Source organism: Thalassospira sp. UBA4513, assembly GCF_002388495.1.
Classification (GTDB): domain Bacteria; phylum Pseudomonadota; class Alphaproteobacteria; order Rhodospirillales; family Thalassospiraceae; genus Thalassospira; species Thalassospira tepidiphila.
Window position 1 is genome coordinate 9408 of record NZ_DGMR01000013.1, and the last position, 57032, is coordinate 66439.

Annotated in this window: 56 protein-coding genes, 1 tRNA gene and 1 riboswitch (1 of these 58 only partly in view); of the genes, 25 read left to right on the forward strand and 32 right to left on the reverse strand. The window is 54.9% G+C overall.

The window, feature by feature from the left end; all coding sequences use genetic code 11:
• Positions 1–96: 96 nt before the first annotated feature.
• From pyrF to aroA, 7 genes are all read right to left on the reverse strand, one after another.
• On the reverse strand, positions 97–819 hold the full coding sequence (gene pyrF, locus B2T33_RS05515; RefSeq protein WP_286791325.1) for an orotidine-5'-phosphate decarboxylase: 723 nt from the start codon (positions 817–819) through the stop codon (positions 97–99).
• A 181-nt stretch (positions 820–1000) separates the two neighbouring features.
• The gene (locus B2T33_RS05520; RefSeq protein ID WP_063085977.1) at positions 1001–1309 is read right to left on the reverse strand and encodes a LapA family protein; all 309 of its coding nucleotides are present in this window, start codon (positions 1307–1309) and stop codon (positions 1001–1003) included.
• A 221-nt stretch (positions 1310–1530) separates the two neighbouring features.
• On the reverse strand, positions 1531–1806 hold the full coding sequence (gene ihfB, locus B2T33_RS05525; protein ID WP_008888957.1) for an integration host factor subunit beta: 276 nt from the start codon (positions 1804–1806) through the stop codon (positions 1531–1533).
• Positions 1807–1877: 71 nt separating this feature from the next.
• On the reverse strand, positions 1878–2801 hold the full coding sequence (gene sppA, locus B2T33_RS05530) for a signal peptide peptidase SppA (RefSeq protein ID WP_286791326.1): 924 nt from the start codon (positions 2799–2801) through the stop codon (positions 1878–1880).
• Positions 2802–3156: 355 nt separating this feature from the next.
• A complete protein-coding gene (gene rpsA / locus B2T33_RS05535) occupies positions 3157–4860 on the reverse strand; it encodes a 30S ribosomal protein S1 (RefSeq protein WP_008888955.1) in 1704 nt (567 codons plus the stop codon).
• A gap of 232 nt (positions 4861–5092) precedes the next feature.
• Positions 5093–5737 (reverse strand): (d)CMP kinase, encoded by a 645-nt coding sequence (cmk, locus tag B2T33_RS05540; protein ID WP_063085978.1) that lies wholly within the window; start codon positions 5735–5737, stop codon positions 5093–5095.
• A gap of 74 nt (positions 5738–5811) precedes the next feature.
• The gene (gene aroA / locus B2T33_RS05545; protein WP_286791327.1) at positions 5812–7155 is read right to left on the reverse strand and encodes a 3-phosphoshikimate 1-carboxyvinyltransferase; all 1344 of its coding nucleotides are present in this window, start codon (positions 7153–7155) and stop codon (positions 5812–5814) included.
• 360 nt (positions 7156–7515) lie between these two features.
• Between aroA and B2T33_RS05550 the strand changes: the two genes are divergently transcribed.
• The 5 genes from B2T33_RS05550 to B2T33_RS05570 all read left to right on the forward strand — a co-directional run bounded on the left by B2T33_RS05550 (position 7516) and on the right by B2T33_RS05570 (position 9817).
• Entirely contained in the window at positions 7516–7821 is a 306-nt protein-coding gene (locus tag B2T33_RS05550; protein ID WP_008888952.1) for an FYDLN acid domain-containing protein, read from the forward strand.
• A gap of 96 nt (positions 7822–7917) precedes the next feature.
• A tRNA-Ala gene (locus B2T33_RS05555) sits at positions 7918–7993 on the forward strand.
• 411 nt (positions 7994–8404) lie between these two features.
• Positions 8405–8746: a hypothetical protein gene (locus tag B2T33_RS05560; RefSeq protein WP_286791328.1), complete on the forward strand. Its 342-nt coding sequence runs from the start codon at positions 8405–8407 to the stop codon at positions 8744–8746.
• A gap of 72 nt (positions 8747–8818) precedes the next feature.
• Entirely contained in the window at positions 8819–9241 is a 423-nt protein-coding gene (locus B2T33_RS05565) for a hypothetical protein (protein WP_286791329.1), read from the forward strand.
• A 111-nt stretch (positions 9242–9352) separates the two neighbouring features.
• The gene (locus B2T33_RS05570) at positions 9353–9817 is read left to right on the forward strand and encodes a YtoQ family protein (RefSeq protein WP_286791330.1); all 465 of its coding nucleotides are present in this window, start codon (positions 9353–9355) and stop codon (positions 9815–9817) included.
• 21 nt (positions 9818–9838) lie between these two features.
• On the opposite strand, the gene B2T33_RS05575 is transcribed toward B2T33_RS05570, so the two are convergent.
• From B2T33_RS05575 to B2T33_RS05585, 3 genes are all read right to left on the reverse strand, one after another.
• Entirely contained in the window at positions 9839–11008 is a 1170-nt protein-coding gene (locus tag B2T33_RS05575) for a pyridoxal phosphate-dependent aminotransferase (protein WP_286791331.1), read from the reverse strand.
• Positions 11005–11703, reverse strand: coding sequence for a TetR family transcriptional regulator C-terminal domain-containing protein (locus B2T33_RS05580; protein ID WP_286791332.1), 699 nt, complete (start codon positions 11701–11703; stop codon positions 11005–11007). The genes B2T33_RS05575 and B2T33_RS05580 overlap by 4 nt, the downstream gene beginning before the upstream one ends.
• A gap of 71 nt (positions 11704–11774) precedes the next feature.
• Positions 11775–12731: an NAD(P)-dependent oxidoreductase gene (locus tag B2T33_RS05585; RefSeq protein WP_286791333.1), complete on the reverse strand. Its 957-nt coding sequence runs from the start codon at positions 12729–12731 to the stop codon at positions 11775–11777.
• A 163-nt stretch (positions 12732–12894) separates the two neighbouring features.
• On the opposite strand from B2T33_RS05585, the gene B2T33_RS05590 reads away from it, so the two are divergent.
• From B2T33_RS05590 to B2T33_RS05605, 4 genes are all read left to right on the forward strand, one after another.
• Positions 12895–13683 carry a class II aldolase/adducin family protein gene (locus tag B2T33_RS05590; RefSeq protein WP_286791334.1) on the forward strand — a complete coding sequence of 263 codons (789 nt, stop codon included), beginning with the start codon at positions 12895–12897 and terminating at the stop codon, positions 13681–13683.
• 612 nt (positions 13684–14295) lie between these two features.
• Entirely contained in the window at positions 14296–14514 is a 219-nt protein-coding gene (locus B2T33_RS05595) for a hypothetical protein (RefSeq protein ID WP_008888946.1), read from the forward strand.
• A gap of 202 nt (positions 14515–14716) precedes the next feature.
• Positions 14717–15055 carry a hypothetical protein gene (locus tag B2T33_RS05600; protein ID WP_286791335.1) on the forward strand — a complete coding sequence of 113 codons (339 nt, stop codon included), beginning with the start codon at positions 14717–14719 and terminating at the stop codon, positions 15053–15055.
• Entirely contained in the window at positions 15040–15954 is a 915-nt protein-coding gene (locus B2T33_RS05605) for a 50S ribosomal protein L11 methyltransferase (RefSeq protein ID WP_286791336.1), read from the forward strand. Before B2T33_RS05600 ends, B2T33_RS05605 begins: the two co-directional genes overlap by 16 nt.
• A gap of 74 nt (positions 15955–16028) precedes the next feature.
• Here B2T33_RS05605 and B2T33_RS05610 read toward each other — a convergent pair whose 3' ends face one another.
• Positions 16029–17003: a class I SAM-dependent DNA methyltransferase gene (locus B2T33_RS05610; protein ID WP_064780332.1), complete on the reverse strand. Its 975-nt coding sequence runs from the start codon at positions 17001–17003 to the stop codon at positions 16029–16031.
• Between the two features lie 309 nt (positions 17004–17312).
• On the opposite strand from B2T33_RS05610, the gene B2T33_RS05615 reads away from it, so the two are divergent.
• The 7 genes from B2T33_RS05615 (at position 17313) to B2T33_RS05645 (ending at position 23144) form a co-directional block, all read left to right on the forward strand.
• Positions 17313–17747 (forward strand): YeeE/YedE family protein, encoded by a 435-nt coding sequence (locus B2T33_RS05615; protein WP_286791337.1) that lies wholly within the window; start codon positions 17313–17315, stop codon positions 17745–17747.
• Positions 17747–18172, forward strand: a complete 426-nt coding sequence (locus B2T33_RS05620) for a DUF6691 family protein (RefSeq protein WP_063085999.1) — start codon at positions 17747–17749, stop codon at positions 18170–18172. The genes B2T33_RS05615 and B2T33_RS05620 overlap by 1 nt, the downstream gene beginning before the upstream one ends.
• A gap of 473 nt (positions 18173–18645) precedes the next feature.
• Positions 18646–19371, forward strand: coding sequence for a type 1 glutamine amidotransferase (locus tag B2T33_RS05625; protein ID WP_286791338.1), 726 nt, complete (start codon positions 18646–18648; stop codon positions 19369–19371).
• A gap of 224 nt (positions 19372–19595) precedes the next feature.
• Positions 19596–21266, forward strand: coding sequence for an adenylate/guanylate cyclase domain-containing protein (locus tag B2T33_RS05630; RefSeq protein ID WP_286791339.1), 1671 nt, complete (start codon positions 19596–19598; stop codon positions 21264–21266).
• A 179-nt stretch (positions 21267–21445) separates the two neighbouring features.
• Positions 21446–21943 carry an Hsp20 family protein gene (locus B2T33_RS05635; RefSeq protein ID WP_040822570.1) on the forward strand — a complete coding sequence of 166 codons (498 nt, stop codon included), beginning with the start codon at positions 21446–21448 and terminating at the stop codon, positions 21941–21943.
• A 16-nt stretch (positions 21944–21959) separates the two neighbouring features.
• A complete protein-coding gene (locus B2T33_RS05640; RefSeq protein ID WP_008888938.1) occupies positions 21960–22226 on the forward strand; it encodes a DUF1150 family protein in 267 nt (88 codons plus the stop codon).
• Between the two features lie 180 nt (positions 22227–22406).
• Positions 22407–23144, forward strand: coding sequence for an alpha/beta fold hydrolase (locus B2T33_RS05645; protein WP_286791412.1), 738 nt, complete (start codon positions 22407–22409; stop codon positions 23142–23144).
• Between the two features lie 22 nt (positions 23145–23166).
• On the opposite strand, the gene B2T33_RS05650 is transcribed toward B2T33_RS05645, so the two are convergent.
• The 7 genes from B2T33_RS05650 to cobA form a co-directional block, all read right to left on the reverse strand.
• The gene (locus B2T33_RS05650; RefSeq protein ID WP_286791340.1) at positions 23167–23919 is read right to left on the reverse strand and encodes an MBL fold metallo-hydrolase; all 753 of its coding nucleotides are present in this window, start codon (positions 23917–23919) and stop codon (positions 23167–23169) included.
• A gap of 213 nt (positions 23920–24132) precedes the next feature.
• The gene (locus tag B2T33_RS05655; RefSeq protein WP_286791341.1) at positions 24133–25623 is read right to left on the reverse strand and encodes a methyl-accepting chemotaxis protein; all 1491 of its coding nucleotides are present in this window, start codon (positions 25621–25623) and stop codon (positions 24133–24135) included.
• Positions 25624–26297: 674 nt separating this feature from the next.
• Entirely contained in the window at positions 26298–26762 is a 465-nt protein-coding gene (locus B2T33_RS05660) for a YcgN family cysteine cluster protein (RefSeq protein ID WP_064780325.1), read from the reverse strand.
• A gap of 88 nt (positions 26763–26850) precedes the next feature.
• Positions 26851–28194: a cobyrinate a,c-diamide synthase gene (locus B2T33_RS05665; protein ID WP_286791342.1), complete on the reverse strand. Its 1344-nt coding sequence runs from the start codon at positions 28192–28194 to the stop codon at positions 26851–26853.
• A 61-nt stretch (positions 28195–28255) separates the two neighbouring features.
• The gene (locus B2T33_RS05670) at positions 28256–28870 is read right to left on the reverse strand and encodes an SCO family protein (protein ID WP_008888932.1); all 615 of its coding nucleotides are present in this window, start codon (positions 28868–28870) and stop codon (positions 28256–28258) included.
• A gap of 181 nt (positions 28871–29051) precedes the next feature.
• Positions 29052–29828: a sulfite exporter TauE/SafE family protein gene (locus tag B2T33_RS05675; protein ID WP_064788029.1), complete on the reverse strand. Its 777-nt coding sequence runs from the start codon at positions 29826–29828 to the stop codon at positions 29052–29054.
• Positions 29829–29931: 103 nt separating this feature from the next.
• Entirely contained in the window at positions 29932–30795 is an 864-nt protein-coding gene (gene cobA / locus B2T33_RS05680) for a uroporphyrinogen-III C-methyltransferase (RefSeq protein ID WP_008888930.1), read from the reverse strand.
• Between the two features lie 226 nt (positions 30796–31021).
• Here cobA and B2T33_RS05685 point away from each other — a divergent pair, with 226 nt between their 5' ends.
• Positions 31022–32140 (forward strand): cobalt-precorrin-5B (C(1))-methyltransferase, encoded by a 1119-nt coding sequence (locus B2T33_RS05685; protein WP_286791343.1) that lies wholly within the window; start codon positions 31022–31024, stop codon positions 32138–32140.
• 83 nt (positions 32141–32223) lie between these two features.
• Positions 32224–33009 (forward strand): cobalt-precorrin-6A reductase, encoded by a 786-nt coding sequence (locus B2T33_RS05690; protein ID WP_286791344.1) that lies wholly within the window; start codon positions 32224–32226, stop codon positions 33007–33009.
• Between the two features lie 95 nt (positions 33010–33104).
• Here the strand turns inward: B2T33_RS05690 and B2T33_RS05695 are convergent, their stop codons facing one another.
• Together B2T33_RS05695 and B2T33_RS05700 are read right to left on the reverse strand one after the other, a co-directional pair.
• Positions 33105–34112 carry a complex I NDUFA9 subunit family protein gene (locus B2T33_RS05695; RefSeq protein ID WP_064780318.1) on the reverse strand — a complete coding sequence of 336 codons (1008 nt, stop codon included), beginning with the start codon at positions 34110–34112 and terminating at the stop codon, positions 33105–33107.
• Between the two features lie 223 nt (positions 34113–34335).
• Positions 34336–35241: an SDR family oxidoreductase gene (locus tag B2T33_RS05700; protein WP_064780317.1), complete on the reverse strand. Its 906-nt coding sequence runs from the start codon at positions 35239–35241 to the stop codon at positions 34336–34338.
• Between the two features lie 268 nt (positions 35242–35509).
• On the opposite strand from B2T33_RS05700, the gene B2T33_RS05705 reads away from it, so the two are divergent.
• Both B2T33_RS05705 and B2T33_RS05710 read left to right on the forward strand, forming a co-directional pair.
• Positions 35510–36328, forward strand: coding sequence for a tetratricopeptide repeat protein (locus tag B2T33_RS05705; protein ID WP_286791345.1), 819 nt, complete (start codon positions 35510–35512; stop codon positions 36326–36328).
• A 105-nt stretch (positions 36329–36433) separates the two neighbouring features.
• On the forward strand, positions 36434–37462 hold the full coding sequence (locus B2T33_RS05710; protein WP_286791346.1) for a substrate-binding domain-containing protein: 1029 nt from the start codon (positions 36434–36436) through the stop codon (positions 37460–37462).
• 46 nt (positions 37463–37508) lie between these two features.
• On the opposite strand, the gene B2T33_RS05715 is transcribed toward B2T33_RS05710, so the two are convergent.
• From B2T33_RS05715 to cobU, 9 genes are all read right to left on the reverse strand, one after another.
• Positions 37509–38321, reverse strand: a complete 813-nt coding sequence (locus tag B2T33_RS05715; protein ID WP_197146408.1) for a class I SAM-dependent methyltransferase — start codon at positions 38319–38321, stop codon at positions 37509–37511.
• On the reverse strand, positions 38318–38992 hold the full coding sequence (locus B2T33_RS05720; protein ID WP_063086819.1) for a glutathione S-transferase family protein: 675 nt from the start codon (positions 38990–38992) through the stop codon (positions 38318–38320). Before B2T33_RS05720 ends, B2T33_RS05715 begins: the two co-directional genes overlap by 4 nt.
• Positions 38993–39211: 219 nt before the next feature.
• The gene (locus B2T33_RS05725) at positions 39212–40732 is read right to left on the reverse strand and encodes a cobyric acid synthase (protein WP_286791347.1); all 1521 of its coding nucleotides are present in this window, start codon (positions 40730–40732) and stop codon (positions 39212–39214) included.
• A gap of 51 nt (positions 40733–40783) precedes the next feature.
• Entirely contained in the window at positions 40784–41410 is a 627-nt protein-coding gene (cobO, locus tag B2T33_RS05730; RefSeq protein WP_008888919.1) for a cob(I)yrinic acid a,c-diamide adenosyltransferase, read from the reverse strand.
• A 53-nt stretch (positions 41411–41463) separates the two neighbouring features.
• Positions 41464–42294 carry an endo alpha-1,4 polygalactosaminidase gene (locus B2T33_RS05735; RefSeq protein ID WP_286791348.1) on the reverse strand — a complete coding sequence of 277 codons (831 nt, stop codon included), beginning with the start codon at positions 42292–42294 and terminating at the stop codon, positions 41464–41466.
• 115 nt (positions 42295–42409) lie between these two features.
• Positions 42410–43111 carry a hypothetical protein gene (locus tag B2T33_RS05740; RefSeq protein WP_197146406.1) on the reverse strand — a complete coding sequence of 234 codons (702 nt, stop codon included), beginning with the start codon at positions 43109–43111 and terminating at the stop codon, positions 42410–42412.
• 186 nt (positions 43112–43297) lie between these two features.
• Positions 43298–47062 carry a cobaltochelatase subunit CobN gene (gene cobN, locus B2T33_RS05745; RefSeq protein WP_286791349.1) on the reverse strand — a complete coding sequence of 1255 codons (3765 nt, stop codon included), beginning with the start codon at positions 47060–47062 and terminating at the stop codon, positions 43298–43300.
• Between the two features lie 98 nt (positions 47063–47160).
• Positions 47161–48201 (reverse strand): cobalamin biosynthesis protein CobW, encoded by a 1041-nt coding sequence (gene cobW, locus B2T33_RS05750; RefSeq protein WP_197146404.1) that lies wholly within the window; start codon positions 48199–48201, stop codon positions 47161–47163.
• Between the two features lie 34 nt (positions 48202–48235).
• On the reverse strand, positions 48236–48775 hold the full coding sequence (gene cobU, locus B2T33_RS05755) for a bifunctional adenosylcobinamide kinase/adenosylcobinamide-phosphate guanylyltransferase (RefSeq protein WP_197146403.1): 540 nt from the start codon (positions 48773–48775) through the stop codon (positions 48236–48238).
• 58 nt (positions 48776–48833) lie between these two features.
• Positions 48834–49024: riboswitch (cobalamin riboswitch) on the reverse strand.
• 448 nt (positions 49025–49472) lie between these two features.
• Here cobU and B2T33_RS05760 point away from each other — a divergent pair.
• Complete coding sequence (locus B2T33_RS05760) at positions 49473–50111, forward strand: hypothetical protein (protein WP_197146402.1); 639 nt, start codon at positions 49473–49475, stop codon at positions 50109–50111.
• Between the two features lie 20 nt (positions 50112–50131).
• Here the strand turns inward: B2T33_RS05760 and B2T33_RS05765 are convergent, their stop codons facing one another.
• The gene (locus tag B2T33_RS05765; protein ID WP_252724018.1) at positions 50132–50743 is read right to left on the reverse strand and encodes a histidine phosphatase family protein; all 612 of its coding nucleotides are present in this window, start codon (positions 50741–50743) and stop codon (positions 50132–50134) included.
• Between the two features lie 30 nt (positions 50744–50773).
• Positions 50774–51586, reverse strand: a complete 813-nt coding sequence (gene cobS / locus B2T33_RS05770) for an adenosylcobinamide-GDP ribazoletransferase (RefSeq protein WP_252724017.1) — start codon at positions 51584–51586, stop codon at positions 50774–50776.
• A gap of 196 nt (positions 51587–51782) precedes the next feature.
• Here cobS and cobT point away from each other — a divergent pair, with 196 nt between their 5' ends.
• A complete protein-coding gene (gene cobT / locus B2T33_RS05775; RefSeq protein WP_197146400.1) occupies positions 51783–52817 on the forward strand; it encodes a nicotinate-nucleotide--dimethylbenzimidazole phosphoribosyltransferase in 1035 nt (344 codons plus the stop codon).
• A gap of 48 nt (positions 52818–52865) precedes the next feature.
• On the opposite strand, the gene B2T33_RS05780 is transcribed toward cobT, so the two are convergent.
• On the reverse strand, positions 52866–54095 hold the full coding sequence (locus B2T33_RS05780; RefSeq protein ID WP_008888909.1) for a hypothetical protein: 1230 nt from the start codon (positions 54093–54095) through the stop codon (positions 52866–52868).
• Between the two features lie 233 nt (positions 54096–54328).
• On the opposite strand from B2T33_RS05780, the gene B2T33_RS05785 reads away from it, so the two are divergent.
• The 3 genes in view from B2T33_RS05785 to rfaE1 are tightly spaced (at most 54 nt apart) and all read left to right on the forward strand, a layout consistent with a single transcriptional unit that may run on beyond the window.
• A complete protein-coding gene (locus tag B2T33_RS05785; RefSeq protein ID WP_197146399.1) occupies positions 54329–55285 on the forward strand; it encodes a UDP-glucuronic acid decarboxylase family protein in 957 nt (318 codons plus the stop codon).
• Between the two features lie 31 nt (positions 55286–55316).
• Positions 55317–55901, forward strand: coding sequence for a D-sedoheptulose 7-phosphate isomerase (locus B2T33_RS05790; protein ID WP_064780302.1), 585 nt, complete (start codon positions 55317–55319; stop codon positions 55899–55901).
• Between the two features lie 54 nt (positions 55902–55955).
• A protein-coding gene (rfaE1, locus tag B2T33_RS05795; protein WP_286791350.1) for a D-glycero-beta-D-manno-heptose-7-phosphate kinase crosses the window boundary here: on the forward strand, positions 55956–57032 show its 5' portion. The gene runs 396 nt beyond the window's last position; the window shows 1077 of its 1473 coding nt (coding positions 1–1077); its start codon is at positions 55956–55958; its stop codon lies off the right edge, out of view.

The following is a 57032-nucleotide window of genomic DNA, read 5'->3' on the forward strand; positions in this document are numbered from 1 at the left end:
CAAATCCATCGCGAAATTTGCATGGCAGCCTGTCTTGCCCGGATTACGGCAAGGCACAGGCATGATGCAGCGCAGGCAGAGATTGAGGATCGTCGATCAGGAAAGTTCGGCGACGATTTTTTGCGCCGCAGCAATCGGATCTTCGGCCTTGGTGATCGGGCGACCAATCACCAGAACGTCACTTCCCATGGCGACGGCATCGGCTGGGGTAACGATGCGTTTCTGATCGTCACTTGCCGCCCAGCTTGGGCGAATACCCGGTGTGATCAGCTTGAAGTCCGGGCCGAGTGCCTTGCGCACCGGGGTGATTTCCTGTGCGGAGCAGACAACACCGTCCAGACCGGCCTTTTGGGTTAGTTCCGCCAGCTTGACCACTCGATCTTCAATCGGGCCCTTGAGGCCGACATCATCAAGATCGCCCTGGTCCATGCTGGTCAGGATGGTTACGGCAATCACCCACGGCACGTCGACGCCGGCCTTGTCGGCGGCTTCGCGCGCCGCATCACCGGCACGTTTCATCATCTCCAAACCACCGGCGGCATGGACATTGACGATCCTGACACCCAATGGCGTCACAGCGCGAATGGCCCCGGCCACCGTGTTGGGGATATCGTGATATTTGACATCAAGGAAGATCGGCATGCCGGTTTTGGCAACCGCCCGGACCCCTTGTGGCCCGTGGGCCGCGAAGAATTCCTTGCCAAGCTTGGCCCCGCCGATAACACCCGACAGCTTCGATGCCAGATTGATTGCATGATCAAGATCGGTGGTATCAATCGCGCAATAGATGCGGTCTTTGGCGGCAAGGGTCTGGGTCATGGGGTCCTCCGACGGGCTGGAATTGGGTCATGGCCCAGCTTTTCGCAGCAAATTTCATAGCGGACCGGACATGGCTTAGCCGATTTGGCCACAAAGGCCAATGTCAAATCGGCTTTCGAACAGACATTGACGCCATGCGGCAAAAAGCAAAAGGGCCCCGAAACGGAGCCCTTTGACTTGATCAGCTTTGGCCGATGGCCTTTTGATCTGTATTTGGTGTGGATGGCGTGGTGTCATCCGTCTTGATGCGCTTGAGTTCGCTATCCATGCGCCGTGCGGCACGGCGGTGCTTGCCTTGCAGCAACCATTCAAAGGCAAAGCCGATCCCAAGTCCGATCAACAACGCAATCATGATCGGCAGGAACAGCGGCAAGTCGATTTCAAATGGCAAGGGCCAAAGCGAAATCGTGACCAATGCCCGGTTGGAAACTGCAAACACCGCAATCAGTACGGCAAGCGGGATGGAAATAATCCAGTACAGGAAGCGCATTACCTAGCTCCTTGTGCCGGTGCCTGTCCCATCCAGAAAACAGGATGGATCAAAACCCGGCAGCAGGTCTCGTTTGATCAATGTTCTGATCAGTATGGGGCAAGAACCGGACAAAAGCCATGGCAACAGTCACACAGTTTTTGTGTGTTGCATGCTGGTCGCATCGGGCGGGCTGCGGGTGGCGCAGGCCCGATTGCCGGTCAAAACAAATCAGGCAGGAATCAGTTCAAACGTTCGCGAAGCTGTTTGCCGGTTTTGAAATAGGGAACCTTTTTCTCACCGACAGGAACCGCATCCCCGGTACGCGGATTGCGGCCAACGCGGGCCTCACGCTGTTTTACGGAAAATGCGCCAAAGCCGCGAAGCTCGACCCGGTCGCCGCGCGCAAGCGCGTCTGTGATCTCGTCAAAGATCGTGGCGACAATCCGTTCAACATCGCGCTGATAGAGATGCGGGTTCATCTCCGCAAGGCGGGCAATCAATTCAGATTTTGTCATTTCCAGGCCCCATCCTGTTGGTGCTGACAGTCTCACTCAACCACGGATTAGATTATGTCTTAAAGAAGCTCTCACTCAGGTTGCCAGACCGTCAGCAAACCGTCAAGTTTAAGCCCCTCAGATGACAGCACTTTTCCAAGGCTTCCCTCGAGAACAGCACTCATCAAATCGTCTTCCGGGTATTCGATTTCAAGCGGCACTACCTGTGCATCCGTCGTGATACCGGCTTCCTCTTCGAGCCAGCGCAAGGCTTCACGGCGGCCTCCAATTTCATCAATCAATCCGTTGGCAACAGCCTGCTGTCCGGTATAGACGCGGCCATCGGCAAGAGTCGTAACTGTTTCGACCGTCATATCGCGGCGGGTCGCAACCATTTCAACAAACACGTCAAACATGTCCGAAATCAGGCCCTGCATGGCCGATTTTGCAACATCATCAACAGGTTCGAACGGATTGGGCGCAGCTTTAAGCGGACCGCTTTTTACCGTCAGCGGTTCAACACCAAGCTTTTCAAGCGTTCCATTAAAATTCATCGACTGGAAAATCACCCCGATCGAGCCGGTGATTGTCCCACGGCGGGCAATGATGTGGTCGGCGGCAATCGCGGTCATGTAACCGCCGGACGCCGCAACAGTCCCCATCTCGGCAACGATTGGCCGGGTTTCGCCAATACGGCGCAGCGCCTCAAACAGCGTTTCGCCACCAACCATGGTGCCACCCGGGCTGTTGATATGGACAATCACGCCGACAACGTCGCTGTCTTCTTCGATCGCGCTCAGCGCATCAAGAAGATAGGGGTCTTCGGTGATCACACCTTCGATGGTGACTTCAACAATGCGCGGACCCAGTCCGCCCAGAACACTGTCCTTAACACCCGTGCCAGACAAGCCAATCACGATCACCGCGATCACGGCAATCACCGCCACCACACGCCAGCGAAAGATGGATTTTTTCAAGCGGCGTCGATCCAGCAGGATATCGGCATCAAGTGCCATCGGCGTGTCCGTTTCCAATTGTTCAATCAAATACTTAGACGAGTGTGATCGCTCAAACCCGTCTCTTCAAATGGTTTTTATCGACCCGGAAGGCAAGAACAAAAAGCGTTTAAAATCAAAATTTTCGCGAAAAATGCCGATATCGGCAGAGTCGGGCTAAAATTCAGCCGCAAAAAGCAGATGATATACAATTTGGTGCCCTTTACAGGTCTGCCGGACATCAGCCGGATATATCGGCCATCCACCGCGCATCAAATTGCCAGACTGGAATCCGGACAAAAGAAAACGGGCCGCGCAAAGCGCGACCCGTCTTTTCGTTCTGCAAGACTGCAGAGCGTATTCGTCGGAGGGTGGCTTATTCGCCGCCTTCCTGTTTCTTGCGCAGAGCTTCGCCGAGGATGTCGCCGAGCGATGCGCCGCTGTCTGCCGAACCGTAATCCGCCATTGCTTTCTTCTCGTCAGCAACTTCAAGAGCTTTGACAGAGAGAGAAACCTTGCGGGTTTTGGAGTCGATTGCAGTAACGCGTGCGTCGACTTTTTCACCAACTGCAAAGCGTTCCGGACGCTGTTCAGAACGCTCACGCGCCAGCTCAGCTTTACGGATGAAGCCTTTGAGTTCGGTGTCGCCAACCGAAACCTCGATGCCACCGTCGTTAACTTCGGTAACTTCACAGGTTACAGCGTCGCCACGTTTGATGCCGACAACGGCGTCTTTGAACGGATCACCAGACAGCTGTTTGATGCCGAGCGAGATGCGTTCTTTTTCAACGTCAACGTCAAGAACCTTGGCTTTGACGATGTCGCCTTTTTTGTATTCTTTGATGACTTCTTCACCAGCGCGGTCCCATGACAGGTCCGAGAGGTGAGCCATACCGTCGATACCGCCCATGAGGCCAATGAACAGACCGAATTCGGTGATGTTCTTGACTTCGCCTTCGATCTCGGACTCGACCGGATGAGCTGCCAGGAAGGCATCCCACGGGTTCGAGGTGCACTGCTTGAGACCAAGCGAGATACGACGTTTCTGGGCATCGACGTCGAGCACCATGACTTCGACTTCCTGTGAGGTCGAAACGATTTTGCCCGGGTGGATGTTTTTCTTGGTCCAGGACATTTCGGAAACGTGGACCAGGCCTTCGACACCAGCTTCGAGTTCGACGAATGCGCCGTAATCGGTGATGTTGGTGACACGACCTTCGAATTTCGAACCGACCGGGTATTTGGCTTCGACGCCTTCCCACGGATCAGCTTCAAGCTGCTTCATGCCAAGCGAGATACGCTGGGTTTCGCTGTTGAAGCGGATAACCTGGACTTTAACAGTCTGGCCGATCTGAAGCGCTTCGGACGGATGGTTGATACGTTTCCAAGCAATGTCGGTAACGTGCAGCAGGCCATCAACGCCACCGAGATCGACGAACGCGCCGTAATCGGTGATGTTTTTGACGACGCCGTCAAGGATCTGACCTTCCTGAAGGTTCTGGATCAGTTCAGCACGCTGTTCTGCACGGGTCTCTTCGAGAACGGCACGACGCGAAACAACGATGTTGCCGCGCGAACGATCCATTTTCAGGATCTGGAACGGCTGCGGGTTGTTCATCAGCGGGGTGACGTCACGAACCGGACGGATATCAACCTGGGAACCCGGAAGGAACGCAACTGCGCCCGACAGGTCAACGGTGAAGCCGCCTTTAACACGACCAAAGATGGTGCCGTCGACGCGTTTGCCTTCGGAGAACTGTTTTTCCAGCTCAACCCAAGCTTCTTCGCGGCGCGCTTTTTCGCGCGACAGGACGATCAGGCCATCCTTGTTTTCATAGCGGTCGACATAAACATCAACGGTATCGCCAATGTTTACTTCGCCTGCGCCAAATTCTTTAAGCGGAACGCGGCCTTCGGATTTCAGGCCGACATCGACGATGGCATCATCGTCAGTTTTTTTAACGACCGAACCGGTCATTACGCGGCCAACAAAACCTTCGTCTTCAGAACCAAGGGTTTCAGCCAGCAGGGCGGCAAAATCTTCGCCAGTCGAGAATTGTGCTTCTTCAGCGGTGGTCATAAACCAGACTTCCTTTCGAGTATCGTCACTATATTCTGGCCAACCGGTTGTGTCCGGTGGTCTTTGCCGCAAAATCGCGGCGATTTGTCATTCAGTGTTCAAACCCGAACGCATCTGAAGGCGAACCTTCCATACACGAAAAGGTGAACGCACAAGTCGTTCACCTTAGGAACAGGCCAAAGGACCGGTACCTCGGGATCGTTCAACGCCTGACGGTTAAAACGCCTTTTGATCAGTCATCCGCACCCATATGGGTATGGATATGTGCCATGACGGCATCGAACACTGCGTTGGCATTCAGACGGTCCGTATCAATATGGATTGCGTCATCTGCCATCTTGAGCGGTGCGACATCGCGAGCACTGTCTCGGGCATCCCGTTCTTCAAGCTCTTTAAGAACGCGCTCGTATATAGCAGCGGGATTTTTTTCCTGCAACTGTTTGAACCGACGGTTTGCACGTTCTTCGACACTGGCTGTCAGATAAAACTTGATCGGTGCTTCCGGACAGACGACCGTTCCGATGTCACGACCATCCAATACGGCACCGCGTTTACCGCCCGGCGGGGTGGTGGCAAGGGTGCGCTGAAAATCAAGCAACACCTCGCGAACCCTTGGAATTGCTGCAACTTTTGAGGCAGCGGTCCCGACTTCCTCGCTACGAAGGGCCTCACCTTCGAGATCGGACGCGCTCAGATTTTCGGCCGCGGCCACGGCGGCGGCTTCATCAGCAGGGTCGCCATTTTCGGCCAGAACTTTCGCACCGGTCGCACGATACAGCAGGCCGGTATCGAGATAGGCATAGTCCATTGCTTCTGCGACTCGACGTGCCAAGGTCCCCTTGCCGGACGCGGCCGGCCCATCAATGGCGATGATCATGTGGGTCACTCCCTGTGATTATATCTGGTGCATCCATAAGTCCCGAATGGTGACTTATATATTGGTGGGCCCGATCAGGAATGCAGCGCAAATTTCGCGCCCATATCGCCCATCAGTTTTTCGAAGTTCGGGAAGCTCGTGGCAATCGGGTTGGCATCATCGACCGCAACCGGCTTTTCCGCGCCAAGCCCCAGAACCAGGAACGACATTGCAATGCGATGATCAAGATGGGTTTCCACCATGCCACCGCCCGGCACCACACCGCCAGTGACAATCAGATCATCGCCTTCGATCCGGTGAATGACGCCATTGGCTTCAAGACCAGCCGCCACAGCCGCCAAACGATCCGATTCCTTCACGCGCAATTCTTCAAGATCACACATGCGGGTTTCACCCTCGGCATAGGCCGCAGCCACGGCCAGAACCGGATACTCGTCGATCATGGATGGGGCGCGTTCGGCCGGGACAACAATGCCCTTGAGGCGGTTCTTGCCGGTCACGACCAGATCACCGATGGTTTCCCCGGCTTCTTCGCGCTCGTTGGTGATCGTGATGTCACCCCCCATTTCAATCAGGGTGGTGATCAGGCCGGTGCGCAGCGGGTTCAGGCAGACATCACGAATGGTGACACGGGAGTCGGGATTGATCAGGGCCGCCACCATGGGGAAGGCGGCCGAACTTGGATCGGTCGGCACGACAATATCCGCAGCCTTCATTTCGACCGGGCCGGTCAGGCTGACGGTGCGACCGCCATCGTCATTGACCTTCACATCGACCTCGACCCCGAAGTGGCGCAGCATGCGTTCGGTATGATCGCGCGACGGTTTGGGTTCAATCACCGTGGTGGTGCCGGTGGTATTCAACCCGGCCAGCATCACCGCCGATTTCACCTGGGCCGATGCCATCGGCAGGGTATAGGTCACCGGCTTGGCTTCGTCCGTTCCAATCACCGCCATCGGCGGGCGACCGCGATCACGGGTAATGAATTGTGCGCCAAATTCGGACAACGGATCAGCGACGCGGCCCATCGGGCGTTTGCACAGCGACGCATCACCAGTGAAGAACGTCGTGATCGGATGGGTGGCAACGATGCCCGCCATCAGACGAATGCCGGTGCCGGCATTGCCCATATCAATCACGCTATCGGGTTCACGAAGTGCGCCAACCCCAACCCCGGTGACGTGCCAGGTGCCATCTTCGTCGCGGGTGACGGTGGCGCCAAGTTTGCGCATGGCGTCCGCCGTTGCCAGAACGTCTTCGCCTTCCAGAAGGCCGGTAACCTTGGTTGTACCGATTGCCAGACCACCAAACATCAGGGAGCGATGAGAAATAGACTTGTCACCCGGAACCCGGATATCGCCCGAAAGCGGCCCGGCCTTGGCCGAGGAAAGCGGACGTTTGGTTTGCGAAGAACTCATGGGCTCGTACCTGCCAGTCACTGTTTTATCATCAACAAAAGGCTGATTGAAAAAGCGCTGCGCTGCGGCCATGTTTTCAGGCGCGCGCGGGCCTTTCAATCAGGGGACCAATGCTCTAGCACAAGCGGTTGGCAGGCACCAGTATCGAACCCGAAATTCGGTGTAGGAAATTGCACGAATGTGCGGCAGATTTGTCCCATCGCCTTGCCAAAGGGAAAAACGCGCAATTTCCTTTTGACAAGGTGCTCGCAAGATGGCAATTGGGCCTCTCGGACAAGACGCTGTGCGTAGCCTTGCTGCGCTTTTGCGACACAAAGTCTTTTTCTTAATTGATAACGGTAATTAAGAGGATTTGCCGTAATGTCAGCACGCGGTAAGAAACGTCACTGCCTCGCCTGTGGTACCAAGTATTACGACCTGAACCGTACCCCGGTTGTCTGCCCGAAATGCAAAACGCCGGACGGGGTGACAAAGGTCAAGAAATCCGCGGTTGCAAAACCGGCACCGGAAGAAGACGAAGACGTCGATGACGTCACCGATCTTGACGATGATGTCGATACCGATATCGACGATGATATTCTCGAAGATGCTTCTGATCTTGGCGAAGATGATGATGATCTTGGCGAAGTCTATGAGCATGTCGAATCAGACGACGACGATCGCTAAGAAATTTTGAAAAAGGGTCTTGCCAACATTTGGCGAACCTTCTAAATATGCGCCGCGCCGCAGAGCCTGCCATGCAGACTGCGTCGCGGACAAAGTGGGGCCGTAGCTCAGTTGGGAGAGCGCTACAATGGCATTGTAGAGGTCGTCAGTTCGATCCTGATCGGCTCCACCATTCAAAACCCGTTGCCTTTGGCGACGGGTTTTGTTGTTTCCGGGCGTGCTCAATTTGCCGGTTTCGTGAACATGCTGACGATATCCGCCCCCGGCGCCAGTGTTTCGGCCAGCGAAGACAGATATTCCGGCGACCATTTCCGATACACCCGCGTCACAGTTTCCCGTGTTGTCGCGGTCATATCCGAAATCTGATCGATCGAATGTCCGGCCATTGCCCGCCATGAAATTACCGAGTGTTTCAGAACGTACGGTGATACAAAAACCGCCCCCGAGACCCGAAAAGCGAAATAACCGCGTGTTTGAATGAGAATTTTCGACGCAAGCCGCCTATACTCGCGAGTAGATGAAACCCATCCACAAAGTCGTTAAGGTTGATTCATCCCACACCCTGACCTTGGAAAATGGAAACATGGCAAACCTTGACGAGTTCATCCTCCAGACATTTCGCGACATCCATCGCGCAGTGCAGTCGTTCAATGAGGAAGCTGGAGACAACATTGCTGCGCCTGCTCAAGATCAACGTAATCCGGACGTCAATCAGGCAATTCAACGAGCCGGCTACATGCACCTTGGCCGCAGTTATGCGATCAACGTCGATTTCGACGTTGCCGTCACAGCCGAGGACACGACCAGTGCCGATGCCGGTGCAAGAATTGACATTAAGGTCCTTAGCATTGGCGCGGGTGTAGATGCCGAAAACCGCGCCGAAACTGTGAGCCGCACAAAGTTTCGTATTCCCTTGAAACTCTGACACCCAAACCCAGCACAGTTGGCTTTGACCGCTTACCCGACTATGCCCGCACAACGAGGAGCTCAAGCAACCATGACATCCCTGAAAGACTTCATCGAACAATCGCTGACCGAAATTGTTGAGGGTCTTGAGGCATTTGAGAAAAAGACCGACAAAGCCACGGCAAATCCAACTCTGTCTAACGACAACCCGCCTGTTGAAGTACTTAAGTCTGCTGGTCTGATCTATTTGGGTCTGACTGATGAAAACACCCCGGACCTCGCTCGCAACAAAAAATTCCGTTACGCGACCATGCTCGACTTCGATGTCGCGGTGACCGTTAGCGCTGCTAAGGCAGGTGATGTTGGCGCCAAGGCTTCCTTGCAAGTCGTCGGTGTGAACATTGGAGGAGGTGCGAGTGGCACGGCCAGCCATGGCAACGCATCTGAACAACGCCTCAAATTCCGTATCCCTCTCGAATTGAAAATCACGAAAGACCCCGGCGTCGCGTTCTAAACCCATGGGGGCCTTGCCCCCAAACCCCCGCGTTTCGCCAACGGGCATGCTTGACATCGCCCTACCCATCCCTGAAGACTGCCGCCCAGCAAATCCAACTGGGAGAAGACCATGAGCAAGGTTTGGACCGTTTATTTGTCGGGCGAAATTCACAGTGACTGGCGCGAGCGCATTGAAACTGGCGTCAAAGAAGCCGGCCTTCCGGTCGAGCTGGTTGCCCCCATCACCGTGCATGAAGATTCTGATGATTGTGGCGTTGCCGTTTTCGGTGCTGAAGAAAACAAGTTTTGGCATGACCGCAAAGGCGCGCAGCTCAATGCCATGCGCACCAAGACCCTCCTGTCACAGTCCGACCTTGCCGTCATTCGCTTTGGCGAGAAATACAAGCAGTGGAACGCGGCCTTTGATGCCGGTTACGCGGCCGCCCTTGGCATTCCATACATCACGCTTCATCCCGCCGAGCATGATCACGCGCTTAAGGAAGTCGATGGCGCGGCCAATGGTGTGGCGCGCGAACCCGAACAGGTGGTTGCGGCACTGGCCTATATCATCCGGGGTGATATGCCCAAGGCATAACAAACGCCCAAGGCCGAGCCTTTACGCCGACTTCTCGGCAAAGGCCCGGATGCGTTTGATGGCTTCGCGGAGTTCTTCGTCTGGCACGGTCAGCGCCACACGGATCAGGTTCTTGGCGTTTTCGCCAAAGGATGCGCCGGGCATGACGGCAACGTTTTGATCATCCAAAAGCGCCCAGGCGAATTCTTCGCCGTTCATGCCAGTGGCACCGACATCAATCATGGCAAACATGCCGCCGGATACCTTGCCCGGTTTAAGCACATCGCATCCGGCAAGTTCCGTTTCGATCATGTCAACGCGTGCCGCATAGCTTTTGCACATGCGCGCCGCCGTATCGAAATTGCCACGCAGGGCGACCTCGGTCGCATCGGCGATGAAGGGCTGATTGCCAAACAGGATGGTTTCGGAAATCGGCAGGACCTTGGTACAGAGTTCCTCGGGGCCAACGGCCCAGCCACTGCGAAAGCCGGTGGCGGCAAAGGTTTTCGAGATCGAGGATGTGACGATGGTGCGATCACGCAGCTCTTCGATTTCAAGCGGGGAGGCAAAAGTGCCTTCAAACACCAGATCCTCATAGACCTCGTCACAGACAATCCACAGATCATGTTCGATGGCGATCTTGCCAAGTTCGACCAGTGTTGCGCGATCCAGAAGCGCGCCAGATGGATTGTGCGGCGTATTGAGCAGCAACACACGGCTGTCCTTGGTGATCGCAGCACGCAGATCACCCGGCTGCATGATAAAGCCGTGCTCAATCGATAACGGGACGGATTGCAATTCCGCACCGGATGCTCGGATTACCCCGGCATAGGTCGCATAATAGGGATCACCGACCAGCACGCCTTGCCCGGCATCCACCAGCGCCGTCATCACAGTATAAAGGGCGGTCTGCGTACCGGGGAAACAAAGGATGTTTTCCGGCGTAACATCCGGCCAGACGGGTTTGTATTTTTCGACCAGCGCATCAAGCAACCCGACCTCGCCCCGACCATTGGAATAATGGGTGCGGCCACGCCGCATGGAGGCCTCGCAAGCGTCGATCAGGGCCGGGTCGACGGGAATGTCAGGTTCGCCAATTGTCAGTTCGATGATTTTCGTACCTTGGGCCTCGCGATCACGGGCGGTGTTGTGAACGGCCCATTTGGCCCCGCCCAGTTCGGCAAGACGGTTGGTAATCTCGGCATATCTCATGACGGCTTACTTTGTTGTTCGGGGTGTGCACGGTGGCGTGCCGATTGAAGGGCAATATCGGGTGCGGACAACGCACCGGTGGGCAATTCAAGCAAGCGTTCGGCGGCACCTGTGATCAGATCAGGCAGGATATCCTGGGCGTAAAGGCCGGAATTCAGTGCCCCTTCCATCCAAAGCCCATCAATCAGGCCATTGAGTGCAATCGCATGGTTGCGGCAAATCGCCACTCTGTGCGGGCAGCCATGGGTGATCAGGACCGGCTCGATCAGCGTTTCCAGGACATTGAGAAACTCGCGATAGCCATCCCGGTGAATTTCGGCAAAGTCGGGATCATGACGTACCCGGCCGATGAAGGTCGCCCAAAGCGAGACGGTTTCTTCGTCCATGTTGGGCTTGGTCAGGTTGGCGCGCAGGAAGCTTGCCAACTTGGCCTCTGGCGTGCCTTCGGTGGCGCGTGCGCTTTCACTGGCCTGTGCCGTCAGCTGGCCGACCAGATAGGCATAGGCATTGCGGATCATGTCATCCTTGCTGCCGAAATAATGGCGCACCAGCCCGACGGTCACCCCGGCTTCTTCAGTGATCCGGCGCACCGATGCCCCATGCAGCCCGTCACGGGCAATGCAGGTCAATGTCGCCTCGATCAAACTGCGACGGCGGACATCAAGCGACAGGCGTTGAAATGTTTTTCGGCTCATTGTTATACAATTGAATAATTTTGATCGGGTTTCAAGCGTACAATCGGATGTGGGTATGCTGAGCCGTCCGCTCAGTAGCCTTGGCCGCGGCTGACAGCAAGACTGAGCGGTTTGCCTGCATGCAGTTCACGGGCTGATTGCAGGGCTTGTTCGGCAACAATGCGTGGCGTTGTATCACTGGCGATATGCGGGGTGATACGCAGGCGCGGATCCGCCCAGAACGGATGATCGGACGGCAACGGTTCGGTGCGAAACACATCAAGGGTCGCGCCGCTGAGCTGCCCACGATCGAGGGCGGCAGTAAAGTCATCCTCGTCCAGATGTTCGCCACGTCCGATCTGAATCAGCCAGGCGCCCTTGGCCAGTTTTGAAAACAGCGCTGCATTGAGGATATTCTCGGTCTTGGCCGTCAGGGGCAGGACATTGATCACCACATCCTGACCAGCCACAGATTGCAGAACCGAGTCGTCACCGGTGAAATAGCACACGCCTTCGACGGGATCCGCAGGATCGCGGCGGCAGGCAACCGAAACACTAAATCCACAGGCAGCCAAGGCCTTGACAACCGATGCCCCCATGGAGCCATGACCAAGCACGGCAACCTTGAGATCACGCGGCGGCCGGATCGCAGGCGGGGCCCATTCGGCGCTGCCCTGACTTTGCTGCATACTGGCAAAGCCGCGTTCGATATGGACAACTTCATGCACTGCATAACCCGCCATCAGGTCCGCCTGATTGGGGTCGCGGACCCGACAGATTGCGACGTCATCGCTCAAGCCCGGATGTTTCAGCAAAGCATCGACGCCGGCCCCGACCGACATCGCCATTTCAATATTGGGATAAGGCGAAAACGCCGCCGGGCCCGGCAGCCAGCACACCGCAAAACGGATAAGGTCGGGGTTGGTGACTTCATCGGGGTCAAGCAGGCGGACATCGGGCGCCGCATCGCCAAAATCAAGCGAATAATAGCTTTTGAGATCCATCGCATCGCTGAGAAGAACACCGTAAATCGGTTCTGCCACCGCCATCAGTCAAAGCCCCTTACATCATCTTCTTCTGCGCGCCTGATCCCTGTTGACGCACCCAAATTGCGGGTGCCTGCCCAAGAAAATTTGCGCTTTGGTTTCATCCTCAGTTAAACAAGTGTATATCAAAGAGTAAAGCCGTTTGATCAGATCAATGGAGGTCGGCATGCATATCGCGACACAGAAGGACGCCGAGACCAGCGTCATGAGTGATCCACAAATCAGCGACGGCGAAAAGCAGTGCCGCATCGAACTAGCCGCCTGTTACCGGCTGGCGGCCCATTACAGAATGACCGACACGATCTATACCCATATTTCGGCCCGGGTACCGGGTGAACCGGGGCATTTTCTGATCAACCCCTATGGCCTGATGTGGGAGGAAATTACCGCCTCTTCGCTGGTGAAGATCGATGTCGACGGCAACAAGGTTGCGGACAGCCCCTATCGGGTGAACCCGGCAGGCTTTACCATTCACAGTGCCGTGCATATCGGTCGCCATGATGCGGCCTGGGTGATGCACACCCACACACGGTCGGGATTTGCCGTCTCCTGCCTTGAAGAAGGTTTGATGCCGCTTAATCAGATCGCCCTGCAGTATTTTGGCCAAATCGGCTATCACGACTATGAGGGCATCGCGCTTGATCTTGAGGAACGCGAAAGAATCGTTGAAGCGCTTGGCGCCAACATCGCGCTGATCCTGCGCAATCATGGTCTTTTGACCGTGGGGGCAACCGCCGGGCAGATGTTTTCAAACATGTTTTATCTGAACCGGGCGTGCGAGATTCAGGAGTCTACCCTGGCGATGGGAAGACCGCTTCGGCAGATTGATGATGCGGTGATAAAACGCGTTTCCGAACAGTTCAGCCAGATGGCCTATGACGACGGTGATGTTGCCCTGGAGTGGGAGGCGCAAATGCGCCTTGCCGACCGTCTGGACCCCGGTTTCCGCGATTAGGACATCACGCCAGAAGCGCGCATTCCGCCCCTTCGCAAGCGCGGTAAATACTTGCTGGTTTTCATATTTCTGGAGCCATCCTCCAGCCTGCTCAAATCCCTGGGCGGGAAAGAGGGACATTTGTGATTAAAATTTAATCTGTTCGACTTATTGCGTAAAAGATAATCAAATCCTTCCTTGACACCCATCTGCCGACTGCTACGATTGAATTCAACAAGGTCGGGCCGGAGAATTTTCCGGTGTGTTTTGGTCGGGGTTCGGAGAAAGCCACTTTGATGGCGCACCCAATCCCAACGCATTGAAAATCATAACTTGTGCTGATGCGCGACAGTCGCGATGCGAAACGAGTTTGATGACCAAAACGGGTTGATTGCAAAAGTTGACCCTTATGACCGCCCAGCTGACAGAACGGGTCTTTGGATCGGGCCTTCTGTCATTCCGATGATGCCACCGCGTGGTGGCTTGATGCTGGGATCGCGCAAAGGTCGAGAGTGTTTCTATCAGGTTGCCCGCAGATCTTGTCGGGCATCGGGAACACGTCATGCTGCGGCATCCTTAACCGTCCCCGGCGGTGTGCCGAAGCTCCTGCTTGCCAGACAAGGAGAAGACGACATGCAAGTATCGAACACAATTGATTGCAACGGTTTGTCCCCGGCACCAACCCTTCTGCGGATCATGCAGGCGTTGGTGGGCCGTGAAGACAGCACATCCCCACTCAATGTTCTGGTCGGCGCGGACTGCAATTGTGAAAGTCTGGCAGTTTCGCTTGGCCCGCTTGCCCAAGACGTTCAGTTGGCCAGCGACGCAAAACAGTTTGCCGCCGTAAACTGAGGGGCGCTTTTGCCCTGCCCATGCCGGTGCCATTGCCGGCAATCTTCCCGTTCATGATGCCTGTATGGCGTCACGTCGCGCTCACCTGACCGCGTCAAGAATAAGATAAAACGCTGCGCATCGGCACTGGCTTGTCGATCCCGGTACCGTTTATGCGGGCTTGTCGCGCCAATTCCATCCGGTTGCCTTGTCACCGGATTCTATGGCGCTTTTTGCCATGCCTGCAGGGTTCCGCGACCGGCTGATGCGCAAGAAAACAGGAAGCATTATGCTAAAGCATGTTGCATTTAATCTGCCCCATTTTGCCGGAGATAACCATCTGTCCGGCGAGGAAGGGGCCGCAGGACGTAGCGGGGCTACGTTCAAGGGTCTTTACGCTGCGGGGCGGAAGGTTATCCCGGCCCGAAGGGTTTGTTTTTGGCGGCGTTTCGCGGCGTTACACCGTTTGACCGATGCGCCGCATCGCTCTGCACGCTGTGCCTTGCCAAACGGCACGCCAAAAACAAACATAATGGAGCAGATTAAATGCAACATGCTTTAGAAGAGAGCAGCGACACATCCAGCCCATACGCCAGTGATCCCGAAACACCAGATTTTGCCTTTGATCCCGATGATCCCTGGACACAAACATTCCAGGAAGGCTTGGCGCGCGCTGATCTGAACGGCAAAACCGTTTACGAAGTCGGTGTTGGTACTGGCATCAATGTCGCCTTTATCTTGCAAAGCTGCGGCGCCAAACGCGTTTATGGCAGCGACCTTGACCCCCGCCTTGTCGTTCTGGCAGAGCGCAACATCAAAATCCTTTCCCCCGAACATGCCAAACATTTCGAACCTGTTCACGGCAGTGTCAGTCTTGTCGATACCGATGAGGCACACGAAAAAATCGCAATGACCGATGTGGTGATTGCCTGCATTCCACAGGTCGGCGAGCCCAGTGATGAACGCCTGACAGCCTTTCGCGAAGCCCAGTCCATCGAACTGGCCGAAGGGGCCGGTGACGAGGCCGAAGACCATATCGCGCATTATTATCCCTGGAGCCTGTTTGACCAGTACCCCTACAACTCGGTCGGGCTTGGCCTGAACGAGGCGCTTATGCGCCGAATTCGCGAACACGCGCCAAAGGCCGAACTGGTGATGAATTTTGGTTGCCGCATTGGCACCGAGATTATTTGCGAATGCTTTGAGGCCAATGGCTACAAACCCGAAAAGATCGCGTCAAAGATCGTTCTGCAACATTCAGGAACGGATATTTCGTTTTTCGTGTCACTGGAAAAGGCACTGAACGGGACCGAATATGAAAAGCAGCTTGTCTGCAAATTCTATGGCGACCCGGAAGGAAAACAGCCGCTTTCGGCCACCAAGGCCCAAGAAATGATCAATGATGATCCGAATGTGCCGCTTTATCACGAGGTGGCGGTCATTCGCGGCACACCGGTCTAGAGCAATACCAAACAAAAACACCCCGCAGCCACAGGCTACGGGGTGCTTTGGATTAAGCAGTTCACAACTGCAGGTCAGTGAAGGGTTTGACCCGATGCCTGATCGGGATCGCCCGGAATGATCAGATCGCCCGCCATCAGCGCCAGTGCATCACTTGCACGTGCGACGATGACCCGACCTTCGACCGGATTGCCCTTTTCCTGACGCAGAACACCCAAAGTGTCTGACAGAACATTAAAACCACACTCGACCAGCCATTCGCTGATCGCGCGCTGGTGATGGCGGAAGCGTTGCCCGGGACCGAGATCGAACGGGAAGTTATCGCCGTGCTCGAGCGTGAATACCAGCAACCCGCCGGGCTTCATCCGGTCATGGGCGGCGCGGAGCGCAGGTACCAGATCGCCAAGATAGTTCAGAACGTCCGCCGCGATGACAACGCTGTAATCCGTTCCGATATCGGCGGGCATATCGGTGATATCGCCCGCGACCAGCGTGCGATAAAGCCCCTTGGCGCGCGCACGGTTGATCATGCGCGGCGACAGGTCGATGCCATCAATCGCGTCAACATGACCAGCGAACACTTCGCCCACAAGCCCGGTACCACAGCCAAGATCAAGCACATCCATCGGACGCAACATTTCCGGCAGGTGAGTCCGGATGGCTTCGAACAAAAGTTCCGGTCCGCGATAGGCCAATCGATCACGCAGGCTGATTTCAAACCGTGGAGCGTAATCGTCAAACAGGGCCCGCACATAATCGGGCGGCAAGCGATCACGCAGGGCAGCCGCACCAAGCAATGTCAGGCGGACCTCTGCCCCCATGCGATCCTTGGGATCAAGCATCAGATATTGACGGAAAGCCTCAACGGCGTTTTCGGTTTCACCGGCACGTTCATAAATATCGCCCAGCGTAAAATGGGCTTCGTCCCAGTCACTATCAGCGGCCAATGCGGCACGCGCCACGTCAATCGCAGCGGTGTAGTCACCCTGTGATACCAGCGCCAATGCGACATCAAGACGCCGACTGGCGGACAGACGATCTTTGCTCATGCATGAAATCCGAAAAGGGGGTTTGGGCAACACGCCGAAACCACAACCAAAGATACTGCTATATCTTCCTATTTTCGGTGTTTTGCAAGATAGATAAAATATCGAAAAATCAATTGCTTATCTGTTTTGTGGAATCGGACACCAATGCAAACAGTATCTTGACCAATAGTTGGGCGCATCCGGGTACGTCTGCTTCGTTTTTAGCAACAGTTTCTACAAAGAAATTTGGCACAAATTTCCACTGACCCATTGATAAAATCAATTAATTATCATACATTAATATAAATTCTGATTTTGATGGATTGAATGATGGAAAACTTCACTCCGATTTCCGCCCTGATTGGCGGTGGACTTATTGGTCTGGCCTCTGGCCTTTATCTTTTGCTCAATGGGCGCATTGCCGGGATCAGCGGCATTCTTGGCGGTTTGTTGACCCCGACCAAGGGTGGTTCTGCTGTTTTTGAACGGCTGGCCTTTATCATCGGGCTGATTGTTGGTCCGTTCATCCTGATGAACGCAACCGAGATCGAAGCCCAGAGTGTTGTGACAAGCTCATTACCGGTCATCATCGTTGCCGGTCTTCTGGTTGGTCTTGGCACCACGATTGGCAGAGGTTGCACCAGTGGTCATGGCATTTGCGGCCTGTCGCGGTTTTCACTGCGATCGCTGGTTGCGACCCTGTCGTTTATGGCAGCGGGCTTTGTCACGGTTCTTGTCACCCGCCATCTGATGGGAGGCATGTGATGCGGATAATTGTTTCCCTGATTTGCGGCACGATTTTCGGCTTTGGGCTTTACATTTCGGGCATGATCGACCCGCAAAAGGTTCTGGGCTTTCTTGATATCTGGGCGATTGCCGATGGGGGTTGGGATCCGAGCCTTGCGTTTGTGATGGGCGGTGGGCTGGCGGTTGCCATTCCAATCTTCCAGTTTGCAAAGAACCGGACCGAGGCGGTCTGTGGCGGCGAGATGAGCCTGCCGACCAACCGTGCCATCACCACCAAACTGGTTGTTGGCGGCCTGTTGTTTGGTACCGGTTGGGGACTGGTTGGGTATTGCCCGGGTCCGGCCCTTAGTGCACTGGCCTTCGGCCATACAGACACAATTATTTTTGTGGTCGCGATGATTGCCGGCATGGGCGGCGCGCGTGCCATGGGTCTTAACAAGTAAACCCGGCCGATGCCTGAACCCGATAACCTGCGGCCGGTTTGATCCCCCAGACACTTGCCGCAGGTTTTGCAACCGCCCGTGCTTTACGCCGGGCGGTTTCGCATTTCCGGTCAAAATTTGACTAAAATCTCGCAGCACCGGGCTTGTCTTTGGCGTTAAAATCCCATAACTCAGCTAAGGGTCAAAACTCATTCACATGACCGGCCCGGCAACTGATATGAGAGAAAAAGCTAGGAAAATGCCGCAGAGCGGGGTGATCCCCGGTCAAGGGATTTGACGCAGAGGCTTTCTCCTATATCAGTTGTCCTTCGGATCACCCGGATTTGCACGGGCTATTTTGTCGCAAAATCTTGAAAGATGCATATCTTCCTATGATTTTGCTCCGCATATCCGCACAAATCCGGGCGACCGGGGCGATCATGTGAATGAGTTTTGACCCTTAGCGCCACATTGACGTCCATAAAGGTTTTTGCATGAAGATCGGCATTCTTGAGACCGGATTCGCCCCGGAAAAACTTCGCGACGATTTCGCCTCCTACCCCGGCATGCTCGAAAAGCTGCTTGGCGACGTGGATCCGAGTCTGGAGTTCGAAACCTGGACCGTTCTGGAAGACGTTTTTCCGGACTCAATCCGTGATGCCGACGGCTGGGTGATCATGGGGTCCAAACATGGCGTTTATGAAAACTTGCCGTGGATGATCCGCCTGCAGGACTTCCTGCGCGATGCCGTTTCTGCCGGTCAGCCGGTCTTTGGCATCTGTTTCGGTCATCAGATCCTGGCAACAGCACTTGGCGGCAAGGTCATCAAGTCCGACAAGGGTTGGGGTGTGGGCGTGCATGAATACGCGGTTGATGCACGCAACAGCGACTGGCTGTCTGACAGCCCGGCAAAGATCCGCATCAATGCTTTCCATCAGGATCAGGTGGTTGAGCCACCAAAGGGTGCGACTGTCTGGGCAAGTTCCGACTTCTGCCCCTATGCCGGTTTGCAATATGGCGATAATGCAGCCTCGATCCAGCCGCATCCGGAGTTCATGAAACCTTACGAGACCGCCCTTTTGCAGGCCCGTTATGACCTGATCCCCGATGATGTACATGAAGCTGCCATGAAGTCACTTGAAACACCGATCACAAGTGTTGATTTCGCGCGCTCGCTCGTGAAGTTCATGACCCGGAAGCGTATCAAGTCCGCCGCCTAAGGCCGCAGATCATATCACCATCACGCAGAAAATCACAGAAAGCCACCGGAAATACTGGTGGCTTTTTTCGTGCCTGAAGATGCAAAACACTTTATCAACCAAAGGTGTTGCATGATCCTGTTCAACCATGGACGTACCAAAATGATGTGATCGACCGCAGAATGTCGACGTTCAAGTGTGGACCACCGAGAGACCGCGCAAATGAAGAATAGGCACCCGAAGCGATGATCCAGAATCTGCGGCTGTATTCCGGCCTGACCATGTTTGCCTATGTGTTGACGCATCTGCTGAACCATACGGCAGGCATCGTTTCACCGGAACTGATGGAAAAAGCCGGGGAATACACCACAGAAGTCTGGCAATTTCCACCGCTTGAGATCCTATTGGTGTTGTCACTGATAACACACTTTTTGTTGGCAACCGCACGCCTGACCAGCCGCCGCACCTTGCGCCTGCGCAAATCGGAATGGGCACAGATGATCCTTGGCCTGTGCATTCCGTTCCTACTGTTTAGACATATCATTGCGACCAGGATTATCGATCTGGGCTTTGATGTTGATTCACCGTTTGAGCGCGTTCTTCTGGATCTGGCCGTGTTTATTCCGCATCAGGGCATCTTGCAGGCGATCACGGTGATTGTTGTCTGGGCGCATGGCTGCATCGGCATTCATTTCTGGCTGCGGGTCAAACCGTTCTATCCGAAATGGCGCAATACGCTTGGCACGCTGGCAATTCTGATCCCGACACTTTCGCTTGCCGGTTACTCAGCCGCGGCGGCCGAGGTGATCCGCCGCGCAGAGGAAGGCGGACGCAAATATGTGTTTGGGGTGATTGATGCGGCCAATGTCAATCAGGACGCCATCACCTTCTATGAAAACGCGATTTTGCCCTTCACGATCCTGAGTGTCGCCCTTGCGCTGGCACCTTTTGGTGTGCGCCAGATCCGACAGACCTTTGATCGGGTCAAGCGCGGCCCGATGTTGAGCCTGCCAAACGGGCGTTTCGTGCGTGTACCGCCCGGTGCAACAGCGCTTGAAGCGCTGCGCGATGCCGGCGTTCCGATGGCGTCGGTTTGTGGCGGTCACGGGCGCTGCACGACGTGTAGGATCCACTGTGGATCAGGCAGTGATCACCTTGCCCCTCCCGGTGATATCGAGGCCGCGGCACTCAAAAGCATCCAGGCGCCCAAAGGCATGCGCCTTGCCTGTCAGATCAGGCCGCATAATGATCTGGCGGTCGCCCCGCTTTTGCCGCCCAACGCAACCGCGCGTGACGGCCGGCGTCCCGGCGGACTTTCGGGCAGTGAAAGACAGGTTGTTTGTATCTTTATCGACTTGCGCGATTCGACCAAGCTTGGCGAAAGCAAGATGCCCTATGACGTGCTTTTCATCCTCAACCAGTTCTTTGCCGAGATGACTGAGGCATTGCGCGGCACAGGTGGTTATTACGCCCAGTTTACCGGCGATGGCCTGATGGCGCTTTATGGCCATGAAAGTGACGATACCGAACGCACCATCCTGCAGGCCTTTGAGGGAGCCGCCGAGATGCTGCGCCGGATCGAAGGCCTTAACCTGCATCTTAAATCCGAACTTCCCCATGCGTTGCGCATTGGAATCGGCATCCATATGGGCAAGGCAATTGTCGGTGAAATGGGCCCGCCCGGCCGGGAAAACATCAGTGCAATCGGCGATACGATCAACACGACCGCCCGCCTTGAAGCCCAGACCAAGGGGCATGGCGTGCCGTTGGTGATTTCCAAGACGCTGTTTGATCACGGGCCGATACCCTTGCCGGAAAACGCCGTGATGCACGAGGTTGCGCTGCGCGGTAAGGATCAGTCGGTTGCCTATTATGCGCTTGAAACGATGCCAGATCTGACACAAACCAAGAATTAGTCGATGTCTTATGTCTGTGCCGCAGGCAAGGCTTGACTATTGGCGGGAAAACCACATTTATTTGAATATATGAAACGTTCGGTGCCGAATGCCTCGGGTCGAACAATTAGATGCCCGAAACGCAGGATGCGTGGGATCTGAAAACAACCACACTCGCTCTGATGGAGGAGGTGCTGCAAATGTCACGAATTTCAATGTTCAACAGCCCGTTGCTTTTGGGTTTTGACCAGATCGAACGCGTTCTTGATCAGGTCTCGAAAACCAAGGCCGAGGGCTATCCGCCCTATAACATCGAACAGATTGGTGAAAACAAACTGCGAATCACTGTCGCAGTTGCCGGATTTGCCGAGGAAGACCTGTCGGTAACCACTGAAGACAACCAGCTGATCATTCGCGGCAAACATACCGACGATGACAGCGAACGTGTTTATATCCATCGTGGCATTGCGTCACGACAGTTCCAGCGCTCCTTCGTCCTTGCCGAAGGCATCGAAGTCGTCGGTGCCCATCTGGATAATGGTCTGCTGCATGTTGACCTGAACAGACCCTTGCCGGAACCGGTCGTTCGTGAAATCGCGATTGGCTCGAACAAGAAAAAAGCTGTGCCGTCAAAAACCATCGACATGAATGTCGAGGACGAGGATAGCAATGCTGATCAAATAGACGGCAAAGCCTAACCAAGGAGTGGTTCAAATGACAAATCGAACAAATAACCACGATACCGAAAGCGATCAGCGGATCGGCCAGGATACCGGTCTTCTGTCAAACGGTGACTTCGCCCTGTTGGGTATTCATGATTTTGCCTATGTGCGTCCGGTTCCCAACACAGAGAACGACAGTGACGAACTGGTCTATGGCGTCTTCACCGCCGACGGTACCCATATCGCGTCGTTCGAAAACCATGCCGTCGCGGATGCAGCCATCCGCCAGCACGACATGGAGCCACGCGCGGTTCACTAAGTCGCCTAAAATGCTAAGATGCTTTTGAAGTACCCGGCCCGCCGGGTACTTTTTTTCAGTTCATTCGGAGGTTTGACCAAGTTGACCGACACGTCGAACGAGAAAGCATCGAAAACACTGTCAGAGCTGCATAACTGGCGCCTGATCCGCAATGCTCGCGGGCGCGCGGATGCCCCTTTGATGGTGCTGTCGCACGGGTTCGGGACCGATCATCGTAGTTGGCGACTGTTGTTGCCAGACCTTCTCAAACATTACGATATCGGGGTGTATGACCTTGCAGGGGCAGGCCCGAACAGCAGGGCAACATTCGAAGACGGAAGACATACATCCATTACCGCTTTTGCCGATGATCTGATAGCGATCCTTGATGAACAAGGCATTTCATCTGCAAAAATACTGACGCATTCCGTGAGCGGTATGGTTGCCTTGATCGCGGCCTGCAAACGCCCCGAGATATTTGATCATATTTCCATGATTGCGCCTTCACCACGCTATCTCAATGAAGGTGACTATCACGGCGGTTTCTCGCAAAATGATCTTGATGGTCTTTTTGGCGCAATGGAAGCAGGTTACGAAGATTGGGCAAACGGGTTTGCCCCGGTGATTGTCGGCGACGAATTTCCTCTGTTCGTTCGTGAATTTGCGTCCGGCCTTCTGGCCATGCCAACCCAAACCGCACTAAAGATAGCACGGTTCATTTTTCAGTCTGACTTCCGCGATATCCTGCCAAAAATTACTATCCCAACCACAATCATTCAACCCGCACGAGATCCTGCCGTACCGCTGGAAGTTGGTCATTATTTGAATGCTAAACTTGCCAACAGCACGTTACACATCATCGATTCATACGGCCACCTGCCACAACTTACAGCGCCCTATGAGGTGCTTTATTGCCTGAAAGAAAGCATGCCCGAATAAATAAGGTGCTCTCAGATATGGTCTAGCGGATTTCGATGACTTCGCCGGGTGCGGCGATGCGGACCTGCTCGTTCCCACGCAGCATCTGGGCCATTTCCACACGCACATTGCGTTTGATGTGATAAAGCCAGAATCGCGCGCCGGGCATGTCGGATGCCAGTTTCAAAACCGTTTCCAGATCACAATGGGCGGCATGTTGCGGATCATGCTTGATCAGATAGGTTTCCTGAAACACGAGATCGGCACCCGTAAACAGGGCGGCGGTTTCTGCTGTTACATTGCCATCACCGGAATAGGCAAACCCCTTGTCCGCGTAGCGCAACAGGATCGCGTGATTCTGCACACTGTGATCGGACCGCGCGAAACGGCATTCAAACGGACCAATTGAATTTGTCTCGGCAATCGAATGCCAGATGATGGTAAACGGCCAGGCTGATCCAAGTCCGGTAAAGCCGAGCTCCATCAGTTTTTCAAGATGCGTGCGCAATTGCGGGCTGCACAGAATGCGCAACGGCTTTGAACGGCCATCATCGCGCCAGTTCAGCATGACCGGCACAAGACCGAAAACATGATCGGGATGCATGTGGGTGAAATAGATCGCATCAATCGCATCCGGATCGGGAAACTTGGCCATCAGCCGCCCGGCCGCCGTTGCCCCGCAATCGATCAAGAGGCGAAAGTCGCCCGCAGACACCACGACCGACGAATTTTCAAAGTTCGGATCAAAGGCCTCGCCCACACCAAGAACATCAATGCGCAGATGATCGCTGTTCATTCCTTATCGCCCCGTATTTCCCCTGCAAGCCCGGAGTATATCAGCTCCAAGTGTCTCAAGCCGACATTCTTGTGACTTCCCCCTGCTTAAGGCAAGTGGTTCCCCGCAGGATACCTTGATCATCTTCAAACTGTCATATTCCATGACAAAAGGGCGGAGCCGTTTGGCTCCGCCCTTTTAATGGCAGCTTTCGATCGAAGAAATCGGCCTGAATTAACGTGTCAGCACTTCGGCCGCTTCGCGCGTGCGCTGTACAGAGGATGCGACCGTATCTGTAGTCGTGCGAATGGCTGCAAGGTTATCTGACATGTTTTCGACAGACCGGGCCATGTCACGCACGCTGGTGCTGACATTTTCGGTAACCGCTGTTTGCTCTGTCACCGCCGAAGAGATGTTGGTGACATCGTTACGGACAGTTTCAACCGAACCGCGGATGGTCTCCAAAGCACCGGCGACCTCGGCGGAAATTTCCTGAATACCGGTAATTTCCTGGGTAATGTCTTCGGTAGCACGCGCTGCCTGATTGGCAAGGTTCTTGACCTCGTTGGCAACAACGGCAAATCCCTTTCCGGCTTCACCGGCACGGGCACTTTCAATCGTCGCGTTCAGCGCCAACAGGTTGATCTGCCCGGCAATATTGCGAATGACTTCAACGATATTGCCCATCTCGTCAACCACGCCCGTCATGCGCTGGGTCATTTCGTTGGCGGTGTTGGTCTGCTCATAGGCGCGTTCGGTTGCGCCCTGTGACTGGGCCATGCTTTGGGAAATCTCGGCAATCGAGGCGGCCATCTGCTCGGTGCTGGCAGCAACGTTGCGGGTCAGTTCCATCGTGTTGGTTGACGCATCAACGCTTTGAACCGTGCGCATGTTAAGCTCGGTGATATTGTTGTCGATCTCGGTAAAGTTACCGTCGATCATTTTTTTAAGGTCGATCAGAAGCTTGGTTTTTTCGGTGATATCGGTGGCAAACTTGATCACCTTGATCGGTTTGCCAACAGCATCAAGCACCGGGTTATAGGTTGCTTCGATCCAGACTTGCTTGCCGTTCTTGCCCACACGGGCGAACTGACCGGCCTGGAATTTTCCCTGGTTCAGGCTTTGCCAAAAAGCCCGGTACTCTGACGAATTTTTCTGATCTTCAGGCAAGAACATGCTGTGATGCTTGCCCTTGATTTCATCAAGGCTGTAGCCCAGCACAGACAGGAAGTTTTCATTAGCGGTCAGAATCGTGCCATCGAGGTTGAACTCGATCACCGCCTGCGAGGTGCTGATCGCATCAAACACGCTTTGCAGCAACGCACGTTCGTTGCGACGTTCGGTGATGTCGGTCGCAAACTTCACGACTTTGGTTACATTGCCCTTCGCGTCGAGGATCGGGTTGTAAGTGGCTTCAAGCCAAATCAACGATCCGTCACGACGTTTGCGCGGGAAGGCCCCGGTCAGAAACTCACCTGACGCCAGTCTCTTCCAGAAAGTTTTGTAATCTGCCGAACTGGTAAGCTCTTCGGGGACAAACAATGAGTGATGTTTGCCGATAAGATCGCTGGCCTTGTAGCCCATCGTCTTTTCGAAGTTTTCATTCAGCGAAAGGATCTTGCCTTCCGCGGTGAATTCGATGCGTGCCATTGAGCGACCGAGCGCAGCGGTGACTTGTTGTTCATTACGCGCCTCGACGTCGCCCTTAAAAAATCCAATACCCACTTTTATACCCTTTGCGTAAACGGGTTTATCCCGTTAATTCCCGTCAGCCTCGCGGGGTTATTGACCGTTTGGTCAAAATTAAGAACGCGCAACAAGATCTCTCATACATACGCATGATAAGACCCAAGCCTGCGAGCGTTCACTTCTCATGCGAGAGGATACGGTAAGATCTTCAACACAGATCATTCCCAGTTTTCAAACGGCTTGCGTTTGATGAGTCAGATGTTCGGAAATTCTTGCAGTTTTTTCAATCTTTGCATCGGAAATGCTGCGTTTTACGCCATACCGAACGAAGTTTGAAAAATTTCTGCTGATGAATAATTGATCCCACCTTGAACAACTGATCATCGATACCCAACCATATACCTTTGACTAGCGCAAGCGAATTTGCATACTCGCAAAGGGAAAAACAATCCTGGATAAATTTCGTTTAGTATTATTGATTGTATTACAATTGATTGTTTCAGTTTTTAGCAGAAATCAAAATACCAGGTCATCATTCAAAAAGCATGCTTATGAAAATCCAAAAAACGTTCCTGCGCTGCTTCACAACCCTTTGGTATAGCATTGAAAGATTGATGAACAGTTCGTTCAATGCCGATCTGGTAGGGTCGGCAAAGCGGCCTTTCAAATGAAAGCACAAAGTCTGCGGAGACCGGTTTGACGATATCCGGTTAAGCAGGCCACTTCACGATGTAGCGTGTCAAATCAGGATGGGCTTCGTCTTCGGGGATGGCCATGCCGCGCACGGACATGCCTGCCATGATGGCCGAGTCTGCTACACCTGTCTTAAGCGGATGCCAGTCGGGTAGTGGCTTTCCCTCTGCCATCAGGCGATAGGCACAGGTCGATGGCATCCAGGAAAGGGTTTCAACATTTTCCTTGGAAAGCTGCACACAATCAGGAACATGCTGTGTCCGATTGGGATAATCCTTGCAGCGGCACGTATGACAATCGAGCAAACGACACGCGACCGAGGTGTAATAGACAAAATCGTCTTCTTCGTCCTGCAGCTTGTGGAGGCAACATTTGCCACAGCCGTCACAAAGGGATTCCCATTCCGCTTGCGTCATTTCAGCAAGAGTCTTGGTTTCCCAGAACGGTTCAGGTGGCAATGCGACGCGGTCTTTATTATCCATGATCTCTCTCAGTCGGGCCGTCATTGAGACATAACACAGTCTAACCCGCGCGTAATCCCCGTCGCATTCAAGTCTGACAACGGGTTGATCAACTCTCTGCGATCATGTGAAAGAAGGATCCAAAAACACTTCCATCCACCAGACCGGCAGGACCAAGATCAAGGCCCGTCGCCGTTTTCATCCTGCATAACGGCATGCCATCTTCGGACAGCGTAGTCGCATAGTGGAATTCATGACCACGCAGCTTCATGCCTGCCGGACCAAACGGCGTCGGAATGCCCAGCTGTGCCTCGCGATAGCCAAGATGCAGCCTGCGGCTGGCAAAGCTGGTTTCAAGCGGCAACAGACCAAGCATTTCGTGGCGCGTACCACTGGCATCAACAAGGCCGTTGCCAAGGGTCATGTAGCCGCCGCATTCGCCGTAAATCAAGATGCTTCGTTGGGCAGCATCGTGCATGCCGGCCCTGAAAACCTTGGCTGCGGCAAGGGTTTTGGCATGAAGTTCCGGATAGCCGCCGGGCAGATAGATGGCATCACAATCCGGGTTCGGGGCCTCGTTCGCCAGTGGCGAGAAAAAGGAAATTTTCGTCCCCGCCGCACGCCAACCATCCAGAAGATGGGGGTAGCTAAACGCAAAGGCCGCATCACGCGCCACAGCAACATGACGGCCAAGCGGGGCAATCACGGGTGCGGTCGGCGTGGAATTTGCAGATTTTTTGGTTTTCTTGGCCGTTCCGGCCTTTTTATCCACCAGTGCGATCAGGGCATCAAGATCGACATCTTCACTGATGATATCGGCGGCACGATCGAGAAACGTCTCAAGCTCGGCATGTTCGCCGGCCTGCACCAGACCAAGATGGCGTTCTGGCAGGAGCAGGTCTTGGCTGCGCCGGACTGCGCCAAGAACCGGCAGATCCGGCAGATGTTTGGCGCAGGCATCAACAATCATCTGCTTGTGGCGGTCACTTCCCACCCGATTAAGGATCACACCGGCAACATTGATGTCATCGCGGAACTTGGCAAAACCGGAAATCACCGCCGCGGCAGAGGCCGACTGGCCTTTCACATCGACCACAAGAACAATCGGCCACCCGGCAAGGGCGGCAAGATCGGCGGTCGATCCATCGCCGTTGGCGGCACCATCGAACAAGCCCATGACGCCTTCGCACATCAAAAAGGCTTTGCCGTGCGTGTTATCGCTGGCCAGACCGTTGATCTGGTCTGGCGTCATCGCCCACGGATCAAGATTGATGCAGGTATCGCGACAGGCAGCTGCCTGAAAGGCGGGGTCGATATAATCCGGCCCGGTTTTGGCCGCGGCAATTTTATGGCCCTTGCGGGTCAGCGCGCGCAGAAGCGCCAATGTAATGACGGTCTTGCCACTGTTTGACGCGGGGGCCGCAATCACGATCCCCGGAATGGTGTCAGGCATTTTGGGCTGTTCTCCGAGCCGAATTTATTTGCCATGATCATGGCATTACGCGACGGAATAATCAGCCGTTGTTTTTGACCGCCTCGGTCACGCCCTTTGCCATGTCTTCCGGGCTGGTGCCGTAATTGAAGTGGCGGACGAATTTGCCTTCGCGATCCATCAGATACACGAAGGACGAATGGTCCATCAGATAGGTATCGGTATCCTCAGGCTCACCTTCCGGGATCGCCTTCGCGTAGTAAACACGAAACGCCTTGGCGGCCGCCGTTGTCTGTTCGACGGTGCCGGTCAACCCAACCATCCGATCATGGAAATAGGGAACATATTCAGCAACCGCTTCGACCGTGTCGCGTTCGGGGTCGACGGTGAAAAAGACGGGTGTGATTTCATCTGCGATGTCCTGGGGCATCATATCAAGTGCTGTTCCCATGACCTGCAATTCGGTCGGGCAAACATCCGGGCAGAAGGTATAGCCGAAATAGGTCAGCATATATTTGCCCTTGAAGTCATCCTGAGTGACAGTTTCGCCATCCTGGTTGACAAGTGTGAAGGGACCGCCAATCGATGCCGTACCGGACGAATTTGTTTCAGTCCCCATCATCATCAGGCGATAGGTCAAACCGATCCCGAGAACCAGCGCAATACCCAGAATTGCCAGAAGCGTCTTTTTGCTCACGCGTCCATCCTTATGTCTTTGCCGGTTACGGACAACCGATCCTTGTGCGTCACAACCTGACCCGGCACTATAAATATCCCGGCGATACTTGCAAGATCAGCACCTGTGGGAAAGCTCACACTCAGTCACAATCCCATTTAAATGCCGACCTTCTGCAAACAGTTCGAAGCGCCGGTATCGCTTATGCAATCGTGGTCGCTGCCAGTGCGAACAGGATTATCCCGTTAATGATCATAAGCCCGCGCCCGACCGGCACCATCAGGGCCCGGAACCGCTGTGCGGCATATTGGCCGACAAAGCCTGTGACAAACAACATCGGCACCGTGCCAAGGCCAAATACCAGCATCACCGCCCCACCATTAAGTGCTGCTCCGGTGGCGGCCGCCATCACAAGCGCGCCATAAACCAGACCACAGGGAATAAAGCCCAGCATCACGCCCAGCAAATATCCCCGCCAGCCATAGGGGGCCTGGAAAAGCCCACGCGCATGATTGCCAACCAGCTTGTTCCACCAGCGTGATTCGCCGGTCGATGGCAGCAACCCGCCAAGATGAGGCATCAGGCCCAAAATACCGAAAAGAAGGAAAAACACACCGGCCGCAATCAGCAACACCGGCCCGATCCACCAAACTCTGGTCAGGGCACTGATGCTGTCGGTGAAATAGCCGGCCAGCACGCCCAGCAAGCAGTAGGTCGACAAACGCCCGAACTGATAGGGCAGGAGTGCGGCACCGGTCAGACGGCGAAACTCGCTCATTTTCTCGACCGGGAGCTGTTCCATCCGGCTGGTGACCTGACTGATCACGAACGGGCCGCACATGCCGACACAGTGGGTCGCACTGCCCACCAGTCCCGCCACCAACGCAGTCAGAAGCACCCCGCCATCCGTGCGTACGATATCGGCACATTGCGCCCAACCGCTTTCAAGGATGCGTATCAATACCTGCTGTTCGTCCATGATCCATCCAGGTCAAAACCTTTGCGCGCGATTGTACAGTCGCGCGTACCACCGGCAACGATATATATCAATCTGTTGCCGCCTTTTCGGGCGGGACCGACGTTCAGTTTTTGAGGGGATCTGCCGGTGCGGTGATCAGATCAAGCACCTGTTCGAACGGCACATGGCGCACCGCGGTCACATCGTCCTGCGGCGACAGCCAGTTCAGGCGATCCCGCAGACCGACAACCTTGCCCAGAATACATACCGCAGGCGGCTCAACACCTTCGCGTTCGACATCATCAGCCGCCTTTTCAAGGGTGGTGATCAAAATGCCCTGTCCCGGTGTGGTCGCCTGACTGATCACGGCAAGCGGTTCATCCGCGGCCCGGCCATTTGCCATCAGTTCCGACGAAATCCGGCGCAGATGTTTCATGGCCATATACATGACAAGAACCGGTGCACCCTTGGCGAGGGCCGCCCAGTTGATGTTGTCTGGCACTTCACCACTGGATCCGTGGCCGGTGACAAAGGTGACCGACGAATTGCAGTCGCGGTGCGTAGTCGGAATACCGGCATAGGCCGCACCGGCGATCCCGGCGGTAATGCCCGGCACCACCCGGAATGGCACATTGTGATCAACAAGGGTCATGCCTTCTTCGCCGCCGCGTCCAAACACGAACGGATCGCCGCCCTTGAGACGCAAAACACGCAGGCCCTGTTTGGCCAGTTCAACCAGCTGCAGGGAAATATCGGTTTGTTTCGAAGATGGACGGCCACCGCGCTTGCCCGCATAGATGCGTTTGGCATCGGGACGCAAAAGGTTCAAAATCCGTTCATCGACCAGTGCATCAAAGACAACAACATCGGCCTGTTGCATGGCGTTGACGGCATGAAGCGTCAGAAGACCGGGATCACCAGGTCCCGCCCCAACAAGCCATACCCAACCCGGTTCAAAAACCGGAAAATCAACACCAAGGTTCGTCATCGCGCGATACTTCTACTTAAATGAAATGCAGCCATCTGTGCAGGACCGCATCAAGAGGATATGTTAAACAGCAATCAAACGATACGCACAACATATTTCCGATATTTTTTCGTATAACTTTTTAAATCACATAAATATTGATGTTTAATTGAATTTCCCAATCGGATCTCATCCCCGCCCTCAATAGCGAAAACACCGACAGGATTAACAGGAAAAAAACCGACTGATGGCAAGAAAACCGGAAGGACCACTGCGCAAGGGATGGACGACGGGGGCCTGTGCCACCGCCGCAACCCGTGCCGCGTGGCAGGCATTGCTGTCCGGCGACTTTCCCGATCCGGTCACTATTACACTGCCTGGCGGAGAAACGCCGTCCTTTCAGTTGATCAAGGCGGAAAAGGGCAATGGCTGGGCGCGCGCCAGCGTGATCAAGGATGCCGGCGATGATCCCGACGTCACCCACGGGGTGGAAATCATATCGACGGTGCGTGTCGGCAAACCCGGATGCGGCATCACATTCCAAGCTGGCGACGGGGTTGGTACGATTACAAAGCCGGGCCTGCCATTGCCGCCGGGTGAACCCGCGATCAATCCCAAACCGCGCGAAATGATGGTCGGACAGATCGAAGCACTTTGTGACCAGTATGGCGCAAGCCCCGATGTCGAGATCGAGATTTCCATTCCCGGGGGTGCTGAAATTGCCACCAAAACGTGGAATGGGCGATTGGGCATTGTCGGCGGTTTGTCGGTTCTGGGCACCACGGGGATTGTCATCCCGTTTAGCTGTTCGGCGTGGATCCATTCGATCCATCGCGGGATTGACGTCGCCCGTGCGACCGGGCGCGAACATGTTGCCAGCGCAACCGGCAAAACGTCCGAGGCGGCCATTCGTGCATTCTATGGCCTGCCGGAAGAAGCCATTCTTGATATGGGCGACTTTGTTGGCGGGATGCTGAAATATCTTCGCAAAAACCCGATTGCCTTTGTCAGCATCGCCGGTGGCTTTGCCAAACTGGTCAAACTTGCCCAGGGGCATCTCGATTTGCATTCAAGCCGATCACAGGTCGATTTTGATCGACTGGCAGCAACGATTGCAGCGTGTGGCGGCGATGAAACGCTGCAAGACCAGTGCCGCACGGCCAATACCGCCAAACAGGTTCTGGAACTTTGTCAGGCGGCGGACGTTAAGATTGAAGATGCTATTGCCCGTCAGGCCTGCGAATCCGCACGCGCCACATTGGACGGCGCATCGGCCGTTGAAGTCGTTATTACCGACCGCAACGGCACCATCATTGCCCGCCACGGGATTGGCGAATTTGATCAATTCCGACCGGTGGCATCGTAAGCAGCAGTTCGTTAATCTGTTCCTGTGTCTGCGCAACAAACAGGCCATCCAAGGTCATAAAGCAACAACAAGGTTCTTTGCCCATGTCCCTCTCCCGCCCCGCCGAACGTCCAAAACGCATTCTTATTTTTGGCGGGACCGGAGACGCAAATCGCATTGCAGAGGACCTGATGCATGAGTTTGGCCGGGATGTTCGTTTGCAACTCTCGCTCGCCGGGCGCACCAGCGCGCCCAGCCTTCCTGATGGCGTCCCTGTTCGCATAGGCGGTTTTGGCGGGCCAGAAGGCATCATCACCCATCTCAAAAACGAACAGATTGATCTGGTGATTGACGCGACCCACCCCTATGCCACCGAGATTTCACACAATATCGCCAAGGCCAGCCATGCGGTTGCGATGCCTTGCATTCAGTATCACCGTCCGGCCTGGGAACAGACCGAAGATGACAACTGGATCATGGTAAAATCGATTGAAGAAGCGGCCAAAATCCTGCCTGACGTTGGCAATCGCGCGCTGATCGCAAGCGGTGCCAAGAACCTGCATGCCTTTGAAGGGCTTGAAAAAACATGGTTGCTTGTACGCACTGTTGATGCCCCGCGTGATCCGTTTGATCTGGAATTTGGCGAATGGCTGTTTGCGCGCGGCCCGTTCAGTGTTGAAAGCGAGACCGAGCTTCTTGAACGCAACGAAATTGATGTGATCGTCAGCAAAAATAGTGGCGGTGATGCGACCTTTGCCAAGATCGAAGCCGCACGGAACCTTGGCATTCCGGTGATCATGATTGAACGCCCCGGTGGGGAGCCGGTCATTCAGGCTCCGTCGCGTTCTGAAATCATCGATACCGTTCGTGAGACCCTCAAGAAGATCTGATCGCGGCTCGTGTTCTTGGCACCTTCGAGACAAGAAAAAACCCCGCCAAAAGTTTGGCGGGGTTTTCTTTTTGATCGTCTGATCAGCCGTGCGCCTTAGACGAAACGGCGGAACTCACCGGATTTACGCGGCGGGCAGAACCGTTTGAGGTATGACGGCGCAATTGCTTCGAGGCTGTTGGGCGTAATGCCAAGTTCGGCAAAACCGTCCGCACCTTCGGAAACGACGTTATCGGTCTTGAGCAAACGCACCTGATCCGGGGTCAGCGGCGGGACCGGCAAGAACTGCAGGAAGAATGCCTTGATCGACGCCAGCCAGAACGGAACCGGCATCAGAATGGCGCGCTGACGGGTAATGCGCAGCATGTCCTGCAAAAGCGCCATGAAGGAATAGGTTTCCGGCCCACCAAGTTCATAGGTTTTGCCAGCCGATTTACCTTCGGTGAGTGCGGTGACAAAGGCATCGGCAACATCGCCAACATAGACCGGCTGGAATTTCGGACCGCCTTCGCCGTGCAGATCTACCTTGCCTTCACCCAGATCAACTTTCGGAAGGCCCGGTGCGCCAACAACCGGCAGCATCGGCGAGAAACGCGCCATGGTGGCAAACTTGTTCAGGAAGTTATCATTCGGGCCAAAAATCACCGACGGGCGGAAGATCACCGCATCCGGGAACACTTCGCGCACGGCCTTTTCACCGGCCAGCTTTGACGTCGCATAGTTGGCAGAGGTGTTTTTATCCACACCCAGTGCCGACATATGCAAAAGCGTCTTTACACCGGCTGCCTTGGCTTCCTCGGCAATGCGTTTGGCGGCCTTGACGTGGATATTGAGAAAATTCTTGCTGCCGCGTTCATAGAGAATGCCAAGCAGGTTGATCACCGCTTCGGAACCCTCGAGCGCGCCCTTGATGCTGTCTTCGTCGCGCACATCGCAATGGACCGGCACGACCTGCCCCAGATTGCCCATCGGTTTGAGTTTTTTGACGCGTTCAAAGCTTCTGGTCGGGACGCGAACGATAAAATCACGCTCCAGCAGACGCTTGACGATATGACGTCCGACAAATCCGGTGCCGCCAAAAACGGTTACGATACGACGATCCATGCTTGCTCTCTCCTTGCCGGTCGGGACTATGCGGACGATGCCCGCATCAGATGCCCGTGCTCGGTGGCCTTGGGGTCCGGAACGCCAAGACGATCCGGTCCGAAACTGATCCTGTGGAAAATCATATGGTGCCTGAACATACGGTGTCCAAACAGACGACAATATGATTTTCCGCAGGCTCTTGGGTTATATACGACCCGCTATTGTGGTCAACAATGCGGTTTTATGAAACGTTTTCGTCTCTGCCCTGCAATTTGGCCAGTATTTCATCATGCAGGGCCAGCAAACCGGCCCGATAATCCGGATAGCGCAGCTTAACACCCAATTCCTGTTTGATCCGCGCATTTGAAACGCGTTTATTGTCTTCATAGAAACTGGCAGCCATCGGGCTTAGCTTTGCAGTAGCAAAATCCTGTTCGGGTGGTGGATCGATACCCAGCAAACCGCAGGCATGGGCAATCACATCCTGCGGCGGGGCCGCATCATCATCACAGACATTATAGGCCGCCCCGCAATTGGGCTGTTTGATGGATGCCAGAACCGTCTGGGCGATGTCATCAACATGGATGCGCGAAAAGACCTGACCGGGTTTGACGATCCGGCGTGCACGACCTGACCGGACGGTTTCAAGCGCATTGCGACCGGGGCCATAAATGCCCGCCAGTCGGAAGCTTTGCACACACAAATCATGACGACGGCCAAGATCAAACCATGCCTTTTCAGCCGCCACGCGTCTGCGCCCGCGCTTGCCACTTGGCAAAAGATCATCATCCTCGGTGACTTCGGCACCATCCCGATCACCGTAAACCCCGGTGGTCGACAAATAGCCAATCCATGTGCCCGCGGGCAGTGCCGCAAGATCACTGCCATGATGATGGATCACCGGATCGCCCATCCCGCCGGGCGGGGCAGATGAAAGGACATGCGTCACGCCTTCAAGCGCGCTGGCGATATCGGCAATCGGTTGACCATCGGAAAAAATGAAGGGTTCGATGCCTTCAGATTTCAGCTGTTCGGCCTTGTCCGCGCTTCGCGTGGTTCCGGCAATTTTCCAACCTTCTGCCTTAAGCTCGCGGGCAACAAGGTGGGCGGAAAATCCCAATCCGAAACAGAACAGCTTATTGGTCATCAAGGCACCTTTTGTGACGGCAAATTCGTGTGAAGGGCACAGTAACGGCCTTGCCACACACAAACAAAGTCTTTTGGCAAAACCTTTTGGACCATGATTTGTTCCCGCAAACTGTGGCTTTCGGGAACAACAATCATCTTGTTGCCGTTTTCATGGTGTGAGACTTCACGAATATGCGTTTTCAGATATGCGCATTCAGCCATGGTGGATTGATCATGTGATCTTCTATGGTGACTGCCAGAAACTTTGCCAAAGACGGAGCTTTTTCATGTCACGACTTTTCGCGACCTCGTTCCTAGCGCGCGCCACAGGCTTGCTGTGTCTGGCGGGGTTTGTCGGCATCTATGGCGCAGGATTGCCTTCCGCCAAGGCCCAGACCGAAAGCAACGGTGGCATGACACAGGAAGAAAGCCAGCAATATCGTGACTGCATCAAGCTGGCCCAACTCAAACCCGAAGACGGATTTGAAAGCGCGATTGCCTGGCGCGATCTGGGCGGTGGGGAGCCAGCCCGCCACTGTGTTGCCGTCGCACTGATATCGCTTGGCAAATATGAAGAAGCCGCCACCCGTCTTGACGCACTTGCCAAGGACAGCACGGCCGGACCGGGTGTCGTTGCCGGAATGCTGGCCCAGGCAGGCCAAGCCTGGATGATGGCCGATAACCTTGAATTCGCCTGGCGTGATCAAAGCCGCGCGCTTGAACTGGTGCCCAACAACCCGCAGCTTTGGGTCGATCGTGCCATGGCGCTTGGCCTTGCCGGGCAGTATTGGGAGGCGATTGACGACCTCAATGCCGCACTTGATCTTCAACCCGATCATACCGAGGCGCTGATTTACCGGGCATCGGCCTGGCGACTACTTGAAAGTTACGATTTGGCAATGACTGATATCGAACAAGTTTTGAACCGGGAACCCCAGAATGTTCAGGCACTTTTCGAACGCGGCAAGCTCCATCAGATTGCCGGTGATAACGATCTTGCACGGCAGGACTGGTTAACTGTCATAGAACTTTCAAATGGAACCCCTGTTGCTGACGCGGCAAAAGCGAATATAGAGAAGATGGATGTTCGCACCGGATCGAACTGACGGGGACCGTCAGTTTAGAAAACAGGTTCACGGTGACCGATTTCCTTGTATATGACCGGTAGAACCATTTGCCGGACCATCACCGGATACGTTTTGGGGGACGAAATGCGTCGCACGTTTGCCTTGGCTACCCTTGCCGCATCGATGGCACTTCTGACATCACATGCCGCAATGGCCCGCGATCAGATCAGGATTGTCGGATCTTCGACGATCTTTCCGCTGACCACCAAGGTCGCCGAACATTTCGCCAAAACCACCGGCGCACCCGCCCCGGTGGTTGAAAGCACCGGTTCAGGCGGCGGCTTCAAGTTGTTTTGTGGCGGCATTGGTGCAGAGTTCCCGGATATCGTTGATGCATCGCGCCCGATCACCGGGTCGGAAACCGCAATTTGCGCGGCAAATTCTGTGCGCGACATCAGCGAAATCAAGATCGGCTATGATGGCATTGTCATGCTGGGTTCCCGCGAAGCACCGGGTATGGAACTTACCGCCCGTCAGCTTTATCTCGCCCTGGCGCGGACCGTTCCCGTCAATGGTGCCAGTGTGCCAAACCCGCATGAAAAATGGTCCGATATCGATCCCAGCCTGCCGGACCTTAAAATCCGCGTTTATGGCCCGCCGCCGACTTCGGGTACGCGCGATCTGATGGGGCAGCTGTTGCTTGATCAGGGTTGTGCGACGTTTTCTGACATCGCAAGCCTCGAGGCAACCGATCCTGACAGCTTCCGCCTGTTGTGCCGGACCCTTCGTGAAGACGGGGTCTATATTGAAGCCGGAGAAAATGATCGTCTGGTGATCAGCAAGCTTGAAAAAGACCCGACGTCTTATGGCGTGATGGGCTTTAACAATCTGGAGCGCAACCGCGAACGTCTTCAAGGTGTTCCAATCAACGGCATTGAGCCGGATTATGAAACCATCCTTGATGGCAGCTATCCGGCATCGCGTGCGCTTTATCTGTACGTCAAGGATGACCATCAACAGCTGGTCCAGAGCCTGGGTGACTTTATCTCGACCTATGTTTCGGAAGCGGTGATTGGCGAAGAAGGTCTTCTGGCTGATAACGGTCTGGTGCCGCTGACCAATGAGGAACGCGCTGAAACCATGACCAGTGCCGCGAAATTCGCCGGTAACTGAACAGCTGACGGATCAACACCACTAGACGCAATTGAGCGGCCGGGCATCAGTCCGGCCGTTTTGCCATCCAGACCTGGTTGCTGGCATATTTCGGGGGATTGCCCTGGAAATCCGAAAATTCCGATATCGAAATGAAACCGGATAGCTCCAACATCAGCCGCATTTCACTGCGATGAACCCAGCGCAGATGATGCCAGCAATCCTCGCGCGTAATCACATCGCCCTGATCGTTGATTTCTTCAAACCGCCAATGTTCGCTGAACTTCTGGGTCAGGGGATCATTGGTGCGTTCCATCGCCGTGATGCGAAGCCGACTGCCCGGCTGCCCAACACCATCAGGCATCGGAAAGATCGGCAGTTCGACGTGCTCCGGGTCACCTTCTGGAAGACAATAACGCAAATCCGGATCCATCAGATCAAGGGCGATCGCCCCACCGGGTTTCAGATGGGCAAAGGCCCGTTCAAGGGCGCGACGCTGACCCTTGGCATTGGTGACTTCCTGAAGGCCGCGAAACGGGATGATCACCAGATCAAACTGCCGCCCCAGATCAAAGTCGCACATATTGCCAAGATGCCATATCAGATCAGGGTAATTGGCGCGTGCCTGACCCAGCATGGCGGGTGACAGATCAAGGCCTTCGACCGCGACACCAAGTTTGGCAATCGCGGCACTGATCCGGCCCGTGCCGCAGCCCAGTTCAAGCACGCCGTTTTGATGCGCAAGGCTGGTTGCCAGACGGGTATAAAAGGGAATGGGGTCTTCAAAAATCTTGCGATCAAGATCAGCGCGAAGATCGTAACTGGCAGTATTTAAACCGCCTTCAGGGTAGAATTCATCAGATATGGATGAATCCTTCATTCAAAATCCAGTTCCGCGTAATGGCTTGATGGTGGGAAACTTGCCTGCCGATCCGCCAGAATATCGCGCATGGCAGGGCGGCTTTTGATCCGCATGTACCAGTCCTTGGCACGTGGATGTTTTGACCAGTTGATATCGCCCATATAGTCGATCACGGACACCTGTGCGGCAGCTGCCAGATCGGCCATGGTCAGATGATCACCGGCAAGCCAGTTCCGGCGTTCAAACAACCAGCCGATATAATCCATGTGATAGGCGCCATTGGTGCGCCCGGCACGCAGGACCTTGGTATCGGGGGTGCCGGTCGAGAAGAAGCGTTTCAGGAGCTTCTCACCGAGCAGATGGTCAGTGACCTCGCGATTGAATTTGCCATCAAACCACGCGACAAGACGGCGGATTTCGGCGCGTTCCTTGGGGTCGGATCCAAACAGTTTCGGCTCGTCCTCGTACACCTCGTCGAGATACTCGCAGATGACGCTGGAATCACACAGCACCGTCCCGTCTTCTTCCTTAAGCACAGGCACTTCACCGGCCGGATTAAGCAGCAGGAAATCGTCACGCCGTTCCCATACCGGTTCAGCCGTGAGTTCGAAATCGAGCTTTTTCTCGGCCAGGACCAGACGGACCTTGCGCGAAAAAGGTGAAAGCCAAAAATGATATAACTGACGCATGAGCGTGAAGATACCCGACCAAGATGAACGTTTCGCAAAGACCCGGCATGGGGGCGCAAACATTCCATAAACCGCAACGAAGCCGGTTCGTTTCCAACCCGGAACTGCAAGATATCTCAAACCATGCAACGCGCACGAAGTAAAGACCTTCAAGTGCGCGAAAGTGCAATTTTGCTATACGTAACGCTCATGCCTGACAGAAAGCTTAAACACGCCCTGTCAGGCCCGGCTTTTTGCCAGTTCCAGCATACCATCGAGATCAAGGCAGGCTTCAAGATGATCGGCCAGTTCATCAAGGGCCGCGTCAATACTGGCCTCAAAATGCGTCATTTTATGTGCCTCGTCCGATCGCAATGCCGCCAGAAAGGCATGCCGGAAATCATCACTGCCAAACAGCCCGTGCAGATAGCACCCCAAAACCCGCCCATCACCACTGATCGCGCCATCCACCACACCATTCAGGTCAAGCCAGCTTCGCGCCCGATCCGGGCCATCGGTCCGGCCCATATGGATTTCATAGCCATCGACGGGTGTTCCGGCGGCAAGAACAGCATGATCGCCAACCGTCAGCCCGGTTGTTTTGCGCAGCGTCTTGTCGCCCGCCATAATGGTTTCAACATCGAGTAAACCGAGGCCAGCCTCGCTTCCCGGCGCGCCTTCGACCCCGTCCGGGTCATGGACCATACGGCCCAGCATCTGATACCCGCCGCAAATGCCGATCACATGGCCACCCCGCCTGTGATGGGCCAAAATATCGATATCCCAGCCCTGATCTTTGACGAACCGAAGGTCTGCCATGGTCGATTTTGACCCCGGCAGAAGCACCAGATCACAATCCGCCGGGATCACTTGCCCCGGCTTGATCACCAGCAATTCAACATCATCCTCGGCGGCCAGCGGATCAAGATCATCAAAATTGGCAATACGGGGCAGATGCGGTACCGCAATGCGCAGGACTGCGTCCCCCTCATTCCCGGCATTGCGTTGATATTTCCCGGCCTTTTCAAGCGCCACGCCATCTTCGGCAGGCAGCTTATAGGCATTCGGCCAGTATGTTGCGATACCGTAACCTTTAAGACCACAGCGCTCATGAATGATGCCGGTGGCCGGTTCAAACAGCGACACATCGCCACGAAACTTGTTGATCACATAACCCTTAAGCCAGCAGCGATCATCGTCGGACAGCAACGCATGCGTACCAACGATCGAGGCAATCACCCCGCCACGATCAATATCGCCGACCAGAATAACCGGAACGCCTATGGCCTCGGCAAAGCCCATATTGGCGATGTCGGAGGCCCGCAAATTGACCTCGGCAGGTGAGCCGGCACCTTCGATCAGGACAAGGTCGGCATCACTTGCCATGATCTCGAAGCTTTCGACCACCTTGGGCAGCAGATCACGTTTGAGGCGATAATAATCACGTGCCTTGGCGCTGGTCAGGACCTTGCCCTGCACCACGACCTGCGCCCCAATGTCGCTTTGCGGTTTGAGCAAGACCGGGTTCATATGAACTGATGTGGCAACGCCCGCCGCACGTGCCTGAAGCGCCTGCGCGCGGCCAATTTCGCCACCATCATCGGTAACGGCGGCATTGTTGGACATGTTTTGCGGTTTGAACGGACGCACCCGAAGGCCACGACGCGCATAGGCACGGCACAATCCGGCGACCAGCAAGGATTTCCCGACGTCGGAGCCGGTACCTTGCAACATCAGGGCGGGGACGGATTGCGCACTCATTCCGGTTTCAAAACTTTCTTGTAAGTGATCCGCTAAATGATCAAGGCCGGATCAGAACTCGACACCAATCTGTGCCTTGATGCCCTGTTCGCGGAACGGGTGTTTGACCATGGTCATTTCCGTGACCAGATCGGCCGCCTCGATCAAGGTATCCGGGGCATTGCGCCCGGTAAGCACGATATGCTGATCAGGCAGTTTGTTGGCGAGTGCTTCAAGCACATCTTCAAGCGGCAGGAAATCATAGCGCAGAACGATATTGATCTCATCGAGGATCACCATCGAATAGCTTGGATCACGCAGCATTTCCAATGCCTTGTTCCAGGCTTCACGGGCCAGGGCGACATCCTGTGCCCGGTTCTGGGTTTCCCAAGTGAAGCCCGCCCCCATGGCGTGAAACTCACAAAGATCGGGGAATTTTTTAAGAAGCTTTGCCTCACCAGTTTCCCAGCCCCCCTTGATGAACTGGACAACGCCGACTTTCATATCATGACCGACACAGCGCATCGCCATGCCAAAGGCCGAGGAAGACTTGCCCTTGCCTTTGCCGGTATGGACAATGATCAGGCCCTTTTTATCGATCTTCTGGGCCATCATCTTGTCGCGTGCGGCCTTGATTTTCTTCATTTTTTCATCATGCCGCGCATTGATATCGACGTCTGGCTGGCTTTTGTCGGTCATTGTTTCTTCCCTTTGAAATGCCGGCCCAGAATGCGGCGAAAGTCCTACCGGGATCAAGGGCAGTTTTGCGGAGTTTGATCAAGATCCAAGTGGGCGATCACACCCTGAAATCCATGCTGCTTCGCCGCCGGGCAAAAGGCGTTGGCATCGGCCCCTTCGTCAAGATATTCGACGGCGAAAACCGGCTTATCTTGAGAGACATAAATATCAAACTCATGCATGAAGCGAAGTCGATGGGCCGATTCCAACAGGGCGAAATCCATCTGATCAACAAGATCGGGCACAAGATCGGCAACATTTTTCTGCCCGATGGCAAGACCGCGCTTATGAGCCTCTGTGATCAGCCAGTTCACATATCGCAGCTGATCATCGCGCGTGATGTCAAAACCGGTTGGCTTACTGCTTTGGTCGGCTTCAAAGGCATCAATGTTATCAGGCTCGACCGCCAGAAACCCCTTGTCACGGCAAAGATCAAGACGGGCGCTGATCACATTGGCAAAAAGCTCAAACCGGCTGATATCAAGCCACTTTTCCCCATCCCACCCCCAATAGGGCGCACCGATCACATCACTTGGAAAAGCCTTCGCGTCATCCCGCCAATTTTCGACAGCCCCGACATTGATATAACAAATCGGATACTGCCCGGCCGCGCGCCAAGCCGCGACCTGATCGGCGGACACATCAAAAAGATCGGCCCCGACAATGCGGATGGCGTCATCGACATCAAGCGTGCCTTGAAGCTGCCAGAGAAACGGACCGTTTGGGACGGGTGTCCATTCTTTTGTGGTATCCGCCTGTGCGGTTTGCCCATGCAATAGCAGGCCGAGGAGGATGCCTGCCCACAGACAAAATGATTTGGGAATTGAGTTTTTCACGCGATGCATCTGCCCTGAAGTGTTGGGCAGTGAGTTTGCCCGCGCAAGCAAACCAAGACAATCCCGCAAACAAAAAGCGCGATCCAAATGACCGCGCCTTTTGCTCTTCTTGATCAATCAGGTCTTACCAATTGGCGCTTTGACCTGTTGTCAGGCCAAGGTCACTGGTCACCAGATCCGCCCATTTATCGGGTTCGCGCATGTCGATATTGCGCAATTCCGGGCGGCGCATCCGGGCCTTGTTAAACAATTGCAAGCGATCCCCGGGCGACATGCGGCGCAGGCGGTCCAAGGCCTTTCGCACGGCCTCGTTGCGCGCGCCGGCCGGGCTTTGGAAGCTTTTCTCGATCACCTCAAGGCGCTTTTCCAGCCAGTCACGGCTGATCGCGACCTGTTCGATCAGGGTTTTGAATTCACGCACCACCGGGAAATGATCCAGACGAAGATGGGCCACCGCAATAGCCGTGCGCCAAACCTGACGTTCGACCCCTTGCAGGTAGCGCCAGTAAATCTTCACCTTGGCATTGATTTCGAACTTGGTTTGGTCCGGACCCGGAAGGTGATGGGCAAGCTCTGTCATGCCGGCATGGAATTCATCAAACGTTACCGGCCGATGCACGCCGTTGAAACGTTCACGAACATCCAGAACTGCGCGAATGGCACCGCGCGCCGGGCGATAGCGCCCGTTGCCGTGCAAATCTGCACGCAACCATTCTGGCATGTTGAAATCAGAAAGCAGGGAGTTGACGATATCTGCATGCCTGTCATGGGCAGGCATTGGAGTTTGCAGATAATCTGGCAAACGAACGTTGGTCTTGATATCCATCGCGGCCTCCGATCTGTTCAATCAACCTGCTTCCCATGCAGGCGATCCGATAGGGGTGCCCCGTCCCTCACAACTTATTAACAGTTGGTTAATTGAGATATGGTGCGAAAACGTAACGTTTCAACTGCCCGGTTTGTTCCGACGGTAAAATTCCCGTGATTCCAATAACAAGCAACAGTTGACGCGTTAGCGTCCCAGATCGACGGAAACACTGTTGCGACGCGGCTGCCAAAGGCCGCGCTCGATCGCCTCATTCAGGCGGTCCTTGATGTCTTGCAACGCATCGGGATTGTGATCGGCGATAAATTCGCGCACCTCGGCATCGCCGAGATAGGCATCATAGACCAGATCGAAGTGATGATCGGCAACGCAGCGCGCGGTCGCGGCGAAAGCAAACAGATAATCGACTGTTGCCGCCATTTCGAACGCGCCCTTGTAGCCATGGCGCATCACACCCTTGATCCATTTGGGGTTCACGACACGCGCCCGAACGACACGGGCAATTTCCTCCTCCAGGGTGCGGATTTTCGGGCTTTCCGGGCGGGAATGATCACTGTGATAAACTGTGGGCTGTTTGCCGGACAGACTGCGCACAGCAGATGTCATTCCGCCTTCGAACTGATAATAGTCATCGGAATCCAGCAAATCATGTTCACGGTTGTCCTGATTGTGGACAATCGCATCGACCTTGGCGAGGCGGGTTTCAAACAGATCGCGTGCCGCCGTGCCCTCGGCGCCATTGCCATAAGCATAACTGCCCCAGGCAAGGTAGGCATCAGCAAGATCGTCTTCGTCTTCCCAGAGTTTTTCGTCAATCATCGCCTGCAAACCGGCCCCATAGGCCCCCGGCTTGGAGCCAAACACCCGGAAACCGGCCTGCCGCGCCGCCTGATCCGCATCCATTCCCTTAGCGCGAAGTTTCTCGGTTTCGGCCCTGATCCGCACGGCAATCGGATTGAGATCATCCGGCTCATCGGTTTGCCCGGCCACCGCCCTTACCGCACTGTCAAACAGGTCAATCAGACCGGGAAAGGCATCGCGGAAGAAGCCAGAAATACGCAGGGTGACATCAACACGCGGTCGGCCCAGAACCGATGCCGGCATAATCTCAAAGCCAGTCACCCGGCGTGACGCACTATCCCAGGTCGGGCGCACCCCCATCAGGGCCAATGCCTGTGCGATATCATCACCGCCGGTGCGCATGTTGCTGGTTCCCCAGACAGACAAACCAAGCGCGCTTGGCCATTCGCCGTGATCCTGCACATGGCGTTCCAGCAATAGCTCAGCCGATTTCCACCCCAACTGCCAGGCGGCTGGCGTCGGGACAGTACGGGTATCAACCGAATAGAAATTTCTGCCAGTTGGCAAAACATCCGGGCGGCCACGGGTCGGCGCACCGGACGGGCCAGGTTCGACGAACTTCCCGGCAAGGCCACGCAAAAGACCCTCGATCTCGGCCAGACCGCAACCAACAACGGCCGGGCGAATAGTCGTTTCGATATCAGAAATAACTTCACAGACGGCCGACCACGCCGGATCGGCCTTCACCGTTCCGTTGACCAGATCACGTGCCAAAAGCTCGATCCGTTCCACAGTATCGCCGGTGGTGCGCCATGGTCCGATATCTTCGCCGTCATAATGCGCGAGAATTTCGGGCTTGGATCCCGGCCAGAATTCGGCAAAGGCACAATCAAGCGGATCAAACGCCGGATCATCAAGGATATCCTTGGCAATCGCGCGATGCAGGGATGCCTTGGGCCCACTGTCCGACCCGCGCGGCAGGCGTGCCAATGCGACCAGAAGATCGGTCAGAAGGTCACCCTCAGGCGCCTTGCCGTAAATATGCAGACCATCACGGATCTGAAGTTCCTTGAGCTCGCACAAATAGTTATCAAGCTTGGCCAGTGCGCTTTCTTCGTCCTCGTCGGGCTCGATGCCGCAATCACGGTCAAGGCCGATGCGGATCGCCAGTTCAAGGATGTCACGTTTCAGGATCACAAGGCGACGGGGATCAACCGCGGCCGCGTCATAATATTCATCGACCAGCGCTTCGAGATCCTTAAGCGGCCCATAACTTTCCGCCCGGGTCAAAGGCGGGGTTAGATGATCAAGGATCACCGCCTGGGCGCGGCGCTTGGCCTGTGTGCCTTCGCCCGGGTCATTGACGATAAAGGGATAGAAATGCGGGGTCGGGCCAAAGACCGCCTCCGGGAAGCAATCCTCGGAAAGCGCCAGTGACTTGCCCGGCAGCCATTCCATATTGCCGTGCTTGCCAAAATGAATGATGGCATCGACGCCAAACACATGGCGCAGCCAGATATAAAAGGCGAAATAGTTGTGTGGCGGCACCAGATCGGGCGAGTGATAGCTTTCAAGCGGATCAATGTTGTAGCCACGCGCGGGCTGTAACCCGACCACCACATTGCCAAGCGGCAGGATCGATAGCGCAAAGGCATCCTGACCCGCCAGATAAAACGGATCGTTCTTCGGGTCGCCCCAGGCCTCAAACACCTGATCCCGGATGGCCGGTGGCAGCGCATCAAACGCCTTTTGATAGTCTGCACGCGGTAAAGTCACGCGAATTTTGCGACCGGCAAGGGATTTGAAATCATTGGTCGGCCCGACCTTGATCGCAGCAATCAGCGCATCGCCATCTTTTGGCAGATCACTGACCCGGTATCCTTCGCCCTGCATGGCGCGGAGTGTTTCGATCATGCCGGCCGGGGTATCAAGCCCAACGCCGTTGCCAAGGCGAGCATCCTTGTTGGGATAGTTCGCCATAACCATCGCCACCTTGCGCGCGCTGGTATCTGATTTGCGCAAGCGCACCCAATTGGCGGCAAGTTTGGCGGTAAAGGCCACGCGATCGCGCACGGGGATGTATTTCACCAGATCAATCTGGGTCAGGTCATCCTTGCCAGCCGATCCCTTGAACGACACCGCACGTGATAGGATACGGCCATCAACCTCGGGAAGCGCCACATTCATCGCAATATCGCGCGCGGCCAGACCATTGACACCGTCGCGCCAAGCGTCCTCGCCACCGCCTGACAGCACCACCTGAAAGACCGGGGCATCGACCGCGTCAAACGGACCATTTTTTCGTTCTGATCCCGGAACAGATATCGCAAAGCCGGTGGTATTCAGGATCAAATCTGCACTGGTTTCTGCCAACCAGTCCTCAACCAATGCCGCTGCCAACGGATCCTTGAGACTGGCAACAAAAATCGGCAATGGATTCAGTCTATTGGCAACCAATTCCTCAACCAGCGCGTCAATAACATCGAGGTTGGCGGCCTGCACCAGAGACCGATAGAAGACAATCGGCGTAACCGGTTGATTTGCAATCCAGTTAACCCGGATTTCATCAAGGCTTGCCTGCGCCTTGCCGGGCCAATAGCCCCCGGCCTTGACCAGGGGGGCCGCTGGTGACCAGTTCCAGTTCACGCTTGAATTTAAGTTTTCGCATATAAGACGAAGTAAATTCTCGGAATTTTGCGGTCCGCCTTCGATCAGGTAACGCCAGATATTCTGATATTCGCGCCCCTTGACGGTCGAAAGCGTCAGAAGCTCCGCATCGGGTTGATCATCACCGGGCAACAGGACCAATGGAATGTCCTTGGCACGTGAAAGCGCAACCAGTTGTTCGATGCCATAATCCCAATAACCGCGCCCGCCCAGAATGCGCACGATGATGAATTTGGCATCGCAAAGTACATCGTCGATATAAAGATCGACCGACATGTTGTGGCCAAGCTGCAGCAAACTTGCCAGACGCAGTGACGGGGTTTCGTCGCCAAATGCATCGACCAGACGCCCTTGCGCCCCTGCAAGACAGGCAAGTTCGGACTCGGCCGCAGACAGGATCACCACATCGCCGGGTTGCTGTCCAAGGTCGACGGCCTCACTGCCATCTGTGACCATTCCGGGCTGGGCTGCCAATAGATGCATCGCGGGATCCGTATCCTTATGCGTTTGGTCTTAAAACAGGCTGAAACCGGATGATTTTTAGCATCCGGTTTCAGGTGGCTTGATCAGGTTAACTTGGATCAGGCGGCTTTGATGGCGGCCTCGATCGCAGTGCGGTCCAGACCATGCAGGCCAATCACCACCAATTCCGAGCGGCGGGTTTCGCCATCCGCCCACGGACGGTCGAAATAGCGCTGAAAACGTTCACCAACCCCCTGAACCACATGGCGCATCGGTTTGCCCGGCACATCAACGAATCCTTTGATGCGCAGCACGTCAAACTGACGCACGACATCAATCAGGCGCTTCTCAAGGTTGGCCGGATCACTGATCGCATCAAGCGATACGACAAAACTGTCGAAATCATCATGATCATGTTCGTGGCCATCGTCATGATGGCTTGGGCGACTATCAAGGTCATCCTCGGCGGCAGCCCCCAGACCAAGCAGGATGGCGTTTTCAACCCGTGAATGTTCGGTCGCGATAATCTTGACTGACGGCTTTTTCAGCTCTGCACGGATATCGGCTTCGACCTTGCTGCGTTCGGCATCGGTCAGAAGGTCCGTCTTGTTGAGAACCACCATATCGGCACAGTGAAGCTGTTCTTCGAACAGTTCTTCAAGCGGGCTTTCATGATCAAGATTTTCGTCTGCTTCGCGTTGCGCCTGTACCGCGTGATGATCATGGGCAAACAGACCATCACGCAGGGCCGCGCCATCAAGAACCGCCACAACGCCATCAACGGTCACACGCGACCGGACTTCGGGCCAGTTAAACGCCTTTACCAACGGTTTTGGCAGGGCAAGACCAGATGTTTCGATCACGATATGATCAGGCGGCGTTTCACGGTCAATCAGGCCCTGGATGGTAGGCAGGAAGTCATCAGCCACGGTACAGCAGATGCAACCATTGGCCAGTTCAACAACGTCATCTTCTTCGCAGCCTTCAATGCCACAGCCATTGATGATGCCTCGATCCACACCCAGATCGCCAAATTCATTGATGATCAGCGCGATGCGTTTGCCATTGGCATTTTCCAGCATATTGCGGATCATGGTTGTCTTGCCAGCGCCCAGAAAACCGGTAATGACGGTTGCCGGGATTTTGCCCAATTGTGCCATTTCTGAAATCCTTAAAATTCAATAATTTATGTTGTTATTTGACCGACATCGGAATGCCGGCCACCACAAGGGTGACCTTGTCTGCAATCTCTGCAATGCGTTGATGCAGGCGTCCGGCATGATCGCGAAAGGCCCGCGCCATCGCATTTTCCGGCACGATGCCAAAACCAACCTCGTTTGAGACAAAAAGCACCGGCACGACAAGGGTTGGCACCAGATCACAAAGAGCTGCGATCTCGGCATCAATGTCGCGGTCTTCAAGCATCAGATTGGTCAGCCACAAGGTCAGACAATCAACAAGAACAGGCTTGCCGCCTGTGACATTACAGGTCTGCAGCGCCGAACAAAGTTCGACCGGTTCCTCGAGTGTCTGCCAAAGATCGCCGCGTGATTTTTTGTGAAGATCTATGCGGTTGGCCATTTCGTCATCCCAGGCACGCCCGGTTGCGATATATGTGCCACCGCCCGCCTGATTAATGATGTTTTCGGCAAACCGGCTTTTGCCGGATCGCGCCCCGCCAAGGATCAGATGCGTCCCGCCAGAGGGGCCGTCAGGGGGTAAAGTCTGGGTCATCCCGTTTCTTCCTCGCCATGGCCTCCCACCGAGGCCCGATTGCGTCGTCACCTTCCTTCGAATAGTGACACCTTCGGCAGGTTTCCTGGCTGCGGGCATGAAAGCGATCCGCCTTCCCGGTTTCCCGGTGGCTGGTCTGGCGCGTTGGCACCGACCCGGATCTCCCAACCCGATACAGTTGCGGGGGCAGCATCGGCCTTGCACCGATTTCCCATCACCGAACGATGCGCCGAACCTAGCAGGTTTGCCAAAAATGCCAAAGGTCATTCTCGGCACTTAACCCTTCGTTACCACCCCACCCTAATCGGAAGGTCAGTATTTGTAAGAATTGTCTGCTTGAGAGGTCATACCATTTCAGCCAACATCAAGCCGTTGCGCTGGAACTAGGGTCAGGACCTATTAATTTGATTTGAATGGCAGACGTTATATTTGCGAAATCCAAGGAAAAGCCCGCCGGGCGGGTTGGTATCCCGCACAAGGGATTTGACGCTGGAGTTTGCAAATATAACGTCTGCCATTCAAATCAAATTAATAGGTCCTGACCCTAAAGACGGAACAATCCGCAATCTGGCGAAAACCCGGGAAGTAGACTCATCACCCGGATGGCTGCAGGAAATACTGCAACCGAAACTCTTGGGGTAATCTGGATTTTTCAAGACCAATGGCAATACGTTCTCACCTATCCAAAATCCGACAGATGAACGCGCCAACCTGGACCACATCGTCTCGCAAGGACATGTGGCTGGGATTGCTGGACCGTCTGAACAGTCCTGATCGGTCATTTCAGGATTTTCTTGAACAGCGCGCAGCCGATGGCGAGATCACTCTGGCACGCCGCGATGTGCGTGACATCTTTGCCGAGGATGCCTCAAAGGGTGTAATCGCAACCATCATCTGGTCCCATGAACGTGGCATTCGCGTCAATGCGCTTTCGTTGCTTGTGCGCGATATGCCAACCCTAGTGACCCTGATGTCGATCTCGGATTTCGGACAGGACGAGTTGAACGAGCTGCTTTCCCAGCCGGGCATTTCCGTTCCGACTGCCAGCAAGATGTTGTCTGCCTGCGGCAAGACTTATTGCGGAATGCCGGCTGCCATCATTGATGACACCATCATCCAGGTGATTGAAAACGCATCCTTTGCCAGTGATTTCCCGAATGTCGCCAAATTGCGAAGCAAATCACGCAGCCGCCCGGTGCCCTATTATCAGGCCTATCTGCGCGATGTTTTCGACATCTGCGAAAAACATGATCTGAATCCGGATATGGTTGACCGCTATCTGGCAGAACACGCGCTTGATGACATGGCATCCGATATCGAGCTGGCCTCTGCCTGACGGAACATGCCTTAAGCTCCTTAAAAGCGCTGATTGACAGCGGTCACGCGCCAGCCCGGTTCGTCGACACCGTCGATATATTCAAGCGTGGTCAGACCCAACGTGTCGATATGAAATGCCAATGCGGTTTCAAGGGATAAACCCAGTGCATTGGCAAGCATGGCACGCACTGTGCCGCCATGAACGACAGCGACAATGTCGCGCCCGGCCCAATCCGCACTCAATCGGCCAAAGACGGGTCCGACACGGGCAACCACATCGGCAAAGCTTTCACCCTTTGGGGGGTGTTGGCGGGCAAAGTCGGTCCAGAACCGTGTTGTTTCCCCCTTGGGCAAATCATTCCAGTTCTGCAATTCCCAATCACCAAAATGCTGTTCGGCAAAGCCGCTTTCAGCCTGCGGCGCTATGTCTTTATCCATGAACGCCTGCAGACTGCGCGCCGTATCATGCGTACGTGACAGATGGCTGGTTACCCAGACGGCATCACCCGGCAGTTGCCCGGCAAGGGCAGCCAGTGCCTTTTCATCGGAAAGGTCGGCAGGCATGTCACTTTGGCCATAGACCAGCCGTTTCGGATTTTGGACGGGCGCGTGACGCACCAGCCACCAGCGGGTTATTTTCAAACTGCTCACGGCATTCCTTCTTGTTGCTGTGCTGGTTGATCAAAGGGCGGCAATAAAGGCGATACCAACAAACAGTTCGGTCACGATCTGGGTTGCCCCCAGGACATCCCCTGTCTGGCCACCGATCTGCCATTTCGCGACCGCCGCAACAATACCCACCGCCAAAAGTCCACCCATTAGAATGGCCATCGTCGCAAACAGACCCGATAAAACAAGCGACAGGATCAAAGCAAGGCCAACACCCAAACCGACCATCATCAAATTTGGCGTTCCGGCCCCCTTGCCCAAACCATCGGCGCGCGCCGGAGGCAGGATATGCATCACGACTGGCATTGCCGCCCGTGATGTTATTGCCATCACCAGAAACAGGATCGCTGCCTGCCCGGCATCGCCCGCCGCAGAAAGTAAAATCAGACGCAGGCCAAAACACAGGATCAGGGCAACAACGCCATATGTACCGATCTGGCTGTCGCGCATGATTTCAAGCTTGCGCGCATGCTCAAACCCGCCGCCAAACCCGTCGGCACAATCTGCGATGCCATCTTCATGCATTGATCCGGTCAACAAAACCATGCCTGCCAAGGCAACAATCGCAAAAATCAGGATATTGGCTGTCAGGGAATAGACCAGCATCGCCGGTAGCATGGCAAAACCAGCCAGCAACAAACCGACCAACGGCCAAGACCAGACCGATCTTGCAATCACCTCAGCGCGGAAATCCTCGATACCCTTGACCGGAACACGGCTAAGTAACGCCAGGGCGCGCCAGAAATCGGAAATAGGCGAAACCTCGACGGGGGCATCTGTCGCTGTGTCTGGGCCGGGTTTGTCAGATGAATCCGAGCTTTGCATATTTGTTTCGTTTTGGTTATGATCTTTGGATAGCATAAATTTCCGATTTTCAAACTGGCAATCTGTTGCGCACAGGCCTAGTTTGGCCCGACTTCCTGAACCGCCTTACAAAATTGGTTTCCGAGCCTAATCCTTACCACCCCGGAAGCCAAGCGGAACACTAGTTAGGCACCTTTGTCGCCAGCCGGAGACCAAAATGTTCAACCCGAAACATCCGCCCCAAAATCTTGAGGAAATTCGTGCGCTTCTCGCCGAACTTCCCGAAGTCGATCAGGAAGCGCAGGCCGCCGTGGCCCAGCGCGAACCAACATTGACCAAGCCTGCCGGATCGCTTGGACGACTTGAGGATTTCAGCCTTTGGCTGGCAGGATGGCAAGCAACATCACGCCCACGCATGTCGCGGCCGCGCGTTACAGTTTTTGCCGGCAGTCACGGTGTCGTTGCGCAGGGCGTTTCGGCCTTCCCGGCCAGCGTGAACCAGCAGATGGTGGAAAACTTCATCAATGGCGGGGCTGCGATCAACCAGATTTGCAAGTCTGTCGATGCCGAACTCCGCGTCATGGAGGTCGCCCTTGAAATCCCGACCAACGACTTTTCCCATGAACCTGCGATGGACGATGAAGGCTGTGCCGAGGCGATGGCCTTTGGCATGAGTGCGATTGAAAAGGGACTGGATCTTTTTGTTCCCGGTGAAATGGGCATTGGCAACACCACATCGGCGGCGGCAATTTCCCATGCACTTTATGGCGGGAATGCTGCGGACTGGACCGGCCGGGGAACAGGGATCGATGACACTACCCTTGACCGCAAGACGCGCGTCGTAGGTGATGCCATCATCCTGCATAAAAACCAGATGCATGATGGATTGGATGTTCTGCGCTGTGTTGGCGGACGCGAAATTGCTGCTATGGCCGGTGCCATCATTGCAGCGCGCTTTGCACGGGTTCCGATATTGCTTGATGGTTATGTATCCTGTGCGGCGGCCGCTGTTCTGGCTGCGATGCGTGCCGATGCACTCGATCATTGTCTGGTCGGGCATGTATCGGCAGAACCGGGACATGCGCGGCTGATTGAGAAACTGGGCAAGGAAGCACTGATCAATTTCGGCATGCGCCTTGGAGAAGGATCGGGTGCGGCACTTGCCATCCCGCTTTTACGCGCAGCCGCAGAATGCCACACTGGCATGGCGACCTTTGAAAAAGCCGGAATTGATGGCAAGGAAGAGGCCTGATTCCCAGCCTTACAAGTGAGCCCACCCAATAGCGTCAGCAATCTGGCGCTATTTTTTCGTCCGTTCGTTCATCAGGTGCTCGACATGGCGGCCCTGGAACATGGTGATATTGATTGAATGACCAAACTTGATGGCGCGTTCGTCATCACAACGGCACAAAATAACGCGGGTATCGCCGGACTCTGCCACAGCGGCGCGCATGGCTTCACGATGCTCTTCATCCATGTTTTCCATTTCCGGATCCCAGAGCATCTTGATCATATCAACGCCAAGCTTGTTACGGTTGATATAGGGAAGCGACAGATAGCTGATGCCATCGATACAGATGCGATAACCGCGATCACGACAGAAGTCGCGCGCGAAGAAGAATGCCCCAAGGTCTGCAAAGATATCGATCTTCTGAAGCTCAAGAACGATTGTCCCGCGCTGCCCAGCCTTGACGTTACTATCAAACGTCAGGAAGTCCGGTGACAACAATGTCGAGACGTTCAAATTGATGCTGACAGAGCCGGTCACCGATGCGTCATTTGATCGGGTCAGAAGCGACAACATGCGCCGATCCAGAATTTCGGTCAGATGCTGAAACAGCCAACGGTTCGAGAGAACATTGACATCTGGCAGCAGCGTATCCTGCAAATCCTTGATCGAGATGAACAATTCATGGAAAACCGGCGTCGGGTTCGCATCACCCACCACGGCACAAATGGCCTGTCGACGCATCAGGTTGGACAGATCCGCACGCCGCAGCGACTCATCAATGCGCCCCAATATCTTCGGGGTCAGCGGCGCGCGATCATCGCTGAGTTCGGGATGGTCATTGTGGCGCTCGGCTGCCTTGCTGACGATTTTGGGTCGATTGGCGTTGGCGCGGACCAACAACTGTGTCAGATGCAGGAATTCTTTGTATTGCTGCCCGACATCGAAATAGTCGGTAAAGGTCGCGGGCGCGCCGCTTTCATCCTTGCCATCACTGATCAGCGGATCGTCGTTGAACAGGAACTTCAGCCGGAAAATGACAGCATTCACCTCGTCCATCTCTGCGGCATCAAAGATGAAAATCAGATCCTGGTTGGACAGGGTGAAAATACGCCCGGTGACTTCCGGTACGATCTCTTCAAACGCCGTAATCGCCGTACGGATGTGATGGTCACGGCGGTTAAATGGCAGCAATTTGGAAAAATGCACATGAATCGCACCAACGCCGTCCTTGCGCCGCTCAAGGCGCCGCACATAGTCAACGAGGAAGGCTTCGGGCGATGGAAGTGAACTATCAGACATAAATGCAATGACCAGAGAATTGTTTCGACGGAATCACAGCCGCTAATCTGCCCGAACCACGATAACGCCGGTGCATTAACAGGTTATGTATTTAGCATTCATGCATGTTGAAACCAAACCCGAATATCGGGGAATTTCAGACATGTCTAAGAAAAGATAAGTCATAGCTTTCCACCATCCAAGCTGCTAGTTTCAGCCCGTTTTGATATCAGAGTAACAAGGTCAGAGACGATATGTGGCGACGCAAGCGCGTTTTGGTAACCGGTGGCGCAGGTTTTCTTGGTTCTCATTTGTGCGAACGCCTGCTTGAAGAAGGCAATGACGTTCTGTGCGTCGACAATTTTTTCACCGGCACCAAGGACAACATTGTCCATCTTCTCGATAAACCGCATTTCGAGCTGATGCGCCACGATGTTACCTTCCCGCTCTATCTCGAAGTCGACGAGATTTACAACCTTGCGTGCCCGGCTTCGCCGATCCATTACCAGCACGATCCGGTCCAGACGACCAAAACCAGTGTGCATGGTGCGATCAACATGCTGGGTCTCGCCAAGCGCGTTGGCGCCAAGATTTTCCAGGCCTCGACCAGCGAAGTTTATGGCGATCCTGAAGTCCATCCGCAGACCGAAGATTACCGCGGCAATGTCAATCCGATCGGCCCGCGCGCCTGTTATGACGAAGGCAAGCGCTGTGCTGAAACGCTGTTCTTTGATTACCACCGCCAACACGGCCTGGATATCAAGGTTGCCCGTATCTTCAACACCTATGGCCCGCGCATGCACCCGCAGGACGGCCGCGTGGTATCGAACTTCATCATTCAGGCGCTGCATGGCGAAGACATCACCATTTATGGCGACGGCCAGCAAACCCGATCCTTCTGCTTCTATACTGACCTTATCGAGGGCTTTGTCCGTCTGATGGCAACCGACAAAACGGTTACCGGACCGATGAACCTTGGCAACCCATATGAGATCACCATTCGTGAGTTGGCAGAGCGCGTCATTGAGATGACCGGCGCCAAATCAAAGCTGATCTTCAAAGACCTTCCGGCCGATGATCCGCTGCAGCGCAAGCCCGACATTACCTTTGCGCGAAACACACTTGATGGCTGGGAACCGAATGTAAGCCTTGAAGATGGCCTCGGTTCGACAATTGAGTATTTCCGCAATCTGATTGCGAAACACGGCTAATACGACGACTTCTTTTGGATTTGGACGCGTGATGGATATCAAAGCCTTTTTCGATGCCGAGTTTGACGAGCATCTTGATCTGGTCAACAAGACCCGTGAGGCCACCCGCGATGCCTTTATCGAACTGGTCGAGATTTGCACCGACGCCCTAAATGACGGCAACAAGCTGCTGTTTTTCGGCAATGGCGGGTCGGCCGCGGACGCGCAGCATATCGCAACCGAATTCACGGTTCGCTATATCAATGATCGTCGCGCGCTTCCGGCGATTGCGCTGACCACTGACAGCTCGGCCTTGACCGCGATCGGCAATGACTTCGGGTTTGATCACCTGTTTTCGCGCCAGATCGAAGCACTTGGCAATCCGGATGACGTTGCGATTGGCATCTCAACATCCGGCAACAGCAAGAACGTAAATCTCGGTCTGGCCAAGGCCAAGGAAATGGGCCTGATTGCGACCGGCTGGACTGGCAAGACCGGTGGTGACATGGTTGATCTGTGTGATCCACTGATGATCGTACCGAGCAACACCACAGCCCGCATCCAGGAAATGCATATCCAGATTGGCCAGATGCTGGTCGGTGCGCTTGAACATACGCTCGGCCTGACGAAGAAATAACCGGCGGCCCAGAAAATCCGCCTGAATACTCTGACAGCATAAAGAATTGCGACCATGACCGATCTTAGCCATCTGGCCCGACAGGTTGAACAACTGACCGATGCCAAAGTCCTTTGCATTGGCGATGTCATGCTTGACCGGTTTGTTTATGGTTCGGTCACCCGCATCTCGCCCGAGGCGCCCATCCCCGTTATCCGGGTTGAGCGCGAAAGTGCCATGCTGGGGGGCGCTGGTAACGTCACGCGCAACGCAACAGCCCTTGGCGCATCGGTTCAGTTCCTGTCGCTTGTTGGCGACGATCTGCCCGGCCGCGAAGTTATGGAATATGTCGCCGCTGACAAGGGTGTTGAGCCCTATATCCAGACAGAACGCAACCGCCCGACGACGATCAAAACCCGCTATATTGCGGGTGGGCAGCAATTGTTGCGATCCGACAATGAAACCACCAGCCCCATTGCGCCAGCATCGATTAGCAATCTTTCGACACTGGCAGGTCAGCTGGCAGGGGATGTTGCAGCGATCATTCTGTCTGACTATGGCAAGGGTGTCTTGCATGCCGATGTCGTTGCAGCCGCAATCAAGGCTGCGCGCGCAGCCGGAAAGCCCGTCATCGTCGACCCAAAAGGCAATGATTACAGCATCTATCGTGGGGCCACGGTGGTGACGCCGAACCGCGCAGAGGCCGAAGCAGCAACCGGCATTGCCATAAACAGCGACGAAGATGCCATCGCCGCCGCGACCAAGATCATTACCGAATGCGGGGTCGAGAATGTCCTACTTACCCGCAGTCAGGATGGCATGACGCTTGTCACCAAGGATGGCGAGGCTTTGCACCTTCCAACCGAAGCCCGCGAAGTATTCGACGTTTCGGGTGCCGGTGATACGGTTGTCGCCTGCCTCGCATCCGCCGTTGCAGCGGGATCGAGCTTGGCTGACGCGGCACGCATTGCCAATGTTGCCGCCGGGATCGTGGTTGGCAAGATCGGCACCGCGGTTGTTTACCCGGACGAGCTGATTTCCACCCTGCATCATCATGATCTGATGATCGGTGAAGCCAAACTGATGCCGCTTGATCGCATGGTCGATCGCGCAGAACGCTGGCGGCGCAAGGGATACACGGTCGGTTTTACT

Excerpts from the sequence above, each read along its gene's own strand:
- B2T33_RS05700 (WP_064780317.1), bottom strand. The coding sequence starts at position 35,241 with ATGACCAATAAGCTGTTCTGTTTCGGATTGGGATTTTCCGCCCACCTT.
- B2T33_RS05605 (WP_286791336.1), top strand. The coding sequence starts at position 15,040 with ATGCAACATGCTTTAGAAGAGAGCAGCGACACATCCAGCCCATACGCC.
- B2T33_RS05600 (WP_286791335.1), top strand. The coding sequence starts at position 14,717 with ATGGCGCTTTTTGCCATGCCTGCAGGGTTCCGCGACCGGCTGATGCGC.
- B2T33_RS05585 (WP_286791333.1), bottom strand. The coding sequence starts at position 12,731 with ATGGCGGTGGCAGAACCGATTTACGGTGTTCTTCTCAGCGATGCGATG.
- B2T33_RS05780 (WP_008888909.1), bottom strand. The coding sequence starts at position 54,095 with ATGTCTGATAGTTCACTTCCATCGCCCGAAGCCTTCCTCGTTGACTAT.
- B2T33_RS05710 (WP_286791346.1), top strand. The coding sequence starts at position 36,434 with ATGCGTCGCACGTTTGCCTTGGCTACCCTTGCCGCATCGATGGCACTT.
- cobT (WP_197146400.1), top strand. The coding sequence starts at position 51,783 with ATGTTCAACCCGAAACATCCGCCCCAAAATCTTGAGGAAATTCGTGCG.
- B2T33_RS05675 (WP_064788029.1), bottom strand. The coding sequence starts at position 29,828 with ATGGACGAACAGCAGGTATTGATACGCATCCTTGAAAGCGGTTGGGCG.
- B2T33_RS05640 (WP_008888938.1), top strand. The coding sequence starts at position 21,960 with ATGACAAATCGAACAAATAACCACGATACCGAAAGCGATCAGCGGATC.
- cobS (WP_252724017.1), bottom strand. The coding sequence starts at position 51,586 with ATGCAAAGCTCGGATTCATCTGACAAACCCGGCCCAGACACAGCGACA.
- cmk (WP_063085978.1), bottom strand. The coding sequence starts at position 5,737 with ATGATCATCGCCATTGATGGGCCGGCCGCGTCCGGCAAGGGGACCTTG.
- B2T33_RS05660 (WP_064780325.1), bottom strand. The coding sequence starts at position 26,762 with ATGGATAATAAAGACCGCGTCGCATTGCCACCTGAACCGTTCTGGGAA.
- ihfB (WP_008888957.1), bottom strand. The coding sequence starts at position 1,806 with ATGACAAAATCTGAATTGATTGCCCGCCTTGCGGAGATGAACCCGCAT.
- B2T33_RS05760 (WP_197146402.1), top strand. The coding sequence starts at position 49,473 with ATGAACGCGCCAACCTGGACCACATCGTCTCGCAAGGACATGTGGCTG.
- B2T33_RS05695 (WP_064780318.1), bottom strand. The coding sequence starts at position 34,112 with ATGGATCGTCGTATCGTAACCGTTTTTGGCGGCACCGGATTTGTCGGA.
- B2T33_RS05615 (WP_286791337.1), top strand. The coding sequence starts at position 17,313 with ATGGAAAACTTCACTCCGATTTCCGCCCTGATTGGCGGTGGACTTATT.
- B2T33_RS05565 (WP_286791329.1), top strand. The coding sequence starts at position 8,819 with ATGACATCCCTGAAAGACTTCATCGAACAATCGCTGACCGAAATTGTT.
- B2T33_RS05560 (WP_286791328.1), top strand. The coding sequence starts at position 8,405 with ATGGCAAACCTTGACGAGTTCATCCTCCAGACATTTCGCGACATCCAT.
- B2T33_RS05595 (WP_008888946.1), top strand. The coding sequence starts at position 14,296 with ATGCAAGTATCGAACACAATTGATTGCAACGGTTTGTCCCCGGCACCA.
- B2T33_RS05635 (WP_040822570.1), top strand. The coding sequence starts at position 21,446 with ATGTCACGAATTTCAATGTTCAACAGCCCGTTGCTTTTGGGTTTTGAC.
- B2T33_RS05575 (WP_286791331.1), bottom strand. The coding sequence starts at position 11,008 with ATGAGATATGCCGAGATTACCAACCGTCTTGCCGAACTGGGCGGGGCC.
- B2T33_RS05785 (WP_197146399.1), top strand. The coding sequence starts at position 54,329 with ATGTGGCGACGCAAGCGCGTTTTGGTAACCGGTGGCGCAGGTTTTCTT.
- cobN (WP_286791349.1), bottom strand. The coding sequence starts at position 47,062 with ATGCATCTATTGGCAGCCCAGCCCGGAATGGTCACAGATGGCAGTGAG.
- B2T33_RS05685 (WP_286791343.1), top strand. The coding sequence starts at position 31,022 with ATGGCAAGAAAACCGGAAGGACCACTGCGCAAGGGATGGACGACGGGG.
- B2T33_RS05735 (WP_286791348.1), bottom strand. The coding sequence starts at position 42,294 with ATGCATCGCGTGAAAAACTCAATTCCCAAATCATTTTGTCTGTGGGCA.
- B2T33_RS05715 (WP_197146408.1), bottom strand. The coding sequence starts at position 38,321 with ATGAAGGATTCATCCATATCTGATGAATTCTACCCTGAAGGCGGTTTA.
- B2T33_RS05550 (WP_008888952.1), top strand. The coding sequence starts at position 7,516 with ATGTCAGCACGCGGTAAGAAACGTCACTGCCTCGCCTGTGGTACCAAG.
- B2T33_RS05790 (WP_064780302.1), top strand. The coding sequence starts at position 55,317 with ATGGATATCAAAGCCTTTTTCGATGCCGAGTTTGACGAGCATCTTGAT.
- B2T33_RS05720 (WP_063086819.1), bottom strand. The coding sequence starts at position 38,992 with ATGCGTCAGTTATATCATTTTTGGCTTTCACCTTTTTCGCGCAAGGTC.
- B2T33_RS05630 (WP_286791339.1), top strand. The coding sequence starts at position 19,596 with ATGATCCAGAATCTGCGGCTGTATTCCGGCCTGACCATGTTTGCCTAT.
- B2T33_RS05725 (WP_286791347.1), bottom strand. The coding sequence starts at position 40,732 with ATGAGTGCGCAATCCGTCCCCGCCCTGATGTTGCAAGGTACCGGCTCC.
- aroA (WP_286791327.1), bottom strand. The coding sequence starts at position 7,155 with ATGAGTTCTTCGCAAACCAAACGTCCGCTTTCCTCGGCCAAGGCCGGG.
- cobW (WP_197146404.1), bottom strand. The coding sequence starts at position 48,201 with ATGGCACAATTGGGCAAAATCCCGGCAACCGTCATTACCGGTTTTCTG.
- rpsA (WP_008888955.1), bottom strand. The coding sequence starts at position 4,860 with ATGACCACCGCTGAAGAAGCACAATTCTCGACTGGCGAAGATTTTGCC.
- B2T33_RS05625 (WP_286791338.1), top strand. The coding sequence starts at position 18,646 with ATGAAGATCGGCATTCTTGAGACCGGATTCGCCCCGGAAAAACTTCGC.
- B2T33_RS05690 (WP_286791344.1), top strand. The coding sequence starts at position 32,224 with ATGTCCCTCTCCCGCCCCGCCGAACGTCCAAAACGCATTCTTATTTTT.
- cobU (WP_197146403.1), bottom strand. The coding sequence starts at position 48,775 with ATGACCCAGACTTTACCCCCTGACGGCCCCTCTGGCGGGACGCATCTG.
- sppA (WP_286791326.1), bottom strand. The coding sequence starts at position 2,801 with ATGGCACTTGATGCCGATATCCTGCTGGATCGACGCCGCTTGAAAAAA.
- B2T33_RS05570 (WP_286791330.1), top strand. The coding sequence starts at position 9,353 with ATGAGCAAGGTTTGGACCGTTTATTTGTCGGGCGAAATTCACAGTGAC.
- B2T33_RS05580 (WP_286791332.1), bottom strand. The coding sequence starts at position 11,703 with ATGAGCCGAAAAACATTTCAACGCCTGTCGCTTGATGTCCGCCGTCGC.
- cobO (WP_008888919.1), bottom strand. The coding sequence starts at position 41,410 with ATGACCGACAAAAGCCAGCCAGACGTCGATATCAATGCGCGGCATGAT.
- B2T33_RS05665 (WP_286791342.1), bottom strand. The coding sequence starts at position 28,194 with ATGCCTGACACCATTCCGGGGATCGTGATTGCGGCCCCCGCGTCAAAC.
- cobA (WP_008888930.1), bottom strand. The coding sequence starts at position 30,795 with ATGACGAACCTTGGTGTTGATTTTCCGGTTTTTGAACCGGGTTGGGTA.
- B2T33_RS05740 (WP_197146406.1), bottom strand. The coding sequence starts at position 43,111 with ATGGATATCAAGACCAACGTTCGTTTGCCAGATTATCTGCAAACTCCA.
- B2T33_RS05520 (WP_063085977.1), bottom strand. The coding sequence starts at position 1,309 with ATGCGCTTCCTGTACTGGATTATTTCCATCCCGCTTGCCGTACTGATT.
- B2T33_RS05610 (WP_064780332.1), bottom strand. The coding sequence starts at position 17,003 with ATGAGCAAAGATCGTCTGTCCGCCAGTCGGCGTCTTGATGTCGCATTG.
- B2T33_RS05645 (WP_286791412.1), top strand. The coding sequence starts at position 22,407 with ATGGTGCTGTCGCACGGGTTCGGGACCGATCATCGTAGTTGGCGACTG.
- B2T33_RS05650 (WP_286791340.1), bottom strand. The coding sequence starts at position 23,919 with ATGAACAGCGATCATCTGCGCATTGATGTTCTTGGTGTGGGCGAGGCC.
- B2T33_RS05705 (WP_286791345.1), top strand. The coding sequence starts at position 35,510 with ATGTCACGACTTTTCGCGACCTCGTTCCTAGCGCGCGCCACAGGCTTG.
- B2T33_RS05590 (WP_286791334.1), top strand. The coding sequence starts at position 12,895 with ATGCATATCGCGACACAGAAGGACGCCGAGACCAGCGTCATGAGTGAT.
- pyrF (WP_286791325.1), bottom strand. The coding sequence starts at position 819 with ATGACCCAGACCCTTGCCGCCAAAGACCGCATCTATTGCGCGATTGAT.
- B2T33_RS05620 (WP_063085999.1), top strand. The coding sequence starts at position 17,747 with ATGCGGATAATTGTTTCCCTGATTTGCGGCACGATTTTCGGCTTTGGG.